Annotated in this window: 52 protein-coding genes, 2 pseudogenes and 1 riboswitch (1 of these 55 only partly in view); of the genes and pseudogenes, 35 read left to right on the forward strand and 19 right to left on the reverse strand. The window is 59.4% G+C overall.

Going from position 1 to position 57,183, the window contains the following annotated elements; all coding sequences use genetic code 11:
* The 4 genes and pseudogenes from HMPREF2847_RS11740 to HMPREF2847_RS04690 form a co-directional block, all read left to right on the forward strand.
* Positions 1–177: pseudogene (locus HMPREF2847_RS11740) on the forward strand (IS110 family transposase); the annotation flags it as partial.
* 125 nt (positions 178–302) lie between these two features.
* A complete protein-coding gene (locus HMPREF2847_RS04680) occupies positions 303–785 on the forward strand; it encodes a pirin family protein (protein ID WP_070851674.1) in 483 nt (160 codons plus the stop codon).
* A gap of 249 nt (positions 786–1,034) precedes the next feature.
* Complete coding sequence (locus HMPREF2847_RS11935) at positions 1,035–2,273, forward strand: methyltransferase domain-containing protein (protein ID WP_083280599.1); 1,239 nt, start codon at positions 1,035–1,037, stop codon at positions 2,271–2,273.
* 121 nt (positions 2,274–2,394) lie between these two features.
* Positions 2,395–2,874 (forward strand): SDR family oxidoreductase, encoded by a 480-nt coding sequence (locus HMPREF2847_RS04690; protein ID WP_070546444.1) that lies wholly within the window; start codon positions 2,395–2,397, stop codon positions 2,872–2,874.
* Here the strand turns inward: HMPREF2847_RS04690 and HMPREF2847_RS04695 are convergent.
* Both HMPREF2847_RS04695 and HMPREF2847_RS04700 read right to left on the reverse strand, forming a co-directional pair.
* Entirely contained in the window at positions 2,856–4,703 is a 1,848-nt protein-coding gene (locus HMPREF2847_RS04695) for a hypothetical protein (RefSeq protein WP_070851675.1), read from the reverse strand. The two genes, HMPREF2847_RS04690 and HMPREF2847_RS04695, sit on opposite strands and share 19 nt — an antisense overlap.
* Entirely contained in the window at positions 4,700–5,230 is a 531-nt protein-coding gene (locus HMPREF2847_RS04700; RefSeq protein ID WP_246821942.1) for a hypothetical protein, read from the reverse strand. Before HMPREF2847_RS04700 ends, HMPREF2847_RS04695 begins: the two co-directional genes overlap by 4 nt.
* Before the next feature lie 384 nt (positions 5,231–5,614).
* Positions 5,615–5,736, forward strand: a riboswitch (TPP riboswitch).
* Here HMPREF2847_RS04700 and thiC point away from each other — a divergent pair.
* The 3 genes from thiC to HMPREF2847_RS04715 all read left to right on the forward strand — a co-directional run bounded on the left by thiC (position 5,735) and on the right by HMPREF2847_RS04715 (position 10,472).
* The gene (gene thiC, locus HMPREF2847_RS04705) at positions 5,735–7,441 is read left to right on the forward strand and encodes a phosphomethylpyrimidine synthase ThiC (protein ID WP_070851677.1); all 1,707 of its coding nucleotides are present in this window, start codon (positions 5,735–5,737) and stop codon (positions 7,439–7,441) included. (Overlaps the previous riboswitch by 2 nt.)
* A gap of 180 nt (positions 7,442–7,621) precedes the next feature.
* Positions 7,622–8,815, forward strand: coding sequence for an HtaA domain-containing protein (locus HMPREF2847_RS04710; protein WP_246819314.1), 1,194 nt, complete (start codon positions 7,622–7,624; stop codon positions 8,813–8,815).
* 181 nt (positions 8,816–8,996) lie between these two features.
* Positions 8,997–10,472 carry a glycosyltransferase family 87 protein gene (locus HMPREF2847_RS04715; RefSeq protein WP_246821944.1) on the forward strand — a complete coding sequence of 492 codons (1,476 nt, stop codon included), beginning with the start codon at positions 8,997–8,999 and terminating at the stop codon, positions 10,470–10,472.
* Between the two features lie 2 nt (positions 10,473–10,474).
* Here the strand turns inward: HMPREF2847_RS04715 and HMPREF2847_RS04720 are convergent, their stop codons facing one another.
* On the reverse strand, positions 10,475–10,672 hold the full coding sequence (locus HMPREF2847_RS04720) for a hypothetical protein (protein WP_049180842.1): 198 nt from the start codon (positions 10,670–10,672) through the stop codon (positions 10,475–10,477).
* Positions 10,673–10,954: 282 nt separating this feature from the next.
* Here HMPREF2847_RS04720 and HMPREF2847_RS04725 point away from each other — a divergent pair, with 282 nt between their 5' ends.
* The 3 genes from HMPREF2847_RS04725 (at position 10,955) to HMPREF2847_RS04735 (ending at position 15,233) form a co-directional block, all read left to right on the forward strand.
* On the forward strand, positions 10,955–12,337 hold the full coding sequence (locus HMPREF2847_RS04725; RefSeq protein WP_070851678.1) for a M18 family aminopeptidase: 1,383 nt from the start codon (positions 10,955–10,957) through the stop codon (positions 12,335–12,337).
* Between the two features lie 135 nt (positions 12,338–12,472).
* Complete coding sequence (locus HMPREF2847_RS04730) at positions 12,473–13,885, forward strand: M20 metallopeptidase family protein (protein ID WP_070851679.1); 1,413 nt, start codon at positions 12,473–12,475, stop codon at positions 13,883–13,885.
* A 4-nt stretch (positions 13,886–13,889) separates the two neighbouring features.
* On the forward strand, positions 13,890–15,233 hold the full coding sequence (locus HMPREF2847_RS04735; protein ID WP_070851680.1) for an alpha-amylase family protein: 1,344 nt from the start codon (positions 13,890–13,892) through the stop codon (positions 15,231–15,233).
* A gap of 168 nt (positions 15,234–15,401) precedes the next feature.
* Here HMPREF2847_RS04735 and HMPREF2847_RS04740 read toward each other — a convergent pair whose 3' ends face one another.
* Positions 15,402–15,599: a hypothetical protein gene (locus HMPREF2847_RS04740; RefSeq protein ID WP_038628285.1), complete on the reverse strand. Its 198-nt coding sequence runs from the start codon at positions 15,597–15,599 to the stop codon at positions 15,402–15,404.
* An 88-nt stretch (positions 15,600–15,687) separates the two neighbouring features.
* A complete protein-coding gene (locus HMPREF2847_RS04745) occupies positions 15,688–17,739 on the reverse strand; it encodes a DUF2339 domain-containing protein (RefSeq protein WP_070851681.1) in 2,052 nt (683 codons plus the stop codon).
* 157 nt (positions 17,740–17,896) lie between these two features.
* Here HMPREF2847_RS04745 and HMPREF2847_RS04750 point away from each other — a divergent pair, with 157 nt between their 5' ends.
* The 6 genes from HMPREF2847_RS04750 to HMPREF2847_RS04775 all read left to right on the forward strand — a co-directional run bounded on the left by HMPREF2847_RS04750 (position 17,897) and on the right by HMPREF2847_RS04775 (position 23,618).
* On the forward strand, positions 17,897–18,505 hold the full coding sequence (locus HMPREF2847_RS04750; protein ID WP_070851682.1) for an ECF transporter S component: 609 nt from the start codon (positions 17,897–17,899) through the stop codon (positions 18,503–18,505).
* Positions 18,506–18,514: 9 nt separating this feature from the next.
* The gene (locus HMPREF2847_RS04755) at positions 18,515–20,131 is read left to right on the forward strand and encodes an ABC transporter ATP-binding protein (RefSeq protein ID WP_070851683.1); all 1,617 of its coding nucleotides are present in this window, start codon (positions 18,515–18,517) and stop codon (positions 20,129–20,131) included.
* Between the two features lie 20 nt (positions 20,132–20,151).
* Complete coding sequence (locus HMPREF2847_RS04760; RefSeq protein ID WP_070851710.1) at positions 20,152–20,946, forward strand: energy-coupling factor transporter transmembrane component T family protein; 795 nt, start codon at positions 20,152–20,154, stop codon at positions 20,944–20,946.
* 19 nt (positions 20,947–20,965) lie between these two features.
* Positions 20,966–21,481 (forward strand): nucleoside/nucleotide kinase family protein, encoded by a 516-nt coding sequence (locus HMPREF2847_RS04765; protein ID WP_070851684.1) that lies wholly within the window; start codon positions 20,966–20,968, stop codon positions 21,479–21,481.
* Positions 21,481–22,326 carry a YdcF family protein gene (locus HMPREF2847_RS04770; RefSeq protein WP_070851685.1) on the forward strand — a complete coding sequence of 282 codons (846 nt, stop codon included), beginning with the start codon at positions 21,481–21,483 and terminating at the stop codon, positions 22,324–22,326. The genes HMPREF2847_RS04765 and HMPREF2847_RS04770 overlap by 1 nt, the downstream gene beginning before the upstream one ends.
* A 107-nt stretch (positions 22,327–22,433) precedes the next feature.
* The gene (locus HMPREF2847_RS04775; protein WP_070851686.1) at positions 22,434–23,618 is read left to right on the forward strand and encodes an acyl-CoA dehydrogenase family protein; all 1,185 of its coding nucleotides are present in this window, start codon (positions 22,434–22,436) and stop codon (positions 23,616–23,618) included.
* A 425-nt stretch (positions 23,619–24,043) separates the two neighbouring features.
* Here HMPREF2847_RS04775 and HMPREF2847_RS11755 read toward each other — a convergent pair.
* The 5 genes and pseudogenes from HMPREF2847_RS11755 to HMPREF2847_RS04795 all read right to left on the reverse strand — a co-directional run.
* Positions 24,044–24,175, reverse strand: a pseudogene (locus HMPREF2847_RS11755) (amidohydrolase); the annotation flags it as partial.
* A gap of 14 nt (positions 24,176–24,189) precedes the next feature.
* Positions 24,190–24,687, reverse strand: coding sequence for a hypothetical protein (locus tag HMPREF2847_RS04780; protein ID WP_070851687.1), 498 nt, complete (start codon positions 24,685–24,687; stop codon positions 24,190–24,192).
* 106 nt (positions 24,688–24,793) lie between these two features.
* Positions 24,794–25,405, reverse strand: coding sequence for a suppressor of fused domain protein (locus HMPREF2847_RS04785; RefSeq protein WP_070851688.1), 612 nt, complete (start codon positions 25,403–25,405; stop codon positions 24,794–24,796).
* 30 nt (positions 25,406–25,435) lie between these two features.
* Complete coding sequence (locus HMPREF2847_RS04790; protein ID WP_070851689.1) at positions 25,436–26,080, reverse strand: ribonuclease FAU-1 family protein; 645 nt, start codon at positions 26,078–26,080, stop codon at positions 25,436–25,438.
* A 96-nt stretch (positions 26,081–26,176) separates the two neighbouring features.
* Positions 26,177–26,869, reverse strand: a complete 693-nt coding sequence (locus HMPREF2847_RS04795) for an Rv1157c family protein (protein WP_038628314.1) — start codon at positions 26,867–26,869, stop codon at positions 26,177–26,179.
* 635 nt (positions 26,870–27,504) lie between these two features.
* On the opposite strand from HMPREF2847_RS04795, the gene typA reads away from it, so the two are divergent.
* The 7 genes from typA to HMPREF2847_RS04830 all read left to right on the forward strand — a co-directional run bounded on the left by typA (position 27,505) and on the right by HMPREF2847_RS04830 (position 35,896).
* Complete coding sequence (gene typA, locus HMPREF2847_RS04800; protein ID WP_070851690.1) at positions 27,505–29,418, forward strand: translational GTPase TypA; 1,914 nt, start codon at positions 27,505–27,507, stop codon at positions 29,416–29,418.
* A gap of 83 nt (positions 29,419–29,501) precedes the next feature.
* Entirely contained in the window at positions 29,502–31,646 is a 2,145-nt protein-coding gene (locus HMPREF2847_RS04805; RefSeq protein ID WP_070851711.1) for an ABC transporter family substrate-binding protein, read from the forward strand.
* Positions 31,647–31,654: 8 nt separating this feature from the next.
* A complete protein-coding gene (gene mshB, locus HMPREF2847_RS04810) occupies positions 31,655–32,608 on the forward strand; it encodes an N-acetyl-1-D-myo-inositol-2-amino-2-deoxy-alpha-D-glucopyranoside deacetylase (RefSeq protein WP_070851691.1) in 954 nt (317 codons plus the stop codon).
* Positions 32,601–33,122, forward strand: a complete 522-nt coding sequence (locus HMPREF2847_RS04815; protein WP_070851692.1) for a hypothetical protein — start codon at positions 32,601–32,603, stop codon at positions 33,120–33,122. Before mshB ends, HMPREF2847_RS04815 begins: the two co-directional genes overlap by 8 nt.
* Before the next feature lie 234 nt (positions 33,123–33,356).
* Entirely contained in the window at positions 33,357–33,680 is a 324-nt protein-coding gene (fdxA, locus tag HMPREF2847_RS04820) for a ferredoxin (protein WP_048761072.1), read from the forward strand.
* 55 nt (positions 33,681–33,735) lie between these two features.
* A complete protein-coding gene (gene dapC, locus HMPREF2847_RS04825; protein ID WP_070851693.1) occupies positions 33,736–34,863 on the forward strand; it encodes a succinyldiaminopimelate transaminase in 1,128 nt (375 codons plus the stop codon).
* 88 nt (positions 34,864–34,951) lie between these two features.
* Positions 34,952–35,896 (forward strand): pseudouridine synthase, encoded by a 945-nt coding sequence (locus HMPREF2847_RS04830; RefSeq protein WP_070851694.1) that lies wholly within the window; start codon positions 34,952–34,954, stop codon positions 35,894–35,896.
* Here HMPREF2847_RS04830 and dapD read toward each other — a convergent pair.
* From dapD to HMPREF2847_RS04845, 3 genes are all read right to left on the reverse strand, one after another.
* Entirely contained in the window at positions 35,889–36,860 is a 972-nt protein-coding gene (gene dapD / locus HMPREF2847_RS04835) for a 2,3,4,5-tetrahydropyridine-2,6-dicarboxylate N-succinyltransferase (protein ID WP_070851695.1), read from the reverse strand. The genes HMPREF2847_RS04830 and dapD overlap by 8 nt on opposite strands.
* Positions 36,861–36,976: 116 nt before the next feature.
* Positions 36,977–38,395 carry an amino acid permease gene (locus tag HMPREF2847_RS04840; RefSeq protein WP_070851696.1) on the reverse strand — a complete coding sequence of 473 codons (1,419 nt, stop codon included), beginning with the start codon at positions 38,393–38,395 and terminating at the stop codon, positions 36,977–36,979.
* A gap of 107 nt (positions 38,396–38,502) precedes the next feature.
* Positions 38,503–39,495, reverse strand: coding sequence for a 2,3,4,5-tetrahydropyridine-2,6-dicarboxylate N-succinyltransferase (locus HMPREF2847_RS04845; protein ID WP_070851697.1), 993 nt, complete (start codon positions 39,493–39,495; stop codon positions 38,503–38,505).
* A gap of 83 nt (positions 39,496–39,578) precedes the next feature.
* On the opposite strand from HMPREF2847_RS04845, the gene HMPREF2847_RS04850 reads away from it, so the two are divergent.
* The 6 genes from HMPREF2847_RS04850 (at position 39,579) to HMPREF2847_RS04875 (ending at position 44,919) form a co-directional block, all read left to right on the forward strand.
* Entirely contained in the window at positions 39,579–40,469 is an 891-nt protein-coding gene (locus HMPREF2847_RS04850; RefSeq protein ID WP_246821946.1) for a hypothetical protein, read from the forward strand.
* Positions 40,470–40,474: 5 nt separating this feature from the next.
* Positions 40,475–41,611: a succinyl-diaminopimelate desuccinylase gene (dapE, locus tag HMPREF2847_RS04855; protein ID WP_070851699.1), complete on the forward strand. Its 1,137-nt coding sequence runs from the start codon at positions 40,475–40,477 to the stop codon at positions 41,609–41,611.
* Between the two features lie 69 nt (positions 41,612–41,680).
* Positions 41,681–42,508: an LOG family protein gene (locus HMPREF2847_RS04860; protein ID WP_070851700.1), complete on the forward strand. Its 828-nt coding sequence runs from the start codon at positions 41,681–41,683 to the stop codon at positions 42,506–42,508.
* 45 nt (positions 42,509–42,553) lie between these two features.
* Complete coding sequence (folP, locus tag HMPREF2847_RS04865; RefSeq protein ID WP_070851701.1) at positions 42,554–43,366, forward strand: dihydropteroate synthase; 813 nt, start codon at positions 42,554–42,556, stop codon at positions 43,364–43,366.
* 222 nt (positions 43,367–43,588) lie between these two features.
* Positions 43,589–43,756, forward strand: a complete 168-nt coding sequence (locus tag HMPREF2847_RS04870) for a DUF3117 domain-containing protein (protein WP_005509573.1) — start codon at positions 43,589–43,591, stop codon at positions 43,754–43,756.
* Between the two features lie 287 nt (positions 43,757–44,043).
* Positions 44,044–44,919: a methyltransferase domain-containing protein gene (locus HMPREF2847_RS04875; protein WP_038629489.1), complete on the forward strand. Its 876-nt coding sequence runs from the start codon at positions 44,044–44,046 to the stop codon at positions 44,917–44,919.
* A gap of 3 nt (positions 44,920–44,922) precedes the next feature.
* On the opposite strand, the gene budA is transcribed toward HMPREF2847_RS04875, so the two are convergent.
* The 3 genes from budA to glgA form a co-directional block, all read right to left on the reverse strand.
* A complete protein-coding gene (gene budA / locus HMPREF2847_RS04880; RefSeq protein WP_083321897.1) occupies positions 44,923–45,672 on the reverse strand; it encodes an acetolactate decarboxylase in 750 nt (249 codons plus the stop codon).
* Between the two features lie 142 nt (positions 45,673–45,814).
* Positions 45,815–47,338, reverse strand: a complete 1,524-nt coding sequence (locus HMPREF2847_RS04885; protein ID WP_070851702.1) for a glycoside hydrolase family 5 protein — start codon at positions 47,336–47,338, stop codon at positions 45,815–45,817.
* A 201-nt stretch (positions 47,339–47,539) separates the two neighbouring features.
* Entirely contained in the window at positions 47,540–48,736 is a 1,197-nt protein-coding gene (gene glgA / locus HMPREF2847_RS04890) for a glycogen synthase (protein ID WP_070851703.1), read from the reverse strand.
* Between the two features lie 112 nt (positions 48,737–48,848).
* On the opposite strand from glgA, the gene glgC reads away from it, so the two are divergent.
* Positions 48,849–50,066, forward strand: coding sequence for a glucose-1-phosphate adenylyltransferase (glgC, locus tag HMPREF2847_RS04895; RefSeq protein WP_070851704.1), 1,218 nt, complete (start codon positions 48,849–48,851; stop codon positions 50,064–50,066).
* Positions 50,067–50,382: 316 nt separating this feature from the next.
* On the opposite strand, the gene HMPREF2847_RS04900 is transcribed toward glgC, so the two are convergent.
* Complete coding sequence (locus HMPREF2847_RS04900) at positions 50,383–51,057, reverse strand: O-methyltransferase (protein WP_070851705.1); 675 nt, start codon at positions 51,055–51,057, stop codon at positions 50,383–50,385.
* 158 nt (positions 51,058–51,215) lie between these two features.
* Between HMPREF2847_RS04900 and sigE the strand changes: the two genes are divergently transcribed.
* The 4 genes from sigE to tatB all read left to right on the forward strand — a co-directional run bounded on the left by sigE (position 51,216) and on the right by tatB (position 54,368).
* The gene (sigE, locus tag HMPREF2847_RS04905; protein WP_038628362.1) at positions 51,216–51,869 is read left to right on the forward strand and encodes an RNA polymerase sigma factor SigE; all 654 of its coding nucleotides are present in this window, start codon (positions 51,216–51,218) and stop codon (positions 51,867–51,869) included.
* A gap of 66 nt (positions 51,870–51,935) precedes the next feature.
* A complete protein-coding gene (locus HMPREF2847_RS04910; RefSeq protein WP_246821947.1) occupies positions 51,936–52,313 on the forward strand; it encodes an anti-sigma factor family protein in 378 nt (125 codons plus the stop codon).
* Positions 52,313–53,632 (forward strand): S1C family serine protease, encoded by a 1,320-nt coding sequence (locus HMPREF2847_RS04915; RefSeq protein ID WP_070851706.1) that lies wholly within the window; start codon positions 52,313–52,315, stop codon positions 53,630–53,632. The genes HMPREF2847_RS04910 and HMPREF2847_RS04915 overlap by 1 nt, the downstream gene beginning before the upstream one ends.
* Before the next feature lie 112 nt (positions 53,633–53,744).
* Positions 53,745–54,368, forward strand: a complete 624-nt coding sequence (gene tatB / locus HMPREF2847_RS11940) for a Sec-independent protein translocase protein TatB (protein ID WP_070851707.1) — start codon at positions 53,745–53,747, stop codon at positions 54,366–54,368.
* Positions 54,369–54,658: 290 nt separating this feature from the next.
* On the opposite strand, the gene HMPREF2847_RS04925 is transcribed toward tatB, so the two are convergent.
* Positions 54,659–55,792: an Mrp/NBP35 family ATP-binding protein gene (locus HMPREF2847_RS04925; protein ID WP_048761389.1), complete on the reverse strand. Its 1,134-nt coding sequence runs from the start codon at positions 55,790–55,792 to the stop codon at positions 54,659–54,661.
* Between the two features lie 269 nt (positions 55,793–56,061).
* Here HMPREF2847_RS04925 and HMPREF2847_RS04930 point away from each other — a divergent pair, with 269 nt between their 5' ends.
* Positions 56,062–56,595: a YflT domain-containing protein gene (locus tag HMPREF2847_RS04930; RefSeq protein ID WP_141765054.1), complete on the forward strand. Its 534-nt coding sequence runs from the start codon at positions 56,062–56,064 to the stop codon at positions 56,593–56,595.
* A gap of 43 nt (positions 56,596–56,638) precedes the next feature.
* On the opposite strand, the gene HMPREF2847_RS04935 is transcribed toward HMPREF2847_RS04930, so the two are convergent.
* Positions 56,639–57,183 carry the 3' portion of a magnesium and cobalt transport protein CorA gene (locus HMPREF2847_RS04935; RefSeq protein ID WP_246821948.1) on the reverse strand. Its footprint extends 532 nt past the window's final position, so only the last 545 of its 1,077 coding nucleotides appear in the window; its start codon lies off the right edge, out of view — the gene reads right to left on this strand; the stop codon is at positions 56,639–56,641.

Below are 57,183 nucleotides of genomic sequence, written 5' to 3' on the forward strand. Positions count from 1 at the left end.
TCGAACTGCCATCCCGCATCGCGCGACTACTACCCGCGCAAACGGGCTGAAGGACAGAAGCACAATGCTGCGGTGATGTGCCTTGCCCGGAGCCGCTGCAACGTCATCTATGCCCTGTTGACTCGGCGTGAGTTCTTCCGAGAAATCCCTGCTAGAACCATCGCCACGGCTGCGTAGGCCGCTGCGCTGATCACCGCCGGCCCGCATGATGCGGCCCGGCGATCAGTCATGGCTACAACACCCCCATACGATGTACGTGAAAGTCCCGCCTGACTATCGACAATCCACATAGGAACCCCGGCATGGCGCAGCGAATCAGCGCCGGGCGCGGGATCCGCCACTCCGAGCTCAATGCCTCCGGTTACCTCGACGGCAAGAAGTTGCGGGTCGTCCAGGCCTGGTTGCCGCCCGACGATCTCGGTGCCGCTCCCTCCCACGACGAGGTCGACCTCAACGATGCTCTCACCGACGGCACGCTGGTCCCGGTCGCGTCGGGCACACCGGGCCTCGCGCCGCTGACCATCGGCACCACCGGCGCGACGTTGCGCATCGACCGGGTTCCCGCAGGCCGCACCATCGACGTGCCGTTGTCGCGGTTCACCCACTTCTTCGTCGCCTGCGGCTCGGCATCCTTCGGCGACGAGACGCTTTACGACGGCGACGTTGCCCGCATCACGGCCGACGGATCGAATTCAGCGGATTCGGACGAGGTCGACTCGCTGCCCATGACCGCCATCAACGATGCCGAGGTGCTGGCTTGGACCATGGACCGCAGCATCGACTGAGCCCACCAAACGACACCGGATGACGGTATAGACCAGACGCCGAAGGACAGGTACCTCGCCTTTTTCGGATCGACCGGGTCGTCGGACATCTACGTTGCAACGGCCCGGTTCGGCGTTTCGGGCCAACCCCTCGACAAATATGCCAGGTAAGGCTAAGTTAATTGCTAAAGCAGTATTTTACATGCGGGTTAACGGGCCGGCGCAGCCGCCGACACCGTCGGCCCGGCCACACGACGAGTGAGACGCACCATGAATGCACGCGACAGAGATTTCGAACAACTCCAGGGCCACTGGCTACTGGCCCGACTGGGCAAAAAGGTCCTTCGACCCGGTGGCCGGAAGATGACGGAGTGGATTCTCGACCGGGCTCGCCTCACCGACGCCCGCGTCGTCGAACTCGCACCGGGACTGGGGATTACGGCGACGGAAATCTTGAATCGCGCACCGGGGGATTACGTCGGCATCGACGAGGACCCCGACGCCGCCAAGACGACCGGCAAGGTCGTTGGCCACAGGGGCCGGGTCACCGAAGGCAAGGCCCAAGCGACGGGGCTCGGCGATGACTCGGCGGACGCCGTCGTGGGCGAGGCGATGCTCACCATGCAAGGCGACAAGGGCAAGGCGGCGATTCTCGACGAGGTTCGTCGGATTCTCGTTCCCGGCGGCCGCTACGCGATCCACGAACTGGCGTTGACCCCCGACGACCTGGATGCGGCGACGAAAGATGAGATTCGCATCGCGATGTCCAAGGCCATCCGGGTCAACGCCCGACCACTCACCGTCGCGGAGTGGCGAAACCTCCTCGAAGAACACGGATTCGAGGTCGAGCACGTCCGCATTGCGGAGATGGGCCTGCTCAAGCCCTCCCAGATGATCGAAGACGAAGGGATCTCCGGAGTTGCCCGCATCGCAGGCAACATGATCAAGCACCCCGCGGCGCGTAAGCGCGTTCTCGGCATGCGCAGCGTTTTCGTCGAGAACGACGACGCCCTCGCCTCGATAGGCATCGTGGCCCGTCTGCGCGACACCGCCGATTCCGCCGACGCCGCCGATGCGACGGGTGCCGTTTCCAACGCTTCCGAAAGCGGGCGCGAAGCATCGCCCGCCGTCCGACGCGGGCCCGAGATTGAGTTCCTCGACGACGACCAGCAAGCTGAATTGACCGCCGATCCGGAGGCTCTGAGCCTTCATGACGTCGTCGCCGCCGCTCCGCCCGCCAAGGACGGCGACGGCCCGGCGGTGAAACGTCTGCAGACGGCCGACGGGGTAAACATCATCGCCATGCGTTTCCGCTCCGGCCAGGCCTTGCCCGATCACCGCGCTGCACACCCGATTATGGTGCAATGCATCGAGGGCCAGGTGCGCTTCACCGTAGGCGACCGCACCGAGGTCCTCACGCCGGGGACCGTCGCACACCTGCCCACCATGGTCCCACACCGGGTCGACGCAGACGAGGACTCCGTGTTCCTGCTGTCGATGCTCACGTAGATCCGTACACGGGGTTGACCGCCGCACGGGCGGAGCGATTTCGCCGGCCCGGACCGGCCTCGCCGCCGCATCCGGCGAGGGCCCCTTCGGCCGTTCCCCCGAACCACGCGGCCTGCGGCGCGTGCTCATCACCGGCGCCGCTTCCGGCTTCGGCCTCGAACTGGCCAAGCGCTTCGTCGCACGCGGCGATTCGGTCATCGCGACCGATCTGCATGACTCGGCGAACGAGGACGTCGTCAAGCTCGGCGATGCGTGCACCTACCGCGAGCTGGACGTCACCTCCGACGCGGACCGGGAGGCGGCGGCCGCGGCGATAGGCGCGGTGGACGTGCTCGTGCTCAACGCGGGCATCGCGGTCGGCGGGGCGATCGAGAACGTCACCATGGACACGTGGCACCGCGCGCTCGACATCAACCTGCTCGGGGCGGTCTGCGGCTGCCGTGCGTTCGTGCCACTGTTGGAGCCGGGCGCGAAGATCGTGATGACGTCGTCGATCGCCAGCCTGATCCCCCGTGGCGCCCGAGCGGGTAAAGATCAGCTTTTGCGCGCTGACTTTATGCTCGGAGGCTTACGGTCGGAGCTTTACGATCGGACGTTGTGACCAATCACCGCCGGGATAGTAATTGGCGCATCCCCGAAAAGCTCCTTCTGGTATTCGTTCTGCTCGAAAGCGCCGGCATCGTTATCCCTGATGGTGGCCACGTTTGTCAGTTTGCGTGCCGACGGTGCGGAGCCCTTTTGGAGCAGTCCGCCACGGCTGCCCGCAGTGGTGGCCGCGAAAGACCCTGCGCCACGGTTTCCAGCAGCGGCGCCCGCGGTTCCGCCAGCAGCACCCGTAGCTCCGGTAGCAGTACTGTTGCGCGCGCTGATTAGGGAATTCATCAATCCACTTCCGCGCTGTGCAGGGCTATTCGAGGCGTTTGGCAAGGCAGAACCAGCAACCCCGGCACCCAAGCCGGTTCCCATCCCGCGCCCCGCTGTTGGCGCTGGCATACGACCGGGACTCGAAGTCGGAAGTCCCGAGACCGGTGGACGGGGGCTTGCGTTTCCAGAAGACGGCAGTGCCGGGATATTGCTCGTTGGTGTGAGCCCCGCAGTGCGTCCTGCGCCGAGGGAGCCAGCCGGTCGGTTGCCGTGAACTCCGTAAGGCGAGACTCCTTGCGGTGATGTGCGTTGAAGTGGGGCGCTCGCTCCCGAAGGGGCGACCATGGCTGGGTTCGCCGTGTTCGGTTGAGTTATGGCTGATGTGCTGGTCGGGGATGTTGGCGAGATTGTGGAGCTCGTTGGGCTGCTAGATGATGCTGGTTGCACAGGGGTAGCAGACGGATTTGTGGGGCTCGACAAAGTCGAAGTGCTCGGTTGAACCTGCGAAGGAGCGGAAGGGCTCGCGGTTGTGGATTGCGGCGTTGGAGAATCCGGAACAGTTGAGGTGGCACCAACTGGTGCGCTGGCGGCCTGCATGCTTCCAGTCATCCCCGCAGGCGAAAGGCTGAACTGGCTAGTTCCAGAACGCCCGGCGACTGTGGCTCCAACGGACACCTCGGCAGTCACACCACTTCCCGCATCGGCAGAAACCAGGTTAGGAATTCGGGGAATAGCGGTCTGTAGCTGTGCGGTATACGGACCAGAGAGAAAGGCTGCTACCTCGGCCTGTTCAAAAGCCTTTTGCGCGCCAGGGTTTGGGAGTGCCTTGGACTCGGCCTCAATCGCCGATAGTGCATTGACGGCCATTGCCTTAACGGACGGCAAGACGGCAAGGTGCCCGGCCATGACCTCAGATGCGGTGGCGATGCTGGTTGCGCGTGCAGCCAGACCTTTCATTGTTGAGTCAGCAGCAGAGAAGACAGCACCGCTATTGCTCGACACCAAGCCGGATGAGATGGAGGTTAGATTACTGGCCAACGTGGTCATAGTTTCAGCGAAGTTATTCCAGTAGGCGATTGCCTCGGCTACGGCACCGTCGTTTGTTGAGGAAAACATGGATAGTAGGGACTTCGCATCGAGACCAAGTTCCGCAGAAAGAGTGACTGGCGCGAAAGTGAGACTTCCAGCTTCAAACATCGGCCGACGCTGAAATACACCACTTGTTCGCGCTACTTCAGCAAGGGAAGCGCCGTCACCATTGAACGGGTTAATGCTTCGAAGAATCCGGTTCATGGTGGATTCGTGCTCAGTGATCACGCGACGGAAATCAGCGAGATTCGTTTGCGCCCAGGTGAGCTGTTTGCCCAGAGACAAGCCGACGGCGGCAGAGCTTCCTGAGCTGCCGGAAATTGCGAGACTGTGTTCTGTCGCCACCAGCTGGAGTGACGGAACCTGTGAGTATCCGGCCAAGTTGGGCTGGATATGGATGGCATTATTTGCCAGCAAATTCGTGGAATGGAACTTCTGAATTGCAGAGTCGATTGTTGGAATTACGGCATGCATCATGATTCTTCCCCCAAGTAATCAATTAACAGCTCATTTACGGGAGCGCACAGCCGGTGCTGTGGGTCAGGGCTATCTTGTCCGGTTGTGTCGATAACGAATCCGAGAGCCCCTTGTTCTGTTTCGACAGAAGCAATACAGGCAGAGCTTCCGAGCGGATTGATTTGAGTGAATGTCACCCAATTGAAAATTCCTTCGTGATGAGCCAAAGGCTCGGCACTGTAGCGCTCGAGTTGTGAGTGAGCGACCGCAGCATGCCAGATGCTCAGCAGACCGGAAGCGTCGGATTCGATAACGCAGCCAATCTGTTTATTACCTTCGATTCGGCCCTCCATGTACGTCTGCTCCCGGAACCCCAGTCTGTCGAGGCGCCCCATAATCTCAGGGTCGTCACACGGATTGGTCAGGACGAATTCGGGTGCGTCGTAGTTATAGTGCCCATCGGGACCAAGTGGAGCATCACCGGGCTCCGGCGGATTGTTGGGTGGAAGCACACCCGCAGGTAACGTCACGCCCGAGTCAGTAGTCATGGTTGTCGCATTGTCGCCGGCAGGCTGAACGTCCTTGCCGGATGCCTCGGTCGATGCGCAACTAGTCCCCGTTATTCCCCATAGAAGTGCTGACAGTAGGGCGGCAGTAGTCGCCTTTTTCAATTTTCCCTCCCCAAAGAATTTGTGTGAGAAAGATATAACACCGCGGTCGCAATTGCGCTTGCTGAGAAGCCGAAAAAATAGACCGGCTGTGGATAACTTTTAGGGGGTGTGGACAACGCGGTCGCCGTGCAAAACGACGCCTCTGCGTAGCCACCACCTGCTCCTTTGGGGTGCGTTCTCCGGGGCGTCGTTAAGCGTTGGTGGACAGCGCGGGTGTAATAACCGAAGTAATCCGAACGATTGGTTAGACTATGAGGCGCATTACAAAACCACGGGAGTGCCAACCGAAATTCCGGCACTGAGAGGACGCTAGGGATCGAGCGTCGACCGGACGAACCTGAATCTGGGTAATACCAGCGTAGGAAAGGGATGTGTTGCTTCATGGCCGCACGTGTATCTGTATCCGCTCCGCCGAAAGAGGGCGAGGTTACAACTGGCCCGATTTACCGCAGCAACAAGCATTACGACGAGGTTGCGTTCAGCAACGATTTCGGTGAGGCGAACCTGCGCATTCCAGTTCGTCGAATCAATCTGACGGACGGTACTCACTTCGATGCGTACGACACCTCGGGTATTTACACCGAGGAAAACCCGGAGCTGAACCTGAAGGAGGGTTTGGCTAAGACTCGTGACTCTTGGCCGAAGGCTCCGGCGGTGCCGGCGGTTGCAGGCTCTGAGGAGGCCCCGAAGGTCAAGACGCAGCTGGCATGGGCTCGTGCGGGAATTGTCACCCCGGAGATGGCTTTCATTGCCGCTCGTGAAAATGTGGATCCGGAAGTTGTTCGCGAAGAGGTCGCTGCGGGGCGCGCCGTGATTCCGGCTAACCATAAGCACCCGGAGACTGAGCCGATGATTATTGGCAAGCGCTTTGCCACCAAAATCAACGCCAACATTGGTAACTCGGCTGTGACTTCGTCCATTTCCGAAGAGGTGGAGAAGATGGTGTGGGCGACCCGTTGGGGCGCGGACACCATCATGGATCTGTCCACCGGTAAGGACATTCACGAAACCCGCGAGTGGATTCTGCGTAACTCCCCGGTGCCGGTTGGTACGGTGCCGATTTACCAGGCGCTGGAGAAGGTTAAGGGTGACCCGGCCAAGCTGACCTGGGAAATCTACCGCGAAACCATTATTGAGCAGTGTGAACAGGGCGTGGACTACATGACCGTTCACGCGGGTGTGCTGCTGCGCTACGTGCCACTGGCCGCCAACCGCGTTACCGGCATTGTCTCCCGCGGTGGTTCGATTATGGCCGCATGGTGCCTCGCGCATCACCAGGAGAGCTTCCTCTACACGCGCTTCGCTGAGCTGTGCGACATTCTGGCACAGTACGATGTCACGTTCTCCCTCGGTGACGGCCTACGCCCGGGCTCCATTGCCGACGCTAACGATGAGGCCCAGCTGGCTGAGCTGCGGACCCTCGGCGAGCTGACCAGGATTGCCAAGTCCCGCGGCTGCCAGGTCATGATTGAAGGCCCAGGCCACGTTCCGATGCACAAGATCGCTGACAACGTGAAGTGGGAAGAGGAGTGGTGTGAGGAAGCTCCGTTCTACACCCTCGGCCCGCTGGCAACCGACATCGCGCCGGGCTATGACCACATCACGTCGGCTATCGGCGCGGCAATCATTGCGCAGGCTGGTACCGCCATGCTCTGCTACGTCACGCCGAAGGAGCACCTGGGTCTGCCGAACCGCGACGACGTCAAGGTCGGCGTGATTACTTACAAGATTTCCGCGCACGCCGCTGACCTGGCAAAGGGGCTGCCGCGCGCTCAGGAGCGTGACGACGCGCTGTCGAAGGCCCGCTTCGAGTTCCGTTGGCATGACCAGTTTGCACTGGCTCTGGATCCGGACACTGCGCTGGATTACCACGATGAGACCCTGCCCGCAGAGCCGGCAAAGACCGCGCATTTCTGTTCCATGTGTGGTCCGAAGTTCTGCTCCATGCGTATTTCCAAGGACGTACAGGACTACGCGAAAGAACACGGCCTGGACTCCGTTGAAGCGATCGAGGCCGGCATGGCTGAGAAGTCCCAGGAGTTCGCTGATCAGGGCAGCCGCGTCTACCTGCCGATTACCGCGGAGTAGCTGGTTGTCTTAGAAGATGCTGAAGTAAGCCGCGGTCGAGCTCTATTGGGCTTGGCCGCGGTTTTCTTTTGGTCTCACCATTTCTGCCGGCCTCAGTGTTGAGCCTCAAACGGGGGAGGGTAAGGCGCACCTTCATAAAGGCGTTAGGTAAACCTAACTAGTGGGGTGTACATTGCTTATATGCACAGCCTGAGATTCCTGACTTTCGATAATTCCCACCGCCATCTCGCAGGTGCTCGCAACACTCGCAACACTCGCCGTTCATTCAGCTCTGAATCATCCACGGTTGGAGAAGACGTGCGTCGACCGGTGGGGCGGGGTGCGCGCAGAGCTGCGACTGCGGTTTCGCTGTCCGGCGCCATGGTTCTTTCGGCGTTTGTGTCCCCGGCAATGGCTGAAACTGCGAAGCCAATCGTGCCGGACAATTTTCCCAATGTGATTAATCCAGCGGAGAACTTCCAGCCGCAGGATTCACAGTATGTCGAATCCCCGGAAGTTACTGTCACTTTTGAGGACGGCACACCAGCTGAAGGTGCCACGGTTCATCGCGGCGATGTTCTTATTGTTCGCGGCAGTGGTTTCAATCCGTCGGCCAACCGTGGTGGTTACCCGCTTCCAATTCCTCCGGGTGTGCCCAATGGTGTTTACGTTCTCTACAGTGCGTTCCCAGACTCGTGGAAGCCAAGTGAAGGTGCTCCGTCTTCGGCGCGGAAACATCCACACGACAACATTGCCTGGGTCACGCCGGCCGGAACTCTCGAGGCCATACCGAACCAGGGCGTCGATATGCGGCGTTCTATCGCTCGTCAGGCTACCCCGATGACAGATGACGGCAGTTTTGAAGCCCGCATTGTTGTTGACCCGCCAGAGACCCCAGCTGGTGAAAACTGGGGTATTTACGTCTACCCGGCAGCCGGCTCTATTAATGAGGCCGAGGAAATCTATATTCCGTTGAATTATTCGGATGCTCCGGGCAAGAATGCCCCGGCTCCCTCCAGCGAGGATTTAGTAATTTCTGTATCTGCGCTGGAGAAGGTATTCGGCGCACTGGGTGGCGGAGTCACTGCTAAGAACGGTGCTCTAGAGCCTGAGGACGGTGTTGTCTCATTCACCCGCGACAATGACAACAGCGATGCCGAAGGGGAGAGCTACCGCGGAGAAGTTCACTTCACCGCGAAGTTCAGTCTGGTTCATGTGGTCGTTCGTAATCCGCGCATTGAGGACGGCCCGACCGGAAAGATTATTACGGCAGAGGTCTCGCAGGGCTACGATGTCGGTCCGGATGAGATGGAGCGTATGCCCATAGCCGCTGTTGTCAACAGTGATGGCGATCAGCTGATCACGACCATCGGCACTATCTCGCAGTTCCGGTAGTCCCTCCGGTCATCATGGCCGCCAATTGTTGTCCACCTGGCACTTCGTTCAAAGTAAGCCGTCATACCTTGCGGGTTCTTGCGGGGTGTAACCACTGCCGTATTGGAATCACTACATTAGATAGAGGCGCTTACCAGCGATGAGGAGGAACGTGGGACGGCATAGTCAGGCAGAAGGACCTGTGTCACAGGATGGCGCATCGTCACAGGCTGCGGAGTCGCAACGTGCTGCTGCGAAGTCTCGGTCACAGGTCTCGCGAAAAATGCGGGCTCGCAAACCCAGTCAGACCCCCGCGCTGGCGCAATCGCCTGTGATGAGCTGGCCTCTTATTCTGGTCTCGCTGCTCGGTGGTCTTGCCTCGCTGTTGGCCTGGAATGGTCGTACTCAGCCGGACGATTGGGCTTCGCTCTGGGTAGGCGGGCTACTTATGGACAGGGGACTTGAGTCCCATCTCTATGACGCCGATCCAATCGATTTCACTGCCATGAGTGGAGAGGTCTGGCCACGCCTGGCGCAGGAAGTGTCTGCGCCATTTACGCATCCCTTTGTGCAAAACCCTTTGTTCGCAAAGGCTCTGGGAGCGATATCCCACGTCATGAGCTTTGAAACCTCGGCTGCTTGGTTGCTCTTTCTCTCTGGAATGGCCGTCGTGGTCCTCGTCGCAGCTTCCTACCACCTGTGGTTTCGGTCCACCATGCCCTGGGGCATCGCAGCGCTGGTTACCGCATGCGTATTCGCTCTGCCGACCACTCTTAATTCGTTCTGGATCGGTCAGACGACACCGCTGATTGTCGCGGGCGTCGCCTATGGTCTTGCTGCCTCGCGCACTCGTCATTGGCTCGCGGGGATTGTGCTCGGCATCGTCGCATCCATTAAATTGACTCCGTATGCGCTCATCGCTGTGATGCTCTTTTTCGCTTATCGACGGCGCGCAGCCCTCTGGTCGCTGGCCACCACGGCGGTACTGGCGGTCTGGATGTTTATCCGCGTTGATATGTCGGTAATTTCGGATTGGATTGATCGAATCGGCGACATTGGTTCATCGGTCTTGGTCGGCGGTGCGAATCAGTCGTTGGCGTCGACTTTAGCCACAGACCTGGGAAAACCTGATTTATTAGTAACAGTGGTTCGTGATTATCCGAGTCATGTGAAAACGATTCCACTGTGTATTGCGCTTGGCGTGGTGTTGATGGTCACGGCAGTTGCGTGGTTGAACCCGGTCTACCGGTTTGAATTTCTGATCACGGGCGCGTGGCTTATTGCAGCCACATTCTCATCGATTCTTTGGACCCACTACATGTTGATGCTGGTCACGTCTGTGTTCGGTTTGGCCGCCATGGCGCGGACCCGATTGACCAGACAGTGGCCGTATATCGGTATTGCGTTGCTAGTGGTCCTGCTGACGTTTCCTGTTACAAACCCGATTGCTGCTACGCCATATACCGGCGGATTTATGTATTCGGGGATTACCGCGATGCTCTTGACGCAGGCATTGATGCTAGTTATTGGTAGCTGCCACGCGTTTGCGGTACATCGGTATGGCGATGGTGATACAGGCGAGGTTGGACCTGGATTTGGCAGTGAATTAGCTGCTGCGGAGACGTTGAAATTTCCTCAGCCAGAGCCAATGGTCTTATTCGACTTGAGGAAGCGCTAGATTTAGCGGCTCAGCATAGAGACGATGTCACGGGGAGACATGTCGCTGTAGATCTCGTTCCGGGTGCTCTTAACCTGGTGGCCGAAGTGGACTGCGTTAGCGTCACTGCTGGTGTCGCGGGCAAGAGCCTCGCGCAGCGGCTGAGAGAAGAAGGCGCGCTTGGTAGTGAAAGAACGGGGGAACAGGTTTTCAAGGCTCACGGTATAAACCCTTTCTGTGGTCGGAATCCGGTCGGGACTCCGGTTTGAGAGTTTCTGTATTCAAATGGTTTTCTTTGATGCGGTTGCCACTATATGTCTGAATATGCCCGATATCGAGTTAAAACGGGCAAAAGTGACTAAGCGGATACCGTTCCCAACATGAAAGCTGCATCACACTGTGGACCGGCTTAATACTCGGTCACGGTCAGTTGTGGGCTCCAATACAGTTGTGCCCTCCAATACAATGAAATGCGGAATCAAATTTGAAGTAGGAGTTTGGCTATGGCTATTTCTTCGGCACCCACCCCTGAGTCCCCGGATTCAGCGGATACCTCGGAAGCGGCATCGCGCAGCGTTCCGGCGGCAGCGCTCAGTCACGTTGAGGATTTAATAGATTTTGTGGCTGCGTCGCCAAGCTCATTTCATGCGGCACAACAGGTCGTTGACCGTCTGAGTGCAGCCGGTGCCACGGTCATCGATGAGCACGAACAGTGGCCAAGTAAACCCGGTGCCTACGTCCTGCGTCGCGATGGCGCTGCCGTTGCTTGGATCGTCCCGGAGACGCCGGCTGCCGATTTCACCGGTTTCCGTATTGTGGGTTCCCACACGGATTCGCCCGGTTTTCGTGTGAAGCCCAACGCGCGCACCTCCGCCGCAGGCTATGCGCAGGTCGCCGTTGAAGTCTACGGCGGCGCGTTGTTGGGAAGCTGGACCGACCGCGAAATTGAGTTCGCCGGTCGGGTAATTGATAAAAGCGGCAATGAGCACCTTGCTCGCACTGGCCCGGTTGCGCGTATTCCGCAGTTGGCTATCCACCTCAATCGTGCGGTTAACGAAGAGGGGTTGAAGCTCCACAAGCAGAATCACACTGCACCAATCATCGGACTGGATACCTTCGGCACCGATGTGCACCAGGTCATCGCCGATGCTGCGGGACTGTCTATCGACGATATCGTCGCCTGGGACCTCATTTCCTTCGACACTCAGCAGCCGCGCACCTTCGGTGCTCACGATGAGTTCCTGGCTTCAGGCCGGCTGGACAATCTGCTCAGTGTTCACTCATCCCTGGTCGCCTTCGAGGCCTTGCTCCGCCAAGACTGGAGCACGTCAACCACTATCCCCGTCATGGTCGCTTTTGACCACGAGGAAGTCGGGTCCGCCTCCACCACGGGCGCTGCAGGGCCACTGCTTGCCGACGTTCTGTCCCGCATCGCAGCGGCCACAGGCGCTGACCTGGAACGCACCCAGCAGCTTTACCGCGGTTCCATCTGTCTCTCTGCCGACGGCGCACACGGTGTGCACCCGAACTATGCAGGTGAACACGAGCCGGGGCACCAACCGGAACTTAATGCTGGCCCAGTAGTGAAGATCAATGCCAACCAGCGCTATGCCACCACGGCGGCTGGTCAGGCCGAGGTTGTCCGAATTGCAGCGGAAACCTCCAAGCGCATTGGTCAGGAAGTGCCGGTGCAGTATTTTGTCTCTGCGAACCATAAGCCATGCGGCTCCACTATCGGCCCAATCACCGCAACGCGACTGGGCATTGACACCATTGATATCGGAGCTGCGATGGTCTCCATGCACTCGGCGCGTGAGATGTGCGGCACGATTGATCCATGGTGGTTGGCCGAACTCACCGTGGATTTTTGGGGTGCCGGAAACTAGCAGCTCGCTGGCAGCGCTTAAGTCACCTCTAGCAGGGGAGATGTCGGGGCGCTGTGGCCGTCGTGAAGCGAAAATGGGTGAGGGAATTTCCGTAGCTGCTCGTCGTGGAGTCCATTTTCTGTCATGCTATGAACCATGAGTGATGCTAACGACACCCTGCCGTCGCACCGCCTTGAAGTACCCATCGAAGAGGCGGTGGCATGGCGTCGCCAACTGCACCAGAATCCGGAGCTGAGCTTCCGGGAGTACCGGACCTCGGACATGATTGAGGATCTGCTCAATCAGTGGGACATCCCGACGTACCGGTTGACCCCGACGTCCGTAATTGGCGTCATCGAGGGCACAGCAGGCGACCCCAGCACGGGCCGTGTGATCGGCTACCGCGCGGATATTGACGCGCTGCCGATTCAGGAGGAAACGGGACTGCCGTACGCCTCGCGCACGCCGGGTGTGATGCACGCCTGTGGTCATGATGTTCACACGGCGATGCTGCTGGGCACTGCGAAGGTGCTTTCCGGAATGCGCGATCAGCTGCACGGCAAGGTGCTGTGCATCTTCCAGCACGCCGAAGAAATGCTGCCGGGCGGGGCTCGTGAGCTGGTCGACAAGGGTGCCGCCGATGACTTGGATGAGGTCTATGCCTTCCACGTCGCGCCGCATCCGGTGGGGCATGTTGGGATTTGCGCTGGGCGAGTGACAACTATGTCGGGCATCGTCTCCATCGCCATTCGTGGCCGTGGCGGACACTCCTCGAACCCGCAGCTGTCGATTGACCCGGTGCTCATCGCCAGCGAGGCGACTCTCATGCTGAACACGATTGTCTCCCGCGATGTGGATCCGAAGCACATGAACATTGTCAATGTCGGCTCACTGCATTCAGGTGAGGCCGGCAACGTGATTCCGGATACGGCCAACCTGGAAGTGTCCATCCGCTCGGTGGATGAGGCCGACTGGGAGATTGTCTGCCAGCGTATCGAGGCCGTCGTCAACGGCGTCTGCCAGGCTCACGGTGCACAGGCGACTTTCGACTGGCAGATTCCGTACCCGATGGTGGTCAACGCCGACATTGCGGTCAATCGTGCGTGGCATGCGGCGACGAAGGCGGTTGGCAAGTCCAAGGTGTTCGCTGCCGATCCGTGGGCTCCTTCGGATGATTTCTCGTATTTTTCCCGTGAAGCGCCGGGCTGTTACATGTTCCTCGGCACCGGTGGCCCGGAAGCGGGTAATCCCTTCTTTCTCCACAACTCCAAGTTTAAAATTGTGGAGAGAGCCATGGTCAATGGCATGCGCACGGAAATCCAAATCGCGCTCGACGCACTGAACCCGTCGAAGAATCATCCGCCGGAGCGCCCTGCCACATCTCCGACCATGCCCGCAGCAGGTTCCGTGCCTCCACGGCCGCGGAAGGCAGGCCTTGGCACGCCGCAGTCGCATGCGGGTCAGGCGCGGGCGTCGTCAAGCGAATCGGCGGGGGAGACCTCACCGAGTCCTGAGGCGGCGACATCAGATAATTCCAATCAGCCTCAGGCACCTAGAGAGGATGCATAGGACAATGTCCACGACCCCCAACGCCCCTGATAAGACGCTCGCTGCCACCGCACCTGAGTGGACGAAGTGGGCGATTGGATGGCACGTCTATCCACTGGGGTTTGTGGGAGCGCCCATCCGTGAGAAGGATCGAGGCGCCGCGCCGGTCAATCGAATTCGCAAACTGATTGACTGGCTTCCGTACGTCCAGGGGCTCGGGCTCAACGTCCTGCAGCTGGCGCCAGTATTCGAGTCGACTAGCCACGGCTACGATACCGAGGACTACTACCGCATTGACTCGCGACTGGGCACCGAAGAGGACATGAAGGCCGTCATCGAAGCTGCCCATGAGCGCGGCATCAAAGTGCTTTTCGACGGCGTCTTCAACCACATCGGGTCAGAGGCACCCGCGCTGAAGGCCGCGAAGGAAAACCCTGACTCTGAAGAAGCGCAGCTCTTTGCGTTTACGCACTCAGATGGCGACATGACTGCGCCGGTGTTTGAGGGCCATGAGAGTTTGGTCGAATTCGATCACACCAGTGACGCGACTGTTGATTTTGTCGTGAACGTCATGAATTACTGGCTGGCGCGGGGGATTGATGGCTGGCGACTGGATGCGGCCTACGCAGTGAACCCACAGTTCTGGCACAAGGTTTTGCCGCGAGTGCGTGCTGAGCACCCGCATGCTTTTATCTACGGTGAGGTCATCCACGGCGACTATGCGGAGATTGTGTCGGTGTCCGGCATGGACTCGGTGACGGAATACGAGCTGTGGAAAGCGACCTGGTCGGCGCTGAAGGAGGAAAACTTCTTCGAGTTGGACTGGACTCTGAAGCGCCATAACACCTTCGCGGAGTCTTTTGTGCCGGTGACGTTTGTGGGAAACCACGATGTTTCGCGCATTGCGACACAAGTAGGGGCCGACAAGGCCGTGCTGGCGGCAACGGTGCTGTTTACCGTGGCCGGTGTGCCACTGGTCTACTACGGTGACGAACAGGGTTACACCGGTCTCAAAGAGGAACGCATCGGCGGTGACGACCAGATTCGACCAGTGTTCCCGGATAGCCCGGAGGAACTCTCTGCGCTTGGTGAGGACCTCTACCGCGCTTACCAGCAGCTCGTTGCGGTGCGACGCCGGTTCCCATGGTTGCACTCCGCTCGCGTGGAGACTGATGAATTGCGCAATGGTTTTCTTCGCTACCGCGTGACCGCAACCGACGCGGCGCTCGTGGACGATGCTGCCGGGGCCTCGGGTGAGGCTGGAGCTTCCGGCGAGATGCCCTCGCTCATTGTCGAGCTGAACCTGGAAAATGGCGCAACCAGCGCGGTAATCCGTGATGGTGACCACGTGGAATTTGAGTTTTCCTAGGCTCTCATCGTGGCTCTAGGCTGCCCCCAGAGAACCAAAACCGCCCGGACACCATGGCCGGGCGGTAATTCTTTCGTGCCCCATCGATGAGTGGACACAAGGGGTAGTGACTGCGTTTCTGTTTGCTACCTACCCCGGTTTTCGCAGTTTCAATTATTGAATCTGCAGTTACATCTCTGCGGTCTCAGCAGGAGTCATCTCGTCGGAGGGTGCCGGGGTGGTGGCCTTCTGCTCGAAGGTCTCCGACGGGTTGGCCTGGTCGCCGACCTTTACGTCCGAGTCAACCTCGTTCGGGGGAGAGCAAGCGACCAGGGCTGCTGCGGCAATGGCGGATGCGGCGATAGCGCCGGCGATGCGGTTACGCATGGATGTGGCTCCTCTGTCGGAAAAACAATAGCTACAAGGGCTAATGAACTTTTCTCACATTATCTTAAAGCAATATCTTAGAGGATTCTTAACGGCTTGCGGGAACCAAGGGGCCAATCGCCCCCGCGCCGATGCATAGCGTTGCCCCCGGAGTCGCCTTTTCCACATCGACACGGAGAGTATTTCCGCCACCGTTGAGGTACGCATAGCGCGGCCGCAGATCGTTGTTCATCTTCACGACCGCGGAACCAGCGCGGGTTTGCTCTTCAGTCTCGAAAGGATTGGGAAGCGACAGGCGCACATCCATGTCCTCAGAGGCGGTGGCCGGGAACTCAAGCACCCAGTCACCGAGCTTGATGATGTTCTCAAGCTTGATGTCCTCCGACGCAGTGCCGTTCTCACCAACTGTGATGCGATGGCCACACTGCTCGACAGGGCCATCGGTGACCCGGGTGATCTCGGAGACCTTGGCGTCGATAAGCGAACCGTCGGTATTGAACATGCGCGGGTGACCGGTGACGCGCTCAAACGGAGGGCGATCGGAGACCGCATCAAAGACCCGCGAGTACATGTTCATCGGAGCGGCGACGGGCACGAGAATCTCGAAGGGGACGGGCTGGTCAATGAGGTTGTAGTCGATCGCCTTGTCGGGGCCAGCGGCGTCGGCCTCCTCGCGCAGCGCGGACAGCGACGCCTTGGTGTTGCCGATCCACTCCATTGCGATGTCATCAGACCAGGCATTGCGGTAAGTAACCACGGAAATCGAGGAGGTGACAGCCAGTGCGACACCCAGCGACCAAATCAGAATGTGCGTACGAGCCGGTAGCAGAGCCGGCGCCTCGTCCTTTGGCGGGAGTCCCGCCAGGGAGATCGCGACACAGATAGCGATCACGAGCGCGACATCAGAGTAGTAGTGCAAAGTGTGCGCCAGCACGCCAGAGGTGTTCTCTCCCGAGCGGAACAGGGTGATGGCGAACAAGGTGGTGAACATGTACGCCACCGATAGCGTCCACGGAGCCCAGCCACGGTAGTCGCGGCCAATGAGGGTGGCAGACAGAATCAACAGAATAATGCCGCCGAGAGTAATCAGCTGAGACGAAGCGGAGGCAAACGGCTGTCCCGGAGCCCAACGTTCCCAGCTTGTTGGCCCGCCGATGATGCCGGCAAAAATCTGGCCGAGGCCGTTGAAGAACAGTTCGGGCTGTAGCTTGTCAGAAATGAAGCCGGTAGTTTCGGCGGGGCCGAAGTAGTACCACAGTGCCCAGGCGCCGGTCAGCAGCATCGATGGGATCCAGATGACGAGGCCGCGACGGAGAACCTGCAGGATATTGCTGCGCTCCATGTAAGCCAAAGTGATGACAACCAGCATCGAAATCGGCGCGATAGCCAGGGACTTCTCAAAGAATCCCAGCGCCACTGCCAGCAGTACAAACAGGCCAGCGGCTTCCCATGGGCGGGGGCCGAAAGAACGACGCATAGTGGTGCGAATAGCGACAATCATGAAAACCACGAATGCCAGGTGGAACGGCTGGGAATTGGTCGCAGCCGACCACCAGGTGTCTCCCGGAAGCATCAGCGGAGTCCAGGCGACGACCGTGATGAGGAAGAGCGACACCAGCGTGCGGCCAGTGAGAAGCTCAAAGAGCTTAGTGGTGGCGTATGTCAGCGCTACCGACATCACGGCCATGGTGATAGCCGGCAGCCACCAGTTCCACGGCGCAATGAGGTGATAGAGGCCTTGCACCAGGAAGGCCAGTGGTGCAAGGTGCCCGTCGTGGTCCTGAAGCAGGTAGTCCTTGCTCAGCAGCGGGGTGTCGTAAAGGTGGCCAACGATGATGAAGTCATCCCAGTAAAAACCATGGCTAGTCAGAACCAGAATGCGAGCGACAAGCTGTATCGCAATAACAACTCCGATGAGTGGCCACCACTGCTTCGCAGACAGGTCAAGTCTCTCGCCCCATGTCAATGAGGGCATGTAGTATGGGCGAGAACTTTCCTGCTCAGCGGTGTTGTCAGCACCAGGAAACTCGGCAGTTTTCACTGCGGAATCCGCGGCTGTCCCCTCATTGCCGACTGTCGGCGGATGAGGGGCTTGGGCAGTTGGGGTATCTCCAGTGGATGACCGCTCGGCTTTAGTCATGGTTCCTTATGTTATCTAGGCCATCTGCTGGGCGCGGTAGGGTAGGCAAAAGTTAGTGCTTAGGGCGTGTCGGCACAGGCCCCATACGCCGCTAATAAATACATCAAAATCTTTTGAGCAATATCGCTCGAGTTAAAGAAAAATGGGAGCAAGTGAGATGACGCAATCGGCGAGTGCAGCGCGCGCTAACTTCTCGTGGCGCAATATTGACATCATCATTGCAGCTGTCATCGGCGTGGCCGTTGGCCTGATCTTTGTTATCTGGAACATCATCGGCGGTGCGGGCTATGAAGCAGTCAACGCGCTTACTCCTGGCCTTGGCGGTTTGGTCGCTGGTATGTGGTTCCTCGGTGGGCCGCTTGGCGCGTACATCATTCGCAAGCCGGGTGCCGCTATCTTCGTCGAGGTAATCGCAGCGACGGTTTCAGCACTAATCGGTAACCAGTGGGGTATCTCCACCCTGTACTCAGGTTTGGCGCAGGGGCTCGGCGCGGAGCTGGTGTTCCTTGTTCTGGCGTACAAGAGCTACAACCTGGCCACCGTGGTTATCTCCGGTCTCATGGCAGGTGTCGGCGCGTGGACCTTTGAACTTTTCACCGGCAACCTGGCCAAGACTTTCGAATTCAACGTCATCTACCTGATCTCCACGGCGCTGTCTGGTGCCGTCCTCGCCGGTCTGCTGGCTTACTTCCTGGCTAAGGCACTGGCGGCAACTGGAGCGCTGGATCGGTTTGCCATCGGGCGAGAGCGGCACGGCGACGTCTAGGAAAAATCGATGGCAGATGAGGAGTTGACGCGGGGGCCGTCGTCAAGCGGAAATGTCCCTGCGGTGAGCGCGCGGGGGTTCGGATATCGGCACGCGGGGCGCAAAGCTGCGGTACTGAACGACATCACGCTGGACGTCGAGCGTGGTGAAAAGGTGCTGTTGCTCGGCGCGTCGGGGGTGGGGAAGTCGACGCTGCTTGCCGCTATTGCTGGCGTGCTTGGCGACGACTCCGATGGCGAAGCCACCGGAGAGCTCCTGATTGAAGGTTGTACTCCCGCGTCCGCAAGGGGCGCGGTGGGCTTAGTGCTGCAAGACCCTGACTCGCAGACGATTAGTGCCCGCGTTGGCGACGATGTTGCCTTTGGTGCGGAAAACCTTGGCGTTGCCCCGGCTGAGATCGGCAACCGAGTACGCGCCAGCCTGGATGTGGTGGGACTGGATTTGCCGCTGGACCATCCCACGCACCGGCTTTCCGGGGGACAGAAACAGCGCCTCGCATTGGCGGGTGTGCTGGCGATGGGCGCACGGGTCATTTGCTTGGACGAGCCGACGGCCAACATCGATCCGGCCGGTGTGCCGGTACTGCGCGATGCGGCGATTACCGCGGCGGAGAGAACCGGTGCGGCGCTGATCGTGGTCGAGCATCGGGTGGATGCGTGGGTCGATGTGGTCGACCGCATCATCGTGCTGGGCCGCGAAGGTGTGATTGCCGATGGTGCGCCTCATCGAGTCTTGGAAGACCACGGGCAGGCTCTGACGGATGCTGGGGTGTGGATTCCGGATGCACCGCCCGCGCTGCCGGACGCGCGTTCCGTTGCCTGCGACCAGGATGGGAACCCTAGCGGTGACATCGCGATTGAAACCCGCGAGTTGGCCATCGGCTATGGCGCGAAGAAGTCCTGGTTCAGCGGTGGCGAAACTGTTGAACCGATTGCTCGCGGTGTATCAATTTCAATCCCATCTCAAGCTTCCACCTGCATTGTTGGTCACAATGGCAGCGGCAAGTCCACGTTAGCGCTGACGCTCGGCGGTCTGCTTGAGCCGATGGCGGGCACGGTCCAAGTGGCAGGCAGCGGTAGCGCGCCGTGGAAATGGCCATCGAAGAGGTTGGCTACTCGGATTGGCACGGTATTCCAGGACCCCGAGCATCAATTCGTCACCGGCACAGTGCTGGAAGAGTTGCAGCTTGGCCCCAAGCTTGTCGGTGTCAATGCTGATCAGCGCATCGAGGAATTACTTGAGCGGCTGCGGCTAACCGCCCTGACCAAGGCGAATCCATTCTCGCTTTCCGGCGGTGAGAAGCGACGTCTGTCGGTGGCGACCATGCTGGCGACAGCGCCGGATATTGTGCTTCTCGACGAACCGACCTTCGGCCAAGACCGCCGGACATTCACCGAGCTGCTCACTTTGCTTCGCCAACTTGCAGACGACGGCCGAACTGTTATTTCGATTACCCACGATCCGTTGGTGGTCCAAGCGATGGGGGACTACGTCGTCGACATGGATGCGTTTCATCCGGAGCGGTCAGGCCGTGCGGCGCCGGGACAGCGTGGTTCGGGGGAACAGGCCGGTCCGAGCAGCAATAGCGGTTCGCGCGGCCAGGGCGAAGCAGGAGGGAAATCGTGACTGAAGTTGGTTCCGCCGGTATGGCTGAAGGCACGCAGAGCGCCGAGCAGAGCAAGCAGCCTTTCCTCGCGACGGTCAACCCGGTGGCGAGAGTTCTGGGCCTATTCTTGCTCACCACGCCGCTGCTGATTTCCATCGACTGGGTCTCTGCAGTGGTCGCGCTTGTCTGCACGCTTTTCTTGGTGCCACTGTCGGGTTTGGGTTTTCGTCGTTTTCTAGGACGCAGCCTGCCACTTCTTATCGCCGCGCCCATCTCGGGCATCTCGATGGCGCTTTACGGCAACCCGGAGGGCAAAGAGTATTTCTCCTTTCTGCTTGCGCATGTGACGGATAATTCCATTTCCCTGGCCATCGCGATCATGTTGCGTGTGCTGGCTATCGGTACTCCAGTTATCGTGCTGACAGCTAATATCGATCCCACCGATCTGGGCAATGGGCTGGCGCAGGTTCTCAAGCTGCCCAGCCGGTTTGTGCTGGCAACGGTGGCGAGTCTGCGGCTCGTCGGTCTGTTCATCAGTGATTGGCAGGCGCTGACTCGAGCCCGTCGCGCACGCGGTTTGGGGGACCACGGTGCAATCCGCCGCACTATTTCCCAGGTGTTCGCTCTGCTGGTGTTTGCGCTGCGCCGCGGCACCAAGCTGGCCACCGCCATGGAAGCCCGCGGCTTTGGCGCACCGATTAAGCGTACGTGGTGGCACACCTCGACATTGGCCGCGCGTGACTATGTCACCATGGCCGCCTGCCTCGCCATCGCCGTCGCAGCAATCGGTATTTCCGTGTGGGCCGGGGAGTTCCGCTTCCTGGGCGTGGCGTAGTAAAGGCGTTTCAATCACGATGATTCTGCTTATCGACGGCCGTTCCGGCAGTGGCAAAACCACCTTTTCGGCAAAGTTGCACAGTATCCTCGGCTGGCCAGTTGTCCACTTGGAGGATGTCTATCCGGGCTGGCCCGGCCTGCACAAAGCATCGGCCGCAGTCGCGGAGACCATTTTGAACCCCGCGCTACCGGCCGATGAGCGTGGTTATCGCCGTTGGGACTGGTACGCCAGTGAATTCGCCGAGTGGGTACCCACGCCACCGGACAGCTCTCTCATCGTCGAAGGCTGCGGCGCTGTCACTGAAGCTAATCTTGCCGCTGCCCGTGCCATCGGCGACGGCAACGCGTGGGGAGTCTGGGTAGAGCTGGACACGCAGACTCGCTTTGCCCGCGCCATGGCTCGCGACGACCACTTCGAGGAACACTGGGACATGTGGGCCGAGCAGGAATCTCAGCACATGGCCAAGCACAATCCGCAACAGCTCGTCGACTGGACTATCAACGTCCCAGAACAGTTAACGTGGAAGCTCTGATGAGAAAAACGCTCGCGTGCCTCGGTGCAGGCTTCGGTTCCATGCTCCTCGTCGGCGGACTACGTGTCGCCGCTAGTTCGGAGCTACGCCCACCACGCCTGCCCAATCGCAGACCTCCGCGGTGGGTTCTTCCCGCAGTCGGTGCCGTGTGGACGCTGGCCAGCTACCGCGCCTATTACGCCCGCGCATCGCATCGCTTGACGACGCCCCTGCTCGCCGGCCTCGCAGTACCAGGAGCCGCAGCGATAGTTTTCGAGGCCGTTCGCCTTCGATGTGCTGTCAAAAAGCCAACTGTGCCGCCGCACACCGTGATTGTGCTGGGATGCGCATTGAAGAACAATCGGCCCTCGGCCCTGCTGGCCAAAAGATTGCAGCGAGCAGTAGCAGCGTGTGATGAGCGCACCGAGCGAATCATCTGCTCCGGTGGACGCGGCAGTGAAGCAGTGACAGATGCCACCAGCTCCGAAGCGGACGCCATGGTGGAGTGGTTGGAGGCGAACGCTGGGGACGTCGTAAAGCGTGGCAACATCGAGTTGATTGCCGAGGACCAATCGACGAATACGTCGGAAAACATTGACTATGCGTGCGAGTTGATGCGTGGCGTAGACGGTGCGTTGAGCGCTGGAACGGTTGTTGTGACCAGTGATTTTCATGCGCCACGGGTAGCGAAGCTCGTGCGCGAACGGGGCCTGGAATCCTGGTGTGTCGTCGGAGCCTATACGCCGTTAAGGTACTGGGCGACATCGCTGCTGCGGGAATTCCTAGCGCAGTTTATTCTGTGGGCGCCGCGCGGCAACACGAGAATTTTACGAATTTCGCGGGTGCAACAAAGTGTTAGCCACTAGTATCAAACGAAGATAATTACGTCGTGCGGTGATAGTGCTGCGTAGAAATGCGTAGAGCGCGATATCGACCACGACATCGGAATCATTAAATCGGGAGGAACACCCACATGGCTTTGACCCCAGGATTCGACCTGTTCCAGCTGCCAGAGGAGCACCAGGAGCTCCGCGCCGTTATTCGTGATCTGGCGGAGAAGCAGATTGCTCCGTACGCAGCGGACGTCGATGAGAACGAGCGTTTCCCGGAGGAGGCCCTGAAGGCTCTCAACGAGGCTGGCTTCAACGCCGTCCACGTGCCGGAGCAGTTCGGTGGTCAGGGTGCGGACTCGGTTGCGGCCTGCATCGTTATTGAGGAAGTTGCTCGCGTCTGTGGTTCGGCTTCTCTTATCCCGGCTGTGAACAAGCTGGGCACCATGGGCCTGATCCTCAAGGGCTCCGACGAGCTGAAGAGCAAGGTCCTGCCGGACATCGCCAACGGTGAAATGGCTTCCTACGCGCTGACTGAGCGCGAGGCTGGTTCCGATGCCGGTTCCATGAAGACCCGCGCTGTCCGTGAGGGCGATGAGTGGGTCCTCAATGGTTCCAAGTGCTTCATCACTAACGGTGGCCGCTCCACTTGGTACACCGTCATGGCTGTCACCGACCCGGAGAAGGGTGCCAACGGCATCTCCGCATTCATGGTTCACAAGGACGACGAGGGCTTCCGCGTCGGTGGCCTGGAGCACAAGCTGGGTATCAAGGGCTCCCCGACCGCGGAGCTGTACTTCGAAAACTGCCGTATCCCGGCTGACCGCATCATCGGCGAAGAGGGCACCGGTTTCAAGACCGCCCTGGAGACCCTGGACCACACCCGCCCGACTATTGGTGCACAGGCACTGGGTATTGCGCAGGGTGCTTACGACTACGCCGTCGGTTACGTGCAGGAGCGCCAGCAGTTCGGCAAGCCGATTGCTGCTTTCCAGAACACCCAGTTCATGCTGGCTGACATGCGTATGAAGATTGACGCTGCTCGCCTCATGGTCTACACCGCAGCCGCTAACGCTGAGCGTGGCACTGCTGAGGGCGGCGCTCGCCTGGGCATGATGGCCGCAAACGCCAAGACTTTCGCCTCCGACGTTGCTATGCAGGTCACCACTGATGCCGTGCAGCTGCTCGGCGGTTACGGCTTCACCCGTGACTTCCCGGTTGAGCGAATGATGCGTGACGCCAAGATCACCCAGATCTACGAGGGCACCAACCAGATTTGCCGCATGGTCGCAGGTCGCCAGATTCTCGCAGACGCTCAGAAGCGCTAATCACCAGCGCAAACGCTAAGCCCTCGCTGAAACGGCGGGGGCTTTTTCATGCCGCCACATCACCCAGAATTTGTCTATTAACCCCAATGCGAGTTACTGACTGCGTTTATGTTTGGCGACCGCGTGCCAATGCGAGTTACTGACTGCGTTAATGTTTGGCGACCGCGTGCCAATGCGAGTTACTGACTGCGTTTATGACAAAAATGGCCCGAAAAACGGCTGGTAGGGTCATAAACTCGCACAGTTTCACATTTGCAGCCCGTAAGTTTTTGGGTTAAGTAGCAAGAAGCATGTCCGGTCGGCGTGTGGCAGGGCATAAGATTTGTCTCTTAACCCCAGGTTTTCGGCCGTCCTGCACGAGTCCGGCACCACACCATCCACCAGCTCGCCAGCAGCCGAACGCATCAGCCTCGCTAATCACACCCTCATTTCGCCAACCAAGCACAGGCAGCTACAACGATTGCCTCTGCTCCCCGGTCAAGAGTGGGGTGGAGTTCAGGGATGAAAGCTGGGTTGTGGTTGCCAACAGCGCTGCTCTCATCCGCGAAGCCGCCGAGCCACTAAGAGCTGCCTACGTCGTCACAAAGAACTTCTGGTTTCGCTCGCCGCGGTAGGACTGGACGGTTGCAGTTGCGGCGATGATAGAGGCAACAATCAGCAGGCCAGCTGTAATCAAACCGAGCACCGATGAGTCTCCGGAGCGCACCTGGGAAATCGTTCCGACCAGAGTCATTGATGCATTAATGACAAAAACTGCCGCTGCCACGGACAGCACCGTGCGCGCTGCAGTCGATCCTTCAAGGAGTTTGCCAGCAAGCCACCAGCACGCAATCGCCGTTGCCGTCTGTGCGATAAGCGCAAACGCGAAGCTCACAGCCAAGCTGGTCTGAGCAGCAGAAATCTCGATGTCGTTGGCCTTTGCCGCTTCCGTAACAGTCGCATCCCATTTCAATAGGGAACTGACCACGGTGAGGAGTAGCGCCGGGACGTAAACATATACCGCCAGCCGCCACCACCTAAAGGACTGCGCCGCATGGAAAGGAACGTCTTTAGCCGAATTGACTGCCATAACTCCACACTCTAAACCACGCTGTCGCGGCGCGAAACGTCACTGCTAGGTTGCACTTATCGCTTGCCGACGAGCAGATAGTCGGCAACCGCCCAAAAGCTAACTTTTATACAGCGCTGGTGCGGTGCGGGTCGGTGAAGTCGACACCTTGGGTTTCCCACACGCGACGCAGTTCGTCAACGCCCTTAGCGCGAGCAAGGGCAAATTCGTTGGTTGTGGCCGGGACTGGCTGGAAGATCGTGACTTCGGTTTCCTCTACCACGACCGGCGGGATTTCTGCCTTGAGCAGCACAAAACCGGTGAAGCGCGATTGATCCCACAGTGGCTGGCCGAAGTCGATAAGTGCACCCTCGGTGAGGATGAGGCCTTCGATGCTTGGGGAAGCGGCAAGAATACCCAGCGGGCGGATGACTGCGTCCAGACCACCACGAATAGGCAAGATGAGCTCGGCACGCGGGCCAGAGTTGGTGTCCACCACCATTGCGGACGGATCTTGCATTGCCTCGGCACTGCAACCGAGTGTTGCGTAGGTGACAATCCGGCCTGTGTCAGGTCCGAAGCGCAGCATCTTCAGCGGAGCAGAGCCGAGGAAGGTCAGCTGGGCTTCGCCGGGGTTGGACTCTTCAAAGTAGGAGGTAAATGCTGCTCGGACGGCTTTGATAATCGCATTGCCATCAGGGCCGGCGGGAGGGATGGGGCCGGTTAAGTTATCGAACACGAACGGTACTCCTTTGTTGAGGTGGTAGTTCTAGGCTGCAGGCGAAAGCTCAACAGCATCAACCCACGTCGCTTCGAGGTTCAAAGTCTGCATCCACGCATCAATGTTGTCACCGTGTGCAGCGATTGCGGCGCGTGCAGTCAGCGTGGTCTCGATAGCGAATTCGGTGAGTTCATCGCTAATCAGTCCCTGAGTGTGGGCCGCGACGAGCTCATCGACATCTTCAACTCGAATCTGTGTGGCCGCATCGACAGGTAGGGGAGCTATGGCCTCAGGGGCGGTCGGTGCCTGCAGGATGTCGAGATACAAATCGGTCATACGCCAGCACTGCGGATCAGTCCGGTCGATGCTGACAATATCGACGTAGCGTTGGTGTTCCACCTTCACGCCCGGGCGGAAGTGATAAATGCTGATGCGCAACCCTTCGTCGGCAAGCAGGAATGACTCAAGATATCCAAACTTTGGATGATCCATCCCACGGCGCATATAGAGGCGGCTGGGTGTGAGAGTTCGGAACTCGTCGACTTTGCGCTGAAAGCCCTTGGGGTCGGTGTTGACCATTTCACGTAGGTCAAAGGTCTCGACTTTTGGAGGATGTGTGTCCTGACTCGAGCGAATTGGGGAGAGTGCAGGAGCTGCCGCGGTCGAAGCCGAAGTGGCCGGTGAAGTGGACATGCGAATACCTTAACGTGTGGGGGCTGCCTTTTTGGGCATAGAAAAGCCCTTTCTGCATACGTGATGCAAAAAGGGCTAGGGGAGAACTAGAAAAACTTAGTTCAGGCCGACCGGGAAGACACCGGCGGTCGGGGTGTAGCTGCAGTTGGTCGGACCAGGCTCTTCCTGAGTGGTGATACCGCCCTGCATGACAGCGATGACCAAGCCCTTGCCCGTGTCAGCGGTGCCGTTGACAGCGCCCGGGCCCTCCTCGGCGTTGATGCCATTGTTCTGCAGGGTGGTCTTGCCGTACTTGCCGTTGGCAACGTTGACCCAGTAGACGTTCATCTCGGTGTTCTGTTCCTTAGCCAGCTGCTTGGTGCCCAGGCCAGTGAAGACGAAGCCAAGCTGGTTCTCCGGAACGCCAGGCAGCGGCAGGTCAGCCGGACCCGGAACGGAGGTGGCCATACCGATGGAGCGGCTTTCGCCACCGATGCACTTGTCAGCCACGGTCGGCAGCAGGAACTGGTTGGTCTTCGGGGCGCCTTCCGGAACCTTGAAGCCCGGCTCGCCGTCGCCCTCGCCAGTCAGGAAGTCAATTCCCTTGTTCAGTGCGCTTGAAATTTCCTCAGGAACGCCTGGGGAGTTAATGATGTCGCGCGCGTTGCCGTAAAGATCCGGCGAAGCGATGTTCAGGGAGTCCAGCGAGGGGGAAGCAGAAGCGGCGGGAGTCATGCCCGCAGTGAGAATTGCAGCTGCACCCAAGGTCGCTGCGGCACGGCGCAGGAAGGAGCGTCCAGTCGAAACCACGGTGAAGTACCTCTCATTCGTGGGCTATTGGAGTCGGAATCAAAATTTCGGAATCGTTGCTCATCTTAGAACGACTCCAACGTGAATTGGAAAGATTTGAAAAAGAAATGTTCAGAATCTTCTCAGGAGATTAACGCACGGGTTCCCGCGTGTCGCAAGTCAACCAGAGTGGATAAAGGTGTAGAAAGAGATGATTGTGAAAATTGAGGCACACTGCATGCTTATGGGGTTAATGGCGTTTCGCAGCGTGTAGGCGGGTGAAGTCAAGTCTCATCCCGTGGGGTTACAACTATGGCATTTGGTCACATCTATCACATGGCGGGCTGAGAGATTGTCGTCGTGAAGCGTTGTGGTGTGGGTGGATATGCCGTTATGGCTGTCGGTAAAGCGGGGGTGGAGCAAGGGGGTAATTTATGCCTAGGGGCGGCGCGGCAGTGCCACTTTGCATGACGGATAGGTGCTCGGGGTTGCGGGAAGCTCTGCCAGATGTGCAGGTCCATTAAGAAGGAGTACACTGTAGAACGCTTTATTACGCGTTGATGCGGGGCGTTAAAGGCAGTCGTAAAGACAGTCCTTTAGGGCAAGGCCGTATCTTTTTCTTTTAGTCCTCTTAGCTTGTTAGGAGCTATCCGCCTGTGAGCGATACCGAGTTCCGTAATGTCGCCATTGTCGCGCACGTCGACCATGGCAAGACCACTCTCGTGAACGCCATGCTGGAGCAGTCCGGCGTTTTCAGCGACCACGAAGAAGTTGCAGACCGAGTGATGGACTCTGGTGACCTTGAAAAGGAAAAGGGCATCACCATCTTGGCGAAGAACACCGCTATTCGCCGAAAAGGTGAGGGCAAGAACGGCGAAGATCTCATTATCAACGTCATTGACACCCCTGGTCACGCCGACTTCGGTGGTGAGGTGGAGCGCGCACTGTCCATGGTTGACGGCGTCGTGCTGCTGATTGACTCTTCCGAAGGTCCGTTGCCACAGACTCGCTTCGTGCTGGGCAAGGCCCTGGCTGCGTCCATGCCGGTAATCATTGTGGTCAACAAGACCGACCGTCCAGATGCGCGTATCGACGAGGTTGTTGAGGAAGCCCAGGATCTGCTGCTAGAGCTAGCCTCCACCCTGGAAGACCCGGAAGCTGCTGAGGTCGCTGAGCGCAACCTTGAGCTGCCGGTTCTCTATGCTTCCGGTCGTGCCGGTAAGGCTTCGACGGAGAACCCGGGTAACGGCAACTTGCCGGAGTCTGAGAACCTGCAGCCGCTGTTCGACGTCATCACCGAGGTGCTCCCGGAGCCGTCCGCTGAGATTGATGCCCCGCTGCAGGCGCAGGTTACTAACCTGGACTCCAGCTCCTTCCTGGGTCGAATTGGCCTGATTCGTATTCACAAGGGTCGTATCCGCAAGGGACAGCAGATTTCGTGGATTCACTATGACTCTGATGGCAATGAGCACATCAAGAACGCGAAGGTCGCGGAGCTGTTGCGTACCGTCGGCGTGACCCGTGTTCCTGCTGAAGAGGCCATTGCAGGTGACATCGCTGCTATCTCCGGTATCGACGAGGTCATGATCGGAGACTCTCTCTGTGATGCTGAGCACCCGGATCCGCTGCCGCGCATTCTGGTCGATGAGCCGGCTATCTCCATGACGATCGGTGTGAACACCTCGCCACTGGCAGGCCAGGGTGGTGGCGATAAGCTGACCGCTCGTATGGTCAAGGCCCGCCTGGACCAGGAGCTGATTGGTAACGTCTCGCTGCGCGTGCTGCCGACCGAACGCCCGGATGCCTGGGAGGTGCAGGGCCGTGGTGAAATGGCGCTGTCCGTTCTGGTTGAAACTATGCGTCGTGAGGGCTTTGAGCTGACCGTCGGTAAGCCGCAGGTTGTTACCAAGACCGTCGATGGCAAGGTTCAGGAGCCGTACGAGCACCTGACCATCGATGTTCCAGAAGAGCACCTGGGTGCGGTCACCCAGCTGATGGCGGCTCGTAAGGGACGCATGGAACAGATGGGTAACCAGGGCACCGGTTGGGTGCGCATGGAGTTCCTGATTCCGTCCCGCGGTCTGATTGGCTTCCGCACCACTTTCATGACGGAGACCAAGGGCACCGGTATCGCCAACCACTACTCGGCAGGTTATGGCGAGTGGGCAGGCGAGATTAAGGACCGCCCGACTGGTTCGCTGGTGGCTGACCGTACTGGCCAGATCACCGCTTACGCGCTGATTCAGCTTTCTGACCGCGGTACTTTCTTCGTCGAGCCGGGTGACCAGGCCTATGAGGGCATGGTCGTTGGCCAGAATCCGCGTGATGAGGACATGGACATCAACATCACCAAGGAAAAGAAGCTGACGAATATGCGCGCAGCTTCGGCTGATGCGACCGTGACCCTGGAGAAGGCTCACAAGCTCTCCCTCGATGAGGCTATGGAGTTCTGTGGCGCTGACGAGTGTGTTGAGGTCACCCCGGAGGGCATTCGCGTACGCAAGCAGATCCTCAGCGCCACCGATCGCGCTCGCGCCCGTTCCCGCGCGAAGGCAATGAATAAGAAGTAATTCGGGTTACTAGAGGACTGGGCGACCTGGAAAACCAGTCTCGGGGTAACTGACTCGGCCAGGTGTCGAGTAATCTCGTGAATATGTTTATTCGCAGCCGTCGTCACGCAGCTTCTCGTCGATTTTTCGTAGCATCGACACTCTGCGTGACGGCGGCTTTGGCGTCCTCGTGCATGGCTCGCCCGTCCGACGCTCCGACTGTGCCCGGGCAGCAGGAAGTGCCGGTACAGCAGGAAGACACCGCTGACCAGGCTAAAAAGATGCGTGAAGTCACGGTCGGTGTCGACGAGTTTGTCGAAGGCTTCAATCCGCATTTGCTTGCCGACGTCTCCCCAGTGACCAGCCTGGTAGCGCGACTGACACTGCCCAGTGTTTTCACCCCCGCGCCAGTTGAGGGCGAGGCTGGTGACGCTACTGCCTCCGCGCAAGCTCCCGGAGTGGTGGATAACGCTGCCAATGCCCGTTTGGCAGGTGCTCCCCAGTGGCTGCTCAACTCCGATTTATTGGATTCCGTGCAGGTCATAAGGAATGATGACAGCAAAGACGGCGACACCAGTAATGGAGCTGGAAGCTGGAAAGCAGCCGATGTTGACATCACGGATCCGACGGTAGCGGCAGAGCATGTCCGCTACCGCATTCGAAAGGGGGCGCAGTGGAGCGATGGCACGCCGATTAGCGGCGAGGACTTCCGCTATCTGCATTCCCAAGTCACGTCCACTCCAGGATCGTTGGATACAGCGACCTATGAGCTGATTAAATCCATTGATGTCTCTGACGGGGGCCGTCAGATCGACGTGACGTTCACTCAGCCGATTACGCATTGGCAGCGACTGTTTGCGCATCTCTTGCCTGCGCATCTGATGCGGTCGAACACTGATGGTTTTTCCGAAGGGCTGGCCAGTCGTTTCCCAGCTTCCGGTGGGCAGTACACCGTCGAGTCGATGGATGTCGGCCGCAACATCATTCGACTGGTTCGAAATGACCGCTACTGGGGTGAGCAGCCAGCGGCCTCGGAGATTATTACGCTGCGTGCCATGCGTAGTGCCATCGATGGTGCGGAGCAACTGCGTTCGAAGCAGATCCAGGCTGTGCAGGTCCGTCCTACGGAGACATCTGAGCTGACGTATGGTCTGGTCCCCGGTGTTGCTGAGTTTTTCCATGAGCCAAACCGGGAACTGGTTTTCAGTACCAATCTCGCGTCGAATAGGCTTGCCGACGAGTCCGTCCGCCGGGCCATTCTGAGCAGCATCAACGTTGCAGAGGTCTCAGAGGTGGCCACCGGCCGCCGAATTGCGGGTGGTTCTGGTGACGGTGGTGACCAGGAGCGATCCGAGACACCACAGGCTGGTTTTACTGAGGACAATCCGCTACGAATTGGCATCATTAGCGACGGTATAGCGGCACGCGCTGCGGCTTTTGCGGTCGCTGACCAGTTGACTGCAGCTGGTATCCCCGCCACCGTTGTTTCGTATTCTCCGGCGGACATGCTGCGGTCTTCGTTGCCCTACGGAACTGTCGATGCTGTGGTGGCATGGGCAGAGCAGCCCAATTCTGTCCAGGCGGCCCGGGAACGCTATGTGTGTACGGAAGGCTCGGTCAGTTCGCTGCCGCCGAAGGACCTGGACGAAGCGGGCGCAGAGTCGGCTGCTGAGTCTGAGTCCGAGTCTGATTCTGAGCGCGTCGACAGTTCGACAAAGCCTGCGCCAAGTGGAGATCGGGAAAAGAGTGCTGAAGAGCAGGGCTCGTTGGACGGGACAACACCATCTGAGCAGTCCAAATCTTCTACCTCAGCGGAGCCGGCTGACCTAAATGGAGTACCAGTTGCTCCGAAATCGGCTGCTCGGAGCGAGAATCTCTCCGGCCTTTGTGACCCACAGATTGATGAGCTGCTCGCTCCCGACAGTTCTGCGTTGCCCGCTGAACTCGCCGATATCATTGCTGGCCACAGTATCGAGCTGACCTTGGTGAAAGACGGCTTGCTGACGGTGGTCAGCCCGGAAATTACAATTACCGAGAGGAGGGACTCTTCGCAGTGGACCGATGACCCAGTGTTGGGCCGCCTCGGTGTTCTGGGCGAGGTTCGCCGTGTCTCGACACAGAGTGGGGCTCGAGAATCGTCTGAGAATTCTCAGCCGAGAGATAATCCGCGCGAAGATACAGAGCAGGACGGTTCGGGTCAGAACCAAGATGGCCGCGATAACGTCGACCAGGAGAACAAGGGGAAGTAAGAAAGTCCGTGAAGTTACTTTTTGTTCACGCACATCCAGATGACGAGTCCATTTGGACAGGTGGTTTGATTGCGGCTGCCGCGCGGTCCGGAGCGTCGGTAAGCGTAGTGACCTGCACGATGGGCGAGCTGGGAGAGGTCATCGGCGCGCCGTACCAGGGGCTAGTTGCTGATGAAGCCGACCAGTTGGGCGGTTTCCGCGTCGCCGAGTTGCGCTCGGCGCTGCGTGCGTTAGGCGCCAACGGTCCTGATAACGCGCCGCGGTTCCTCGGCGGCGCTGGACGTTGGCGTGATTCCGGGATGGCCGGTGACAAGGGCAATGAGCATCCGCGTGCCTTCGTGAACTCAGGTGATGAGGCGGTCGCCCAGCTTCGCACCATCCTCGATGAGCTGCAGCCAGACCTGGTCATTACCTACGATGCCGATGGTGGCTATGGGCATCCGGACCACATTCGCGCGCACGATATCACTGTCGCGGCGTGCGGAAATCGCTTTCCGACGCTGTGGGCGGTCACCGATCGTGAGGCAATGGCGGCGGGGCTGGATGCCATTACCGTGGTACCGGAGAGCTGGCAGTCGTGCGATGTCGACGACTTCGCCACTGTGACTGGCCATTTCGAGGTTCAGCTGGATGACGCCGCTGTGGCTGCCAAGGTTGAGGCCATGCGTGCGCATGCGACGCAGGTGTGGTTCGCCGATGGTTCCGTCAGCGAGGTCAATCCGGATGCTGTCTATGGGCAGACCGATGGCTCTGGTCGTGCGCGAGCCGTCTGGGCGTTTTCCAATTTGCTGTGTCAGCCGGTGACGCCGACTGAGGCATACCGTTTTGGTACGGCGACCGCTGCGTCTATGGAAGCGCTAGGGGAGCTGGTGAATATCCAATTACTGTCGGAGCCGGTAGCGAGCGTCGACTCGGTACCGGGCGTGGATCTGGCGGCGGAGGGGAGTGCGGACGATGAGTGACCTTCAACCTCACGAAAGCGAAGACTTGATTAACGCTGCTGGCGGAAAGTTGAAAAACGAGCGCTTGAGTATTGAAAAGCGCACGTTTGGAGATGAGCGCTATTGGGGCGACCCGGAACGTTCGCAGCCACGTGAGAACTTCCATCAGGGTGAAGTCACGGTAGCGCTGGTCTGGCTGTCGCTGGCTGCGCTGGCAGCGCTGGTGATTGAGGTAGTTTTCCTCGGAGCGTGGATTACCATCGGCTCGGTTGCTATTCCGTTGCCGTGGACTATTCCGTTGGCCTATATTGCCAATCTGGTTATCACCAATACAGCGTTGCTGTGGACTCGTGATCGCTCTAAAGCTGCGATTCCGACTGTCATTTGGGTGCTGGGCTTTGCAGGCATTTTGCTGTGGGCAGTGCTGCCCTTCGGTGGTGATTTGGCAATGGGGCAGTGGTTGCGAACAGTTCTGCTGCTTGTTTGTGGTGTGCTGGGCGGTGCCTGGCCACTGCGCCACCTGCGGGCGCTCTAGCTGATATGGCAGCTGATCCCGCAGGAAGCGGCTCAGGACTTGATGCAGGGCAGCCCTGCATCAATATGTCTATTTCTGGAGCTAGTTGAAAACAACACCTACGTTGGGTGTAGACTCCAATCTGAATATACCGCTCTGTCTATTTTTGCTCTGCTTCTCGTCGAAACGGCATAATCGACAGATAGCGAAAGCCTCAGCCCATATCTTGTGAGAAAGGTTCTTAAACCTAAAACCATGACTTACATCATTGCCCAGCCATGTGTTGATGTCCTCGACCGAGCCTGCGTCGAAGAGTGCCCGGTTGACTGCATTTATGAGGGCAAGCGCATGCTCTACATTCACCCTGATGAGTGCGTGGACTGCGGCGCCTGTGAGCCGGTCTGCCCAGTCGAGGCCATCTTCTACGAAGACGATGTGCCGGATGAGTGGATTGAATACATCGATGCCAACGTCGACTGGTTCGATGAGCTGGGTTCCCCGGGCGGCGCTGCCAAGCTCGGCCCGCAGGACTTCGACGTGCCATTCGTGGCAGCTCTGCCGCCGCAGGCAGAAGACTAAATCCACAGAGGATTAAAACCATTTCCTTTTCCCGGTAAGGACTTCATCACCGCTCATGTCAGCTGCCCGCAAGCGTGTAACTCCCGGTTCTCTTCTGCCTCAGTTTCCGTGGGATTCTCTCACGCAGGCGAAAGCCACTGCGGCTGCGTATCCCGAGGGCATGGTGAATCTCTCGGTTGGTACACCGGTCGATGAAGTCGCTCAGATTATCCGGCAGAGCCTTTCCGAAGGCGCTGCGGAACCGGGTTACCCACAGACCGTCGGCACGCCTGAGTTACGCGCGGCGATTGTTGCAGCGATGGCGCGCCGTTACGGCGTGACGGGACTGGAGTCAGCGGTCAACGGCGGCAATGTGCTTCCAGTCATCGGCACCAAGGAAGCGATTGGCTGGCTTCCCTTCCTCCTTGGCGTAGGTGCGGGGCATACCGTCGTCATTCCGGAACTGGCATATCCCACGTACGAGGTCGGCGTACGCATTGCGGGCGCTGAGCTGCTGCGTGCGGACTCGCTGACACAAATCGGCCCCGCCTCGCCGACACTGATGTTCATCAATTCCCCGGGCAACCCCAACGGCAAGGTCCTCGGTGTTGAACACCTGCGCAAGGTGGTTGAGTGGGCTCGTGCTCGGGACGTCATCGTCGCCTCCGACGAGTGCTACCTGGGGCTCGGTTGGACTGAACAGCCAGTCAGTATTCTCAACCCGCGAGTGTGCGACGGTGATTTCACCAACCTGCTGGCTATCCACTCACTGTCCAAGACGTCGAATATGGCGTCGTACCGCACCGGCTGGTTCGCCGGCGATGCGGATCTCATCGCGGAGCTGATTTCCGTGCGCCGTCACATGGGACTGATGATGCCGGGGCCCATCCAGCACGCCACAATCGCCGCGCTTAACGACGACTCCCACGAGGCCGAACAGAAGCAGCGCTACTGTAATCGCCGCGAGGTTCTGCACAATGCACTGGTAGCCGCAGGTTTTCGTGTCGATGACTCCGAGGGCGGGCTCTATCTGTGGGCTACTCGCAGGGAAGACTGCTGGCAGACGGTTGATTGGCTGGCCGAACGCGGCATCCTGGTCGCGCCGGGTAGCTTCTACGGCCCCAGGGGTGCGCAGCACGTGCGGGTGGGGCTCACAGCGACGCTCAACGATATCGAAGTGGCCGCGGCGCGCATTCGCGGCTAGCCCGGCCAGATGTGCTGGCCCGAGTAGGCCGAATGCTGCAAACAGTGCCGACATCGGCATAGACCAAATCATAAAAAGGGAGTGTGCCGTGGGACGTGCCGCAGGCAATCGAGATGCTTGGTGGGGACTTGAGAAGAACCGTCAGACAGCGCAAGTCGATGCCGCCGCTCACGAGCGCGAGGAGTACATCCCCTTTGAGCCGGCAATTGTGGCCGACACTGATGAGTTTTTGGTCGTAGACAAGCCACCTTTTCTGCCAGCGACCCCCAATGGCCGCATTGTGGCCAATACCGTGCAGGAGCGCCTGCGACGTAGTCTCGGGGAATCGGAGATTGTGGCCGTTCACCGTCTGGACCTGCTGACCAGCGGGCTGCTGTTGCTCTCTCGGAATCCGGCTACCCGTGCGCGCTACCAGCAGCTTTTCCAAAACCAGGAAATCACCAAAGAATACGAATGCCTCACCGTGATGCCCGATGATTGGCATGCGGGAGAAAGCAGGGAAGTCACACTCCTGCTCGACCCCAACCCGGCAGAGCGCGGAGTAAAAGTTGTGGAGACCAATGATCCCGCACGCGCCGCTGCGAAGAATCCCAAGCTCAAGCTCGCACACACAACAGTGACCTTCCTAGGCCCGGTAGCAGCGGATATCGGCGATGTGCTGGCGAGCACCCGTGGCGGTGGTGCGACCAGCGCCAGCATTTCGCTGCATGCAGTCGGCTGTGGTTGCGGGCATTGCGGCAGCCGCATGCAGATGGGGCACTGGCGGCTACAGCCCCATACGGGCCGCACACATCAGCTGCGGGCGACGATGGACCGGCTAGGCTATCCCATTCTCGGTGAGGACACCTATGGCCGAGAGGTTGGGACGCAGGGGCCGTCGGCAAGCGCGGGCAACGCGCCAAAGTACACGCCGCAGTTGCGCCTGACGGCGACCGCATTGACGTTCATCGACCCCGTCACTGGTGAGCGACGTGCCTACCGGAGCGCGCGGAATATTTCGGCCCCGGCAGACGTGCCGACCGCCTTTAGTTAGCGTGCAGATCGGCGCTGAGCTTCACCTTTTCGGCAGCCCACGGCACAACCTCGACTGCACCAGAGAGTGAATTGCGGCGGAAGAGCATATTCGATCCGCCCGAAAGCTCGCGGGCCTTGAGCGTCTTCTTCACGCCGTCCAGGGCAACGTGACACTTTGTGCCGGCGGTGATGTAGAGCCCGGCTTCCAGTACGCAGTCATCGCCGAGCGAGATGCCGAGTCCAGCGTTCGCACCGAGTAGGCATCGCTTGCCGACGGACACAACTTCCTTACCTCCGCCGGATAGTGTGCCCATGATGGACGCTCCGCCGCCGATATCGGAGCCGTCGTCGACGATGACGCCCTGGGAGATACGACCTTCCACCATGGAGTGTCCAAGCGTGCCTGCGTTGAAGTTGACGAAGCCCTCGTGCATGACTGTGGTGCCCTCTGCGAGGTGGGCTCCAAGGCGCACGCGGTCGGCGTCACCGATGCGGACTCCGGTGGGAGTGACGTAGTCGACCATGCGAGGGAATTTATCGATGGAGTAGACGGTGACAGGCCCGCGGCGTGACAACTTGGCTCGGGTCACCTCGAAGCCTTCGACAGCACAGGGGCCAAAATTGGTCCACACCACATTGTTGAGCTTGCCGAAGATGCCGTCCAGGTTGATGCTGTTGGGCACAACCAAGCGATGGGAGAGCAGATGGAGGCGCAGGTAGGCGTCGATGGTGTCGACTGGCGCGTTATCGAGTGAAGCGATGGTAGCTGTGACCAGACGGCGTGTGGTACCGCGGTCCGCATCGGCTACGGTCAGGTCTGCGAGGTAGGTGAAATCTTCGGGGAGCGCGTCGGTGTCGATGGTTCCGGTCGTGGTGGAGGTTGCCGTGCCCTCTTCGATGAGCTTGGGGGCGGGGAACCAGACGTCGAGAACAGTATCGTTGTTAAAAGTGGCAATGCCGGTAGCTTGTGCTCCAAATTTCATGGAAAACAGGCTACCGGCATATCCCTATCTATGAAAAGTGTTCCGCAAATGTGTAGCAAGGAAGTGTTCGGATAGGGGTAGCAGGGTGGTTAGACCCTGCAATTAGTTGTCATGGGCTAGTTGCTATCGCTGGACTCGAAGGCCTCGCGGGCCGCGGTGCGGCTCTTCTTAGTCAGCGCGGCAAGCACCGCGAGGAATGCAGTGACACACACTACGGCGATAACCTGCTGGCGAGCACCAGGATCGGTGAGCATGCCAACAGCGAGGCCCAGGATCAGGATGACCGCTACCCAGGACAGTGCTGGGTAGGCCCACATGCGAACGGAAAGCTCGTTGTTGGCCTCCATCTGCGGGCGCAGCTTAATCTCGGACAGGGCAATGACCAGCCAGATCACCAGCAAGCAGCCGCCGACAGCGTTCAGCAGGAAGACCAGGACACTCGAGCCGTCGAAGACAACCTGCAGGCCAACGGAGACGAAGGCGAAGACCATCGACATGATGACCGCACGGTTCGGAACTGCGTGCTCATTGGTGTGGGCGAAGAAACGCGGAGCCTCACCGCGGGTGGACATGGAGTAGACCAGGCGAGAGGTGGCGTAGATCTGAGCGTTGAACGCGGACAGCAGCGCCAGAACGATAATGGCCTCCATGAAGCCAACGGCACCTGGAATGTTCGCCTGCTTCAAAACCTGGGTGAACGGCGACTCAGCTGCGGAGTCAGCGCCGTCAATCTGGGAGTACGGCAGCAGCAGGATGATGACGGTCACGCAGCCCAGGTAGAACACAGAGATGCGGAAGATCACTGAGCGGACAGCAGCAGCGATGGAGCGCTGCGGATTCTCGGCCTCAGCAGCGGCAATCGTGACAATCTCGATACCGCCGAAGGCGAAGGCCACAGCCAACAGACCAGCGGCAATGCCGGACACGCCGTTCGGGAGGAATCCGGATTCGGCAATATGCGTCGTACCGACGAAGCTGGTGCCTGGCAGCAGACCGAAGAAAAGAAGAACGCCAATGACCAAGAACGCGATAATCACCGCGACCTTGATGAACGCGAACCAGAACTCAAACTCGCCGAAACCGCGCACATTCGCCAAATTCACTACAGCGAAGAAGACAACACAGATCAGGCCTGGAATCCAGCCTGGAATACCGAACCACGCACCCATGATGGCACCGGCGCCGGTGATTTCAGCGCCGAGCACCATGATGAGCATGAACCAGTAGAGCCAGCCGAGGACAAAGCCAGCCGAAGAACCAAAGGCCATCTCAGCATAGGTGGAGAAGCTACCCGGTGTCGGGCGGGCAGCAGCCATCTCGCCGAGCATCTGCATGACGAGGACGACAATGAAGCCAGCGATGACATAGGAAATCAGAACACCCGGGCCAGCTGCCTTAATGCCGACGCCCGTACCAAGGAAAAGACCGGCACCGATTGCGGAGCCAAGACCCATCATGGTCAGGTGTCGAACCTGCAGCCCCTTGCCCAGCTGAGTTGTCTCGCCGGAGGTGGAGGTAATTTGCGATTCGGTCATGTCGCAAACATTACCTCGCTGATAACAGGGGCAATAACCGTATTACGGGTTTACCCCCATTCACCGTTTCGGGGCCAATTAATGTGCCTTCAAGACCCCAAAGTAGGTTATCCGGCCAGCTCATCCGGCACGTCGGCAAGCTGAGCGAAAGCAGCGGCACCTTCGTCGTTGCCCGAGCGTTCCGTGCGGCGGACGCACACCGCCGAGTGGTCCGGGTGATGGTAGAAGTGCATATTGTCGCGGCCCGAGATTTCCCATGCCTGAATACGGTGGTTCTCTTCGGGGACATCGATGGGCGTATCGGGGGCAATGAGGATGCTTCGGTCAATAATGCAGTCATTACCGAGGCTGACGCCGACGGTGCCGGCCGCGATATCGATGTGGCAGCGCTCGCCAACCGTGAGCGGCTTACGCTGACCGGAATCGTCGTGAGCGGCAATGATGGAGGCCGACAGCCCCACCTTCGTGTGCGCGCCAATGACGACGCCGGAGGATAGACGTCCCTCAATCTTGCACGGCCCCAGAGTGCCTGAGTTCAGTGAGACAAATCCCTCGCGCAGTACGGACGTACCCGGTGCTAGATAAGCGCCCAACCGCACGCGCTCGGCCTCTGCAATGCGGACACCGGCGGGCAGCACATAGTCGACCATGCGCGGCATACGGTCGATGGCGTAGACGTGAATCAGGCCGCGGACGCGCAAGTGGGTACGCAGTTGCTCGAAGTTGTCCGGCAGGCATGGCCCCTTGTTGGTCCACGCCACTACATGGAGCAGCTCGTAGAGGCCCTTGGTGTTGAGCTGGTGCGGCTTGACCAGGCGGTGAGAGAGCAGATGCAGGCGCAGGTAGGCATCGTGCGGGTCGACAGCAGGCTTGGACAAATCCTCAATGGACGTGCGCACTGCCACCTGCTCCACGCGGCGGTCCTCGTCCAAAATCACTTGGCGCAGCAGTTGTGGGGTCAGGTCTGCGGCGCCGAGGCGATGGGTGGTTGATTCTACGACCTCATCGCTTAACTGAGGTGCGGGAAACCAAGTATCAAGAACTGTACCGTCCATTGCGATATTGGCGATTCCCGTAGCGACAGCACCAGATGTAATCATGATTCTTAATATTAGTATCCCTTAGAGGAATCTTCGCGGAAGGATGAACTATGCCCCTAGCTGGCCTTGAAAGCACACAGAAAATGAAGCAGTGGTTCTTAGTTAGCCTCATCATTGCTGTCAGTGTGCTCGGACTCGGCTTCGTCCTGGCCCTGCCGGTGGTCTTCTATGTCGGATTCGCACTGCTGAGTGCTTGGATTCTCGCCGTAGCCAGCTTCTTTGGTTTCGTTTTGCCGCCGCGAGCAATGCCAATTGGCGCAGTCGGTGTGGTGATTGCCGCAGTGGTTGCGCTCATCGCGCCGAACCGTCTGGTGCTGGTCATCGCAGTTGCCATCGCAGTGGGGCTCGGTGGTGGCATGATCGCCCGTCTTCTGCTGGAGCGCAAGAACCGCGATCAGCAGGCACGCATCGACGCTCTGCCGATGTGGGAGCGCGATGAGCTGGGCGATGTCGCCGAAACGCTTCGTCCTGCTTATCGACGAGACATCGATCCCACTCCAGTGCAGCTGCCACATGCAACGGCCAAGATTGTCGCGGCCGTCTGCAAGCCGTTGGCCGGTTCTACAGTGATTGTCAGCACGAATGAGCTGCGTCCGGTGATTGCGGTCTATGGCTCCCGTGTGGCTGTGGTCTATGGACCCGGCGCGGGCGTTGTCGAGGAAGAAAGCGGCAACGGAGAGGTGACCGATAATGCGGGGGAGGAGCGGGCGCTGGGGTCGTCGGCAAGCGAAACTCCGGAGGAAATCATTGCCCAAACTCTCCCGGAAGGAGCGAAAACCCTGGTCTTTGAGGTGGCTGATGGGCTTAAGCGTCCGGCGGAGGGGAGAATTGGTGTGACCTCCGCCGAACCGCATGAGCTGGCGCTGTTCCTCGGCGGTGGCACGCCTGCCAATGGGGATGCGATCAATGGTCGTGCGGCGCATATTCATCACAAAATTCTGGTTTCGCTGGCGCACAATGGTTTGTACGCTTAATTGATGTGAAATCGAAGTTAAATCTGCTCCAAGATCCTGTCGACCTCACGGCGGCACTGGTCGACATCGAATCGGTGTCCCACAATGAGACCGCGATTGCGGATGCCGTCGAGGTGGCATTGCGTGAGGTAGCGCAGGCAGATAAGTCGATTGAGGTCCTGCGCATCGATAACAACGTGATTGCACGGACTCATCGTGGATTGCCGCAGCGTGTGATTCTGGCCGGGCACCTGGATACGGTGCCGACTGCGGACAATGTGCCTTCGACGCGTGGGGTAGACGCGCAGGGGAGAGACACGCTCTTTGGCTGCGGAACTGTGGATATGAAAAGCGGGGACGCGGTCTATCTGCATGCTTTTGCGACGCTAGCGGCAAGCCAGGAGCTGCAGCGCGACCTGACGCTCATCATGTACGAATGCGAAGAAATCGCCGCGGAGTTCAACGGGTTGCGGCACTTGAGTGAGTCGCATCCGGAGCTTCTGACTGGCGATGTCGCTCTGCTGGGCGAGCCCAGCGGCAATGTCATCGAAGCCGGTTGCCAGGGCTCTATTCGCCTGCGTTTGACCGCTCACGGCACACGTGCGCACTCGGCTAGGGCGTGGCTCGGCGACAATGCCGTGCACAAGTTAGCGCCGGTGCTGTCGAGGATTGCCGCCTATGAGCCGCAGACTGTGGACATGGACGGGTTGGCCTATCGCGAAGGGCTCAACGTCGTCTGGCTGGAGGCCGGGGTTGCTACCAATACGCTTCCCGACGAGGCGGTGCTGCGAGTCAACTTCCGATTCGCGCCCAACCGCAGCGCCGATGAGGCCATGGCGCACTTCCGAGAGGTGCTGGGACTCGACGAGTTCGCGCCCGAGGACCTCACCGTCGATGTCGAGGATGTGAGCCCTGGGGCGCTGCCTGGACTGCATGCGGCGGCTGCGAAGGAGTTGGTTGCGGTCGCAGGCGACGTCGTAAAGCCCAAGTTTGGGTGGACCGATGTGGCGCGTTTTTCGGCGCTCGGCATTCCTGCGGTGAACTTTGGCCCGGGTGACCCGGCGTACTGCCACAAGAAGGATGAGCAGATTCCGGTCGAGTGCATAACGGCACTGTGGGAGGATGTGCGGCGGTACTTGACCACCGCGCCGGTGGCTGAGTGAGCCTAGAATCACACCCCGCCCTCGCCGAGCGGGTGCGCGTATGTCATTGCTGGCATACATTGTGAGGTTATGAAACCTGTACGTACTCCGTCCCCAGCTAAGCGCCGTGCACTCCGCGGCCCAATCGCGATTCGACAGGCGGGCGAACCGCAGGCGTCTACGACCGACCGCAGGCTGTTGTCACACAATCCGAACACGGACTGGCTGCACAACGATACCTGGCGTGTGCTGCGCATTCAGTCGGAGTTCGTTGACGGCTTTGGTGCGTTGGCGGAAATCCCGCCGGCGGTGACGGTATATGGTTCGGCACGTCTGCCAGAGGACAGCCCTTACTACCAGTGGGGCTTCGACCTGGGCAAGGCGCTGGCGGAGGCGGGTTACGCGACCATCACTGGTGGCGGCCCGGGCATCATGGAAGCCGCCAACCGCGGCTGCTACGACGCCGACGGCCTGTCCATTGGGTTGGGCATTGAGCTGCCGCACGAGCAGCACTTGAATGACTGGGTCGACCTGGGCATGAACTTCCGCTACTTCTTCGTGCGTAAGACCATGTTCCTGAAGTACTCGCAGGCGTTTATTTGCCTGCCGGGTGGTTTCGGCACGCTCGATGAACTCTTTGAGTCACTGGTGATGGTGCAGACCGAGAAGGTGGAAAATCACCCAATCGTGCTGCTCGGCACTGAGTTCTGGTCGGGGCTGGTTGATTGGATGCGCGAGAAACTGGTGGCCATGGAGCTAATCTCTCCGACTGATATGGACCTCTTCCTGGTCACCGACTCCATTGAAGAAGCAGTCGAGTACATCGAGGCCGCGCACGAAAAGCTGTTGGAAGAGTGTCAGCCGACCTCTGACGTTTCCGAAAAGCTCCGCCGAGTCCGTCGCTTCAGCGAAAGGTAGGACGCTGTGCGGAGCTTTTATCAGGACTCCGCGGTGCCGACGGTGATGGCCATCGTCAATCGCACCCCGGATTCCTTCTATGACCGTGGCGAGACGGCTGCGGAGGAGGCTGCGCTTGCTCGCGTCGACGAAGTTGTTGCGGCAGGCGCGGGCATTGTCGACATCGGCGGCGTCAAGGCCGGTATCGGTGCAGAAGTAACTGTTGCCGAGGAAATCGCGCGCGTGGTGCCGACCATCGCGAAGGTCCGCGAGCGCTATCCTGACCTGCACATTAGCGTCGACACCTGGCGCGCCGAAGTCGGAGCGGCCGCCATCAACGCTGGCGCCAACCTCATTAACGACACTTGGGCGGGCCATGACCCGGAGCTGCTGGAAGTCGCGGGTTCCCTCGGGATGGGTTACGTCTGCTCGCACACCGGTGGGGCTCTGCCACGCACCAATCCGATTCGCGTGCGTTACGACGACATCGTGGACGATGTCATCTCAGAAACCGGCAAACTCGCCCAGAGGGCAGTGGACGCTGGCGTGCCGGAGGACCGCATCCTCATCGATCCCACCCACGACTTTGGCAAGAACACCTACCACGGCCTCGAACTTCTGCGGCGCTGCAATGAGCTCGTGGCTTCAGGCTGGCCGGTGCTGATGGCGCTGTCGAATAAGGACTTCGTCGGTGAGACTCTGGACCGCCCGGTCGAGCAACGTGTGCCCGGCACCTTGGCCGCGACTGCCCATGCGGCAGCTGCCGGCGTTGCGGTGTTTCGTTCGCATCAGGTGTCCGAAACCCTTGATGTCTGTCGCATGACTCTGGCTATTTCTGGTGATTTTGCACCACTGCATCCGGTGCGTGGGCTGGTGTAAGGGGCGTAGTTTGAGGCGCTTCACCCATGCCGCTGCGTGAAACAAAAGACTATGATGAAGAGAAGTAGTCGAAATGCCGACCGGGATTCTAAACCGGGATTTTAAACCGGGGTCTTAGACCGAGGTCTTGAACCGGGATTGTCAATCTCCCAGCTACCACAGCTGAGCTGGGGTAGCTGGTCGTCTCCTGCATCGACATTGTCTTAGAACGAAGGAGTTCACATGGCAGCAATGAAGCCGCGTACCGGTGATGGTCCGCTGGAGGCAGTTAAAGAGGGCAAGAAGATTGTGATGCGCGTCCCCGCAGATGGTGGTGGGCGCCTGGTGGTGGAACTCTCTCCAGAGGAGGCCAAGGAGCTCGGCGCAGAGCTCGTAGCAGTAGTGGAGTAGCGGGGTAGCGGCCGGGCTTGTCCGGTTTTGCCCCAGGGGCGACCTACACAAGTGGTGTAGGTCGCCTTTTTCTTTTCAGGTGACAACGGCTCGAATGCGGGTTTACAAACAAAAAGTACGGGCTGCACATGTGAAACTGTGCGAGTTTATGACACTTTGAAGCCGTTTTTCGGACCATTTTTGTCATAAATGCAGTCAGTAACTCGCATTGGAGTTACTTGGCTGAGCTCGACACGGGCTAAGATAGTGAAAATTATTTTTCTAGCTCAGTTTGAGGAGTGACCGACGTGCTAGCTGACATCATTGATGTGCTTGCTGACCCCATCGATGGCACTGATTTGAAGTTTGGTGATGCCGAACGAATGACTCTGAAGTCCGAATCCGGACATAGCTATGATGTCGCCCGCCAGGGTTACGTTACGCTCGCCGGTGGGGCTGGTCTGCGCTACACCGGCGATGACGCCAAGATGATTACCGCTCGAGAGGAGTTCCTCTCTGGTGGCCACTATGCTCCATTCGTTGAGGCAGTTACAGGCAACGTCCAGGACGTGCTTGACGACGCCAATGTGTCCGAGGCCGCCAGCCCAGTCATCTGCGAAGTCGGTGCGGGCACTGGTTACTACCTCGCACACACGCTGGACAGTATTCCCAATTCCCGTGGCGTAGGCATTGACGTGTCCGTGCCGGCCGCTAAGCACCTGGCCAAGAGTCACCCGCGGCTCGGTGCGGTCGTGGCCGATGCGTGGGCGCGTTTGCCGCTGCGTGATGGCTCCATCGATGCGCTTACGGTTGTCTTCGCACCTCGCAACGCGGAGGAGTTCGCTCGCGTGCTCAAGCCGGGCGGCCAGGTCGTGGTTCTGACTGCCACTACTGGTCACCTGGGCGAGCTTCGTGAGCCGCTGGGCATCATCGATGTCGAGCGCGGCAAGGTCGAGCGCATGATTTCCCAGGCAGAGGGGCACCTCGTGCCTGTTGGTGACCCGGAGCTGGTGGAGTTCGGTATGAACCTCAACCAGAGTGCAATTGCCGCTCAGATCGGTATGAGCCCGTCGGCACGCCATATCCACCCAGAGGTGCTGCAGGAACGTATTGCAGCGCTACCTGCAGAGATGCACGTCACCGCCCGTGCCTATGTCACCCGTCTGGGGCGCCCGGGCGACTAGCGCCTACTCCTTGACCTCGGTTTTGTGAATCTGTTCATCCAGGTCATCCGGATCCAGATCAGCATCCGAGAATTCCGCCGTTAGCGGAAGGCGAAGTTGCAGGTCGGTGCCCGGGCACAACTCGATAGTGCCCGAGCGCAGCTTAAAGTCCAGCACATGCCCGCCGCCGGTGCCGCCTTCCGCGAGGAAGTGCACGTGACAGCCGGGCACCGAAATTCCCTTCTCATAGACCGGCGTGCGGAAGCCCGCAATCGTGCCCCGCAGGTTCTCAAAATCAACCGAGGCGTCTTCTTCCGTCGCATCAACCATCCTCTGGTACGGCTTTTCCTGCTTTACGACGGTTCGAGTCTTCACCCACTCAAATTCGCCGGTAATCCGCAGTGCGTACATAAAGTTTTGGCTCGGCACCAGGGAATCGATGATGGGGCTAATTTCCTTGCGAGTCAGGTTTTCCGGCGCATCCATCACCGTGTGCGGGACGAAGTTGGTCACCACCGTGTAGGGGCTGCGCTGATCCATGGTGGCCCGGGTTGCGGAGCCGTCGTGACGCACCTGCCAGCAGACCCCGTCGAGGATTACCATTTCGCCATCGAGGCCGTCGAAGGTACCGATGCCGAAGTTTCCATGACCAAGGATTTCGCCAATGGTCATCTCGCCGTCGTAGATGCCATCGAGCAGTGCGGACATCAGTGAGTTTTGGAAAATTGTGTGTCGGACCGTTGGAAAATTCTCGTGAGTGGTCATGGAAGCCATTATATTCGCGATATTTGTAGCCCAAGCTGGGGCGGGTCGTCTGTTGGATGTCCGATCGGCTTGTGGGTAAGGAAATCGTGGCAAGAAAAACGCCCTGCGGAAAAATCCACAGGGCGCGATTTGGTGAATCGAGCGGTTGGTTCTACTTCGGCTGGATGGTGACTGTCACTTGGTCAGCAGTGGAGACGATATGAACGGTCTGGCCATCGGCAGCGACTGTGGCGTGGCCGCCTTCGACATTCACTGTGAACCCATTCGGGAAGTTGATCGAGGGCACAACGAGCTCGCTGGTGGAACCAGGTGCGAAAGATCCGGTGCCATCGACGCGGCTATTGTTCCAGCTGGCCTCGTAGACTCGGGTGTCGCGGTTCCAGTCAGTAGCCTGCGGGGTGCCCGCGACTGCCCGCAGGTGTGGAGCGGCGAGGATGGTCATCTTGTCGCGGTTGAAGGCATCGGCACCTACAGGTCCTGGAACAGTCGGGTCGAAGACCATGCCCTGTTCCTTCTGGTTCTGCGTCGTCGGGTCGTTGCATCCGCAGTAGGACCAGTACTGCCAGCCGACCATGTGGCGGCGGGCAAGCGAAATTACGCCATTGAGGGTATCGGCATCGTCGGTGGCGCCGAACTCGGAAAGCAGTGTGGCCGAGCCGTTACCGGATGAGACGATTTCCGCATTGTCGAAGACGCGGCCATCGAAGAAGTCGCAACCCGTGTAGGTGTTGAACAGGGCGTTAGTGGTGCAGTAGACATGCCAGCTGAGGGCCGTACCTGCGGTTTCAGGAACCTGTGGGGCGGCCGGATCGGTGTTCAATCCAGTGTTCCACATGGAGTAGGGCTCGTAGTGGACAATTGCGTCTGCATCCTTGGCGACGATCTGATCTGCAGCCTTCTGGTGCAGTTCATCGAGCTTTGCCTTAGCCGGACCGCAGTCGCCCAGAGCTAGGTAGCACAGTGGGTATGCCGAACCTGGCCACGGTTCATTTATGATGTCGTAGCCCATCAGTCCCGGCATGTCGCCAAGGCGTTCTGCGACATGGCCCCACATGGCTGCGTAACGCTCCTGCAGCCCAACGCCGCCTGGCCCTTCGCGGTTATTCAGGAAGTTGTCATATGCCCTAATGAGGCCGATATTGAGGGCCTGGTTAGTTGGGAAGCCAACCTTCAGAAGGCTGGGAACGCCGTCGTCAATGACAGCCCAATCCGGGGCAAATTCGCCCTCGAACTTTTCGTTGTACATATCCTGGTGGGCATCAACCAAGACCGCGATTCCACGCTCAGTGAGCATGGAAATGGTGCGGGCAATGGAATCCAGGTATTCGTCGTCGTACTCGCCGGGCTCTGGCTCTACTGCTTTCCAAATAATGCCGACTCGCATGGAGTCGAAGCCCTGCTGCACGAGCCAGTCAGCGTCGCCCTCGTTAAAGCCTCCGGCCTCGGGGGTGTAGGGATCGTGCTTGTAGACGATGTTCGACCCCTGAGTGAGGAAAGCTCGGCCATCACCGTCGGTAAACCAGCGGCCGGACTGTCCCAGGGGACCACGCTCGGTGATGGTAGCGGTACTAGGGGATGGTGCTACTTCTGTAGCGAGCGCCTGCTGCGGTACTGCACCCGCTAGCGCTATGGCAATGGCGGCACCAACTGCTGCCACCTTCTTAGTGAATCTCATACTCAATATGCTATTGACCAGTAATGATAAATTCATCCAAAACTCAAATTAGGTTCAGAAAAGTGGGCAAACGCATAAGTGAATGTCCTGAACGGGGTTAGTAAAAAGGCTAAAAAGGCCCACCGCTTCCTCTTTGGAAGCGATGGGCCTTATGAGGACACACCGTCCACCACGCAGTCGTGGCGTCTCGCAGACAGCCTGTTACATCAAAGACTTATAGACGTCGACGGTCTGCTTAGCGATGTTCTCCCAGCTAAACACTTCCTCAGCGCGCTTCTTACCCGCCTGGCCAACCTTGGCAGCGCGGTCACGGTCGGCGACCATGTTGTTGACAGCGGCAGCGATGCCTCGTTCGAAGTCCTCCGGATCGGACTCGTCGTAGTGAACTAAAGTGCCGGTTTCACCATCGACGACAACCTCCGGAATACCGCCGACATCAGAGGCGACAACGGCGGTACCACAGGCCATAGCCTCGAGATTAACGATGCCCAGCGGCTCGTAGATCGACGGGCAGACGAAGGAATCCGCAGCCGTCAGGATCTCCTGGATCTTCTCCTTCGGCAGCATATCCTGCACCCAGAAAATGCCATCGCGCTTCTCCTGGAGATCGTGAACGAGCTGCTCAGTCTCCTTCGCGATTTCCGGGGTGTCCGGAGCGCCGGCGCACAGAACGAGCTGCACACCGTCGTCGAAAAGCGATGCGGCCTTGACCAGGTGAGCGACACCCTTCTGACGGGTGATGCGGCCGACGAACGCAACCATCGGACGAGACGGGTCAACGCCGAGCTCCTCCAGGACAGACCAGCCGTTCTGTTCCTTGGACTCTTCCCATGTCGGGCGCGGGTACCACAGCTCGGTGTCGATACCGTTCAGGACAACGTGGACCTTGTCGGGGGAGATACGCGGGTAGGCATCCAGGATGGCGTCCTTCATGCGCGCGGAGACAGCAATGACAGCGTCTGCGTACTCCATAGCATTGCGCTCGGACCAGCTGGAAACGTCGTAACCGCTGCCGAGCTGCTCGCGCTTCCACGGGCGGTGCGGTTCCAGTGAGTGCGCGGTTGCTACATGCGGAATGCCCTTGAGCAGACCAGTGAGGTGGCCGCCCAGGCCTGAGTACCAGGTGTGAGAGTGGACGACATCGATGTCGGTTGCGGCGGCGGCATTGGCCATGCGCAACCCCGTGGACAGCGTCTTAATCGAGGCGTTGGCATCCTTCAGCTCCGGGTCAACGCCGTGGACATATACATCCGCCTCATCGCGAGGAGCACCCATGCAGTGCACATCGACGTCAACGCCGTCGAGGCCGCGCATGAAACGAGTCAGTTCAGTTACGTGAACACCTGCTCCGCCGTAAATCTCCGGAGGGTATTCCTTGGTCATCATGGCAACACGCATAGTTCCAGCGTAACCAGATTTGACAATTTCCGTCGCTTGGTATGCCTGGGTGTGGGTAGTGGGGAGGGGAGGCTGGCAGCGAGGAACGTAAAACGCATATAGGTTGGTTGGTGTGAGGAGTCAACCACATGTTTTGTCCATTGTCCTTGCCGGTGGCGAAGGCAAGCGTCTCTTCCCGCTGACGGAAGACCGCGCTAAGCCCGCCGTGCCGTTCGGCGGTAGCTATCGGCTTATCGACTTCGTGCTGTCGAACCTGGTCAACGCAGGTTTCCTGAAGATCTGTGTGCTGACCCAGTACAAGTCCCACTCGCTCGACCGTCACATTTCGCAGGCGTGGCAGCTGTCCGGTATCACCGGCCAGTACGTCACTCCGGTGCCGGCTCAGCAGCGTCTGGGTAAGCGCTGGTTCACCGGTTCGGCTGACGCGATTCTGCAGTCGCTGAATTTGGTTTATGACGAGGATCCGGAGTACGTCATCGTCTTCGGTGCCGACCACGTCTACCGTATGGACCCGCAGCAGATGCTGGAGGCCCACATCGAGTCTGGCGCTGGCGTTACCGTTGCTGGTATCCGTGTCCCACGCTCCGAGGCCAGCGCATTCGGTGTCATCGATGCGGATGACAACAACCGAATCACCGAGTTCCTGGAGAAGCCGGCTGATCCGCCTGGCACCCCGGATGACCCGGACTCGACGTTCGCGTCGATGGGTAACTACATCTTCACTACCTCCGCGCTTATCGACGCTATTAAGCGTGACTCGGAAGATGAAAACTCCGACCATGACATGGGCGGAGACATCATTCCGATGCTGGTAGAGGAGGGCGAGGCCTTCGTCTGGGACTTCAAGGACAGCTACGTTCCGGGTGAGACCGAACGTGATAAGGGCTACTGGCGTGACGTCGGTACCATCGATGCCTTCTACGAGGCCAATATGGACCTGATTTCCGTCCACCCGGTGTTTAACCTCTACAACAAGAAGTGGCCAATCCACACCTTCTCGGAGGAGAACCTGCCTCCGGCGAAGTTCGTCCAGGGTGGTATAGCTCAGGCTTCCATGGTGGGTGCCGGTTCGATTGTCTCTGGTGGCACAGTTCGCAACTCGGTGATTAGCACCAACGTTGTGGTCGAGGATGGCGCGACGGTGGAGGGCTCGGTTCTCTTCCCAGGTGTGCGCGTCGGCCGCGGAGCAGTGGTTCGTCACGCGATCTTGGACAAGAACGTCGTTGTCTCCGACGGCGCCATCATCGGTGTCGAGCCGGAGAAGGACGCAGAGCGCTTCAAGGTCAGCGCTGGCGGCGTTGTGGCCGTCGGTAAGGGCCAGGTTATTTAGCCTGTCAAAGCCTGGCTGAGGCTGCAAAAAGGCACGTACCGTGGGGTACGTGCCTTTTTGGTACGTGCCTTTTTTCTTTTAACCCTTTTGCTACCTAGCCCCAAAACTGGCAATCCCAAAAATGTGGGCTGCACGTGGGGCTACGGGCTGCAGACGTGAAACTGTGCGAGTTTATGACACTTTCAGGCCATTTTTCGGGCCATTTTTGACATAAACGCAGTCAGTAACTCGCATTGGCCCGAGGCCGCCAGCCATAAACGCAGTCAGTAACTCGGCTCGGCCCGAGGCCGCCAGCCAGCCGGCCAACAGTAGAAAACTACTTCTTCACCAGCACAGTGGTTCCGGCTGCTAGGGGGAGGCGCATCACGTAAGCGTCGTCAAGCTGGAGCATGTATTCGTCGGCTTCGCGGGCAGCGACGGTGTCACGGTCAGTGCGTGACGAGTCAGCAACAGTGCCGTCGAGGAGCGCGCCGGTCAGGACGAGCGCGCCACCGGAGCGAAGCAGCGGCCAGGCCTTTTCCTGTGCGGCGCGGAGGATTGCCGGGGCGACGTCCAAGTAGACCAAGTCGTAGGAGTTGGCGGCCAGGCGATCCATGACCTCCAGTGGCTGCGAGGGCAGGAAGCGCTGTCGGTTGGGGCGGATGCCTGCGGCTCGGAAAGCGGACTTTGCCAGAGACTGGTGCTCGAGCTCAGGGTCGATGCAGGTGAGAACGCCGTCATCGCCGAGACCGGCGGCCAGGTGCAAACCGACTACGCCTGCTGCAGGCGATGCGATGACAGCGGCGGGGTGACCGTCGCGGCGGGCACTGGTCAGCGCCATGAGCGAGGTTAAGGCGGCGCCGGTCATCGTATCGGGGACGGCAACTCCGTATTCGCGAGCGCTCTCTCGGGCGCTTTCAAGGGCCTCGGAGACTACGGTCGTGTTGTTGACGTGCTGTGCAATAGCGTCACGTGCGGATAGCGGGGTAGCAGAAGAACTCGTTTCGGACACGCTCTATAGCGTAGGAAAAAACTCCGTGCAGGGCAGCGGGGCGCGCCGGTCAGTGCCGGACTAGGTGGGTAAACAAGCCTCAAATTTCTCTGGACTCTCAAACTATTTTCAGGGTAAGGTCACTACAAACCTAAGGTTGGTAAGGAACACTGAACTTCATGCCCGAACGAGTCAAGTCCGAACGAGTCAGCGCAGGCGCCAGCCGCGAGGACGCCCCGTCCGCTGACGCAACTGAGCAACTGTCCGGCACCGCAGCTTTTGACGCAGGTGTGGGAGAGATGCCGTCGTGGTCGGAACTTGTCCAAGCCCACGCGGATAGTGTTTACGGGCTCGCATATCGGTTGACTGGTAACCAGCAGGACGCGGAAGACCTGACGCAGGAGACATTCATGCGTGTGTTCCGCTCGCTGAAGTCATACCGTCCCGGCACTTTTGAAGGCTGGCTGCATCGGATTACCACTAACCTGTTTTTGGATATGGTCCGGCATCGGCAGGTGATCCGGATGGAGGCGTTGCCGGAGAACTACGACCGCGTCCCGGGCACGCTGAAGACGCCGGAGCAGGCCGTCGATGATGCGATGCTCGATCCTGATTTGGAAATCGCGCTGGCTGAGCTGCAGCCGGACTATCGCGCGGTGGTTGTCCTCTGTGATGTGGTGGGGCTGACCTACGAGGAAATTGCTAACACCCTTGGGCTCAAGATGGGCACCGTGCGTTCGCGCATTCACCGGGCACGTTCCAGCTTGCGGGCGACGTTGGAGCGTCTGGAGAGGCAGCGGCAGGAGCTGCCGGAGTCGGTCACCGCAGGCTAGTTTTCCCGCACTTAATCCGTGGGAGCGGCTATTGTGGGGCTAGTTATATAGGTGTGATTTCTGGAGGTGCTGCAGTCTGTGATCCGGCAGGACGATGACAAGCGTTTTTTGTCGACGGAGCATCTCGGCACCGAGGCGATTGCCGCTTTTGTTGATGGCGAGTTGTCGCTCGTGGCTGAGCGCCGCGCGCAGGCGCACCTGATGGCATGTCCGGAATGTCGCCGGGAGGTCGCGAAGCAGCGGCAGGCAGCCAAGCGTCTGCGTGATAGCGCGGCCTTGCACATTCCAGCCGAGCTGCGCGCTCGTATTGCTGATTTCGCAGGCAGCTGCGAGGACTCAGAGCCCCATAGGTCGGCGCGGCATCTCGCGCACCGTCCGCCGGAGTCGCTGAGCGCTGCGTTGGAGCAGATTGTTCGCGGTTTTCGTAAAGGTGGTAGTCACTAGTGGGCAAACATCGCGCTTTCGATGATTCCGCGTTTGCCCCGGACGCCGATCGTGCCGCCGCAACTGGTGGGCTACAGCGTGCACCAGGGCAGAAGCTTGACGACGACACCAGCGCCACCACTAAAGAGTATTCGCCGTGGCAGGATTCGTCGTCACGCATGACGACGGGGCGTCCAGCCCGCAAACCCGAAGCGAAGAAGAAACCTCGCCCGAAGACGGCTCCCCGCGTCAGCGCGCGGGAAGTGATTTTTGGCCGTGAGGTGCCGTGGCGTGTGATTGCGGCGTCGTCGGCCGTGGTGTTGCTCATCGGTGGTGTTGGCGGCTTTGTCGGCGGTTGGGCTGGCAAGACTTTCCGCTCGGACTATCAGCGTGTGGAGCTGCAGCAGATCGAGGGGCGGCCGGGCAACGGCGATTTGTCCGAAATCGGCAAGGTGGCGGAGACTCTTCGTCCCGCGGTGGTGTCGATTGCGGTCAGTGCCGGTGAGGTTTCGGGCGTGGGCTCGGGGTTTGTCATTGATGGTGACGGTCATATTTTGACGAATAACCATGTCGTTTCAGCAGTGGCGGACCGGCAGGATATGCAGGTCTCGGTAACGTTTTGGGACGGTGGCAAGCTGAAAGAGGTGCCGGCCAAAATCATAGGCCGCGACCCGAAGACCGACCTCGCCGTAATTAAGGTCGAAGATGTTGCGGGGCTGACCGTGGCGCAGCTTGGTGATTCCAATGCGGTTGCAGTCGGTGACACAGTGATTGCGATGGGCTCGCCGCAGGGGCTGGGCGGAACGGTGACTTCGGGCATTGTCTCGGCGCTTAATCGGCCGGTGCGCCTGGCGGCTGAGGGGACTGATACGGATGGCTACGCCGATGCGATTCAGACCGATGCCTCCATCAACCCGGGTAACTCGGGTGGTCCACTGGTGGATATCCGCGGTGCCATTATCGGTATTAATACAGTGATTTTCAGTAGCTCGGGTGGCTCACAGGGGTTGGGCTTTGCGATCCCAATCAACTCGGCCGTTTCCATCGCTGAGCAGCTCATTGCCGGTGACAAGCCGGTTCATCCAGGGATCGGCGTGACAGCGCGCACGGTTTCCAATGGCGCACTGACTGGTGCCGAGATTGCCAGCATCCTGCCGGGAGGTGTCGCTGATCGGGAAGGCCTGCAGGAAGGCGACGTGATTACGGCTGTGGGAGACCGCGCGGTATCGTCCGCAGATGAGCTCACGGTGGCGCTGTGGACTGTTGGCGCTGGTAATGAGGCGGTATTGAAGATCGTTCGCCACGGAGCCGAGCTGGAGGCAAAGATCACGCCGGAGTAGGGTGGCGCTGGTTTTGCTTGGACGTGCCTGGGGTTGGCTGGTTTCTGCGGATTTGGCGGATTTGGCCGCGCAATGCTGCATGCGGGGTGCACTGTAACTAAGGTGGTATAACGTGTTTTCTAATGTTGGCTGGGGCGAGATTCTCGTCCTCTTTATCCTCGGACTAATTCTCATCGGACCTGAGCGGTTGCCGAAGGTAATTGAGGACATCCGCGCATTGCTTCTGGCTGCGCGCACCGCAATCAATGACGCACGCGATAACCTCTCGGACGAGTTCGGTGAAGACTTCGACGATCTTCGCAAGCCGCTGCAGGAGCTCAACGATCTCCGTCGTCTCAACCCGAAGACCGCCATCACCAGGACGATTTTCGACGGCGATGACACCTACCTGGACATGCTCTCCGGTAAGCCCGCAGCGGGTGGCGGCGGAACTGGTGCAACCGGAGTTGCCGGAGCCGGTGGATCCTCTGGAGTAGCTGGTGCGGCTGGAGCAACTGGTGCCGCAGGCCAGCAGTACCAGCAGCCCAACATGAGCCAGCCAGTGCAGCCGGCTCCGTCGCAGCAGTCGGCTCAGCAGCCCGCCCAGCAGCCAGCCCAGCAGCCAGGAACGTGGCAGGATCCAGTTGCTCAGGCCCGCCAACAGCAGGCACAGCAAACACCACAGCAGCCGCAACAGCCGCAACAACCTCAGCAGCCCCGTGGGGTGCAGGCCTGGGTCGACGACGACAACCTATAGAGGTGGCAAACCGTTCCCGACCGAAAGTTACTGACTAGGTTTATGACACTTTCATGGCAAAAATTTTGCTCAAAGTGTCATAAGCCTAGTCAGTAAGTGCACGCAGCCGCGTCGGCGGATACACCGCCCGCACCGCCCGCAAACCCCGGACCACCGAAAACACCTACACCACCGAAAACACCTACACCACATACGCCCCCAGACACTGCAGCCACAATGAGCAAAGGCCCCCTTCCCGGCACCGAAATACCGGAAAGGGGGCGTCGCTGTGACCGTCGTAAAGCGAAGGCCTACTTCGGAGTCACGCCCAAGCCGAGCGACTTGCCGGCCAGCGACTCGCGGCGAACCACCAGCTTGTCAGCGATAGCGTTCAGAGCCTCGCCCGCGCCAGAATCCGGCTTAGACAGGACGATCGGGGTGCCCTTGTCGCCGCCCTCGCGGAGCTCGGTGTCCAGCGGCACCTGGCCGAGCAGCTCGACCTTACCGCCGGTGATCTGAGTAAGACGACGGGCAACGGTCTCGCCGCCGCCTGTGCCGAAGACCTCCATCTTGGAGCCATCGGGCATCTCCATCCAGCTCATGTTCTCAATAACACCGGCGATGCGCTGGCGGGTCTGTAGCGAAATTGTGCCGGCGCGCTCGGCGACCTCGGCGGCGGCCATCTGCGGGGTAGTAACAATCAGCAGCTCAGCGTTCGGCACGAGCTGCGCCACGGAGATGGCGATGTCGCCGGTTCCAGGAGGCAGGTCGAAAAGCAGGACGTCCAAGTCGCCCCAGAACACGTCCGCGAGGAACTGCTGGATAGCGCGGTGCAGCATCGGGCCACGCCAGACAACCGGCGCGTTGTCGTCGACGAAGTGTCCGATAGAAATCAGCGACACGCCGTGCGCCTGCGGGGGCATAATCATGTCGTCGACCTGGTGCGGCTTTTCCTCGGAGCCCATCATGTGCGGGATGGAGTGTCCGTAGACATCGGCATCGAGAACACCGACGGACAGACCCTTCGCAGCCAACGCGGCGGCGAGGTTCACGGTCACAGAGGACTTACCAACGCCACCCTTACCGGAGGCGACGGCGAACACTCGGGTGCGGGAGTCCGGCTGGGCGAATGGGATCACCGGCTCGGAGGCGGTGCCGCGGACGGCGTTGCGGAACTCGCGGCGCTGCTCGTCATTCATTACATCGGTGGTGACGGTGACGTTGCCAACGCCCTCGATACCGTTGAGCGCGTCTTCGGTGCGCTCGATGATGGTGTTTTTCATGGGGCAACCGGCGATGGTGAGGTAAATCTCCACGGCCACGTCGTTGTTGTCCGCCACCGAGATGGACTTGACCATGCCAATCTCGGTAATCGGGCGACGTACCTCAGGATCTTCGACCTGCGCCAGGGCGGTGCGAACTTCAGCTTCAGTAATCGTAGACATTATGTAGTGAATCTTATCGTGAGACCCCGTAAGACAAAGAACTACTGACAAAATCAGCAGTTTTCCGCTTTACGACGGTCGCAGCGCCCAACCCTTCCGACAAGCGCGGTGGCGGTGGAATGGGTGGCGGGCCAGACGGTGGAACAATTGGAAACTGTCAGGCGTTGTCCTTGATAGAACGCTTTTTAGCGGTAGTTTTAGCAATATTTTTCAGCAACTGAGTCACCAATTGCTGTGACAACAACTGCAAGGGAACGGTGAGAGTACCGATGGCAAATGGGGAAGCGAACAGCGGCTGGGGGAGCGGCCGGGAGCGGAGCATTAAGTCCCGGTTGCCTCAGCGGCAGGTGCCCGAGGGGTGGCCGGTGGGTAGCTTCACCAACTACGCCGATGCCCAGGCTGCGGTGGATTCGCTCAGTGATCGCGATGAGTTCCCGGTTTCCGACCTCACCATCGTCGGCGTTGACCTGATGCAGGTGGAGCGCGTGGTAGGTCGGTTGACCTGGCCGAAAGTGCTCGGTGGTGGCGCGCTGTACGGCCTATGGATGGGCCTGTTCTTCGGCCTGATTCTGGGGCTTTTCCAGGAAGATTGGGTTAGCCCGTTGATTGTTGGCCTCGGGATGGGCGCCATCTTTGGCATCGTGCTGGCCGCAGTCCCATACGCCATGCAAAACGGCAAGCGGGATTTCTCCACCACCACGGAGATTGTTGCCCGTCGCTACGACGTCTTGTGCAATCCCCGCAATGCCGAGCGCGCCCGCGACCTGTTGGCGCAGCGGGCTCTCGGTGGGAACCGCGGGTAGGTTGTTGTACTCGTCGTAAAGCGTTGCCTGCCAGAAGCGGAAACTACAGCCACTTGTTGCGGCGCAGGAGCCACACCAAAAACGCCACAATGGCGAACATGATGGCGAGGACGATGAAGTACCCGTACTCCCAGTGCAGTTCGGGCATGCGGTCGAAGTTCATGCCGTAGATACCGGCCAGGGCGGTTGGCACGGCGAGAATAGCCGCGTATGCCGAGATAGTACGCATGTCCTGGTTCTGCTGCAGCTGGATCTTCACTGCGGCGGCGTCGATGAGGGAGGAGAGGCGTTCGTCGAGTCCGGCTACGAGGTCCGCCGCGGCGAGCTGGTGGTCGAGAACATCGGAAAGATAACGGCTGACGTCCTTAGGCATGATGTCTTCCCGCAGATTCATCAGGGAGCGCAGCGCCGGCGTCAGCGGATCAATTGCGTGGCGCATCTCCAGAATCTCTCGTTTGAGGATGTAAATGTCCTCAATATCCGACACCAAATTCGGCTCGAAGACTTCGTCTTCCATAATTTCCACGCGATCTTCCAGCTGCAACGCAATGCGCAGGTACGCATCGACGAGGTTGTCCGTCAGCGCCC

It is taken from the genome of Corynebacterium sp. HMSC074C03, assembly GCF_001838285.1.
Classification (GTDB): domain Bacteria; phylum Actinomycetota; class Actinomycetes; order Mycobacteriales; family Mycobacteriaceae; genus Corynebacterium; species Corynebacterium amycolatum.

Bases quoted from the DNA above. Each gene is read 5' to 3' on its own strand.
- HMPREF2847_RS04680 (WP_070851674.1), top strand. From the start codon at position 303: ATGGCGCAGCGAATCAGCGCCGGGCGCGGGATCCGCCACTCCGAGCTC.
- HMPREF2847_RS11935 (WP_083280599.1), top strand. From the start codon at position 1,035: ATGAATGCACGCGACAGAGATTTCGAACAACTCCAGGGCCACTGGCTA.
- HMPREF2847_RS04695 (WP_070851675.1), bottom strand. From the start codon at position 4,703: ATGATGCATGCCGTAATTCCAACAATCGACTCTGCAATTCAGAAGTTC.
- HMPREF2847_RS04700 (WP_246821942.1), bottom strand. From the start codon at position 5,230: ATGACTACTGACTCGGGCGTGACGTTACCTGCGGGTGTGCTTCCACCC.
- thiC (WP_070851677.1), top strand. From the start codon at position 5,735: ATGGCCGCACGTGTATCTGTATCCGCTCCGCCGAAAGAGGGCGAGGTT.
- HMPREF2847_RS04710 (WP_246819314.1), top strand. From the start codon at position 7,622: ATGCACAGCCTGAGATTCCTGACTTTCGATAATTCCCACCGCCATCTC.
- HMPREF2847_RS04725 (WP_070851678.1), top strand. From the start codon at position 10,955: ATGGCTATTTCTTCGGCACCCACCCCTGAGTCCCCGGATTCAGCGGAT.
- HMPREF2847_RS04730 (WP_070851679.1), top strand. From the start codon at position 12,473: ATGAGTGATGCTAACGACACCCTGCCGTCGCACCGCCTTGAAGTACCC.
- HMPREF2847_RS04735 (WP_070851680.1), top strand. From the start codon at position 13,890: ATGTCCACGACCCCCAACGCCCCTGATAAGACGCTCGCTGCCACCGCA.
- HMPREF2847_RS04740 (WP_038628285.1), bottom strand. From the start codon at position 15,599: ATGCGTAACCGCATCGCCGGCGCTATCGCCGCATCCGCCATTGCCGCA.
- HMPREF2847_RS04745 (WP_070851681.1), bottom strand. From the start codon at position 17,739: ATGACTAAAGCCGAGCGGTCATCCACTGGAGATACCCCAACTGCCCAA.
- HMPREF2847_RS04750 (WP_070851682.1), top strand. From the start codon at position 17,897: ATGACGCAATCGGCGAGTGCAGCGCGCGCTAACTTCTCGTGGCGCAAT.
- HMPREF2847_RS04755 (WP_070851683.1), top strand. From the start codon at position 18,515: ATGGCAGATGAGGAGTTGACGCGGGGGCCGTCGTCAAGCGGAAATGTC.
- HMPREF2847_RS04760 (WP_070851710.1), top strand. From the start codon at position 20,152: ATGGCTGAAGGCACGCAGAGCGCCGAGCAGAGCAAGCAGCCTTTCCTC.
- HMPREF2847_RS04765 (WP_070851684.1), top strand. From the start codon at position 20,966: ATGATTCTGCTTATCGACGGCCGTTCCGGCAGTGGCAAAACCACCTTT.
- HMPREF2847_RS04770 (WP_070851685.1), top strand. From the start codon at position 21,481: ATGAGAAAAACGCTCGCGTGCCTCGGTGCAGGCTTCGGTTCCATGCTC.
- HMPREF2847_RS04775 (WP_070851686.1), top strand. From the start codon at position 22,434: ATGGCTTTGACCCCAGGATTCGACCTGTTCCAGCTGCCAGAGGAGCAC.
- HMPREF2847_RS04780 (WP_070851687.1), bottom strand. From the start codon at position 24,687: ATGGCAGTCAATTCGGCTAAAGACGTTCCTTTCCATGCGGCGCAGTCC.
- HMPREF2847_RS04790 (WP_070851689.1), bottom strand. From the start codon at position 26,080: ATGTCCACTTCACCGGCCACTTCGGCTTCGACCGCGGCAGCTCCTGCA.
- HMPREF2847_RS04805 (WP_070851711.1), top strand. From the start codon at position 29,502: ATGTTTATTCGCAGCCGTCGTCACGCAGCTTCTCGTCGATTTTTCGTA.
- HMPREF2847_RS04815 (WP_070851692.1), top strand. From the start codon at position 32,601: ATGAGTGACCTTCAACCTCACGAAAGCGAAGACTTGATTAACGCTGCT.
- fdxA (WP_048761072.1), top strand. From the start codon at position 33,357: ATGACTTACATCATTGCCCAGCCATGTGTTGATGTCCTCGACCGAGCC.
- dapC (WP_070851693.1), top strand. From the start codon at position 33,736: ATGTCAGCTGCCCGCAAGCGTGTAACTCCCGGTTCTCTTCTGCCTCAG.
- dapD (WP_070851695.1), bottom strand. From the start codon at position 36,860: ATGAAATTTGGAGCACAAGCTACCGGCATTGCCACTTTTAACAACGAT.
- HMPREF2847_RS04840 (WP_070851696.1), bottom strand. From the start codon at position 38,395: ATGACCGAATCGCAAATTACCTCCACCTCCGGCGAGACAACTCAGCTG.
- HMPREF2847_RS04845 (WP_070851697.1), bottom strand. From the start codon at position 39,495: ATGATTACATCTGGTGCTGTCGCTACGGGAATCGCCAATATCGCAATG.
- HMPREF2847_RS04850 (WP_246821946.1), top strand. From the start codon at position 39,579: ATGAAGCAGTGGTTCTTAGTTAGCCTCATCATTGCTGTCAGTGTGCTC.
- HMPREF2847_RS04860 (WP_070851700.1), top strand. From the start codon at position 41,681: ATGAAACCTGTACGTACTCCGTCCCCAGCTAAGCGCCGTGCACTCCGC.
- folP (WP_070851701.1), top strand. From the start codon at position 42,554: ATGGCCATCGTCAATCGCACCCCGGATTCCTTCTATGACCGTGGCGAG.
- HMPREF2847_RS04870 (WP_005509573.1), top strand. From the start codon at position 43,589: ATGGCAGCAATGAAGCCGCGTACCGGTGATGGTCCGCTGGAGGCAGTT.
- budA (WP_083321897.1), bottom strand. From the start codon at position 45,672: ATGGCTTCCATGACCACTCACGAGAATTTTCCAACGGTCCGACACACA.
- HMPREF2847_RS04885 (WP_070851702.1), bottom strand. From the start codon at position 47,338: ATGAGATTCACTAAGAAGGTGGCAGCAGTTGGTGCCGCCATTGCCATA.
- glgA (WP_070851703.1), bottom strand. From the start codon at position 48,736: ATGCGTGTTGCCATGATGACCAAGGAATACCCTCCGGAGATTTACGGC.
- sigE (WP_038628362.1), top strand. From the start codon at position 51,216: ATGCCCGAACGAGTCAAGTCCGAACGAGTCAGCGCAGGCGCCAGCCGC.
- HMPREF2847_RS04925 (WP_048761389.1), bottom strand. From the start codon at position 55,792: ATGTCTACGATTACTGAAGCTGAAGTTCGCACCGCCCTGGCGCAGGTC.
- HMPREF2847_RS04930 (WP_141765054.1), top strand. From the start codon at position 56,062: ATGGCAAATGGGGAAGCGAACAGCGGCTGGGGGAGCGGCCGGGAGCGG.